This window comes from uncultured Fluviicola sp., assembly GCF_902168135.1.
Lineage (GTDB): Bacteria > Bacteroidota > Bacteroidia > Flavobacteriales_D > Crocinitomicaceae > Fluviicola.
Map to the genome: position 1 here is coordinate 1 of NZ_CABHOL010000018.1, position 57,671 is coordinate 57,671.

Consider the following 57,671-nt stretch of genomic DNA (forward strand, 5'->3'; position numbering starts at 1 on the left):
TTCCATTGTTGAATAGCTAATAGAGTAAGAGAATCTAAAGCTTTAAAAGACTTGTTGTGCATTAATTTATATCGGTTGTAACCAATAAGTGAGATCAAGGAATATGGATTCTTTGAATCTGCAAGTGGTACTCCTTTTTGATTGATCGAAAAAGTTTTTATGGTTTGGGCACTCATTTCAAATGAAATGAAGATGATTAAGAAAAGAATTAATGATTTCATACTGTTGTGTGTCAACATTCTTGAAATGTAAACAAATTGTCTTACTTCACATGTAAGATTCACAAATTTGCTTGACGTAATATTGCGTTTTTATATCAAAGGTCATTTGGTGAGTAAATTCTGAGCCACCCCGATAATAATCTGCGCTCCTCTGCGCCATCAGCGGGAAAGATTAAAGCTATGCCGAAGGTGGGGATTGTTTCATGCTATCATCTTAGTGCCCTTGGCGTCCTTTGCGGTTCAATTTAAAGAGCTCTGCCGCAGGCGGAGATCGCGGATCCTAATGCATAGAGTCTTCTGTGATAAAAAACTGTGGATAAAAACTCGTAATTCGGCATTCGTCATTCGGAATTGCATCCTAAATGGTTTTAACTTTGCCGTTCAAATAAAAGAATATGAAATTTTTCATCGATACAGCAAATCTGAACGACATTCGCGAAGCCAACGACCTGGGGATTTTGGATGGGGTAACTACCAATCCGTCTTTAATGGCAAAAGAAGGAATCACGGGGCAAAACAATATTTTAAAGCATTATGTGGATATCTGCAATATTGTAGACGGTCCGGTTAGTGCTGAAGTAATTGCTACTGATTTCGAAGGAATGGTCCGTGAAGGCGAAGCTTTGGCTGAACTGCATAAGAATATTGTGGTAAAAATCCCGATGATTCCGGAGGGAATTAAAGCGATCAAGTATTTCTCTTCCAAAGGAATCCGAACGAATTGTACACTGATCTTTAGCGCCGGACAAGCGTTATTGGCAGCAAAAGCAGGCGCAAGCTATGTTTCTCCGTTTGTTGGCCGATTAGATGATGTTTCTACAAACGGTTTGGACCTGATCCAGCAAATCCGGGTTATTTACGACAATTACGGATTTGAAACTGAAATCCTTGCGGCTTCTATCCGCCACCCGATGCATATCATTCAGTGTGCTGAGATCGGATCAGATGTCATGACAGGACCATTGAGTGCTATCCTGGCATTGGCAAAACACCCGCTTACAGATAACGGATTGGCGCAGTTCCTGGCAGATCACGCAAAGGGGAACAAGTAAAAATGTTCAATCGTTCAAAAAGTTCAAATCTGACAACCTTGAACTTTTTGAACCTTTTGATCTTTTGAACAATCCAGGATATTCAACTCTAAAGTTCCGAACCCCTATTTATCAGGAGAATCCCCACCTTCAACTACATTATTCTTCCTTTAGTCCAAAATTGGTTGTGTTCTATGACCATTCTGTTATTTTTGCAATAATATTCTATTTATGAAGAAACTTCTTGCAGTCTTTGCATTTCTTTCTGTTTTATTCTCGGTGAATGCACATGAGTATTACTTCGCTTTCGGTGAGGTGGAATACAATTTGTCGACTAAAAAACTGGAAGTTACGCTTGAAATAAGTGCACACGACCTGGAGTTCGATATGAAAAAAGCGGGTATTACGCTGGAAAAACACATCGAGAATCAAAGCGGGAACGCAGACTTCAAAAAACAACTGGAATCACATCTGGCAAAAGGATTCAGTATTTCTGTCAATGACTCCCCTATCCCGCTTTCAATAATCGGGTTTGATGTATTGCCAACAGGGTTGCTTTATGTTTACCTGGAAAGCGGAGTGGTTGAATTGCCGGAATCGTTCTTCTTCAGGTTTGATCTGCTCATGGAATCCTTCCCGAATCAACAAAACAAAGTCACTTTTATTCGAAATACCGAAAAACAAACAGCTGTTTTTTTACCAACTAAACCTACAGAAGTTATAACCCTGTAATTATGAAAAAAATCCTCTCTCTCTCAACGGTTTTATTCGCTTTGAATCTTTCAGCGCAAACCAAATTTGCTCAATTGGATATCGAACTTCCTACGCCGAATGAATACCGCACGGCTGCCGGAGCTCCCGGACACGGTTATTATCAGCAAAAAGCTGATTATAAAATGAACCTGACTCTGGATGATGCCAAGCAGACTATTCGCGGAGAAGAGATTATTACATACACCAATAATTCTCCGGATGTATTGGAATATCTATGGCTGCAGTTAGATCAGAATATCTTTAAACCCGATTCAGACAGCAAACTGATTGCGGTGGAGAAAATGGAAGATTTTCAGTCTATCAAAGACGTAGAGCGCAAATTAATGACTTTTGACGGAGGATTCAACATCGAAATGGTTGCTGCAGCAAACGGTGAAAAAATGCATTATGCCATCAACAAAACCATGATGCGTATTGATCCGGCAAAACCTCTGGGACCAAAGCAAAGTATTTCATTCAAGATCAAGTGGTGGTACAACATCAACGACCGGATGAAATTCGGAGGAAGATCCGGTTATGAATATTTCGAGAAAGACAATAATTACCTGTACACGATCGCCCAGTTTTTCCCTAGAATGTGTGTGTATAACGACGTGGAAGGCTGGCAGAACAAACAGTTCCTGGGTAAAGGGGAATTCACGCTTCCGTTCGGGGATTACGAGGTTTCCATTACCGTTCCTTCCGATCACATTGTGGCAGGAACAGGAGAATTACAAAACGGGGCTTCTGTTATGACTGCCGAACAAAGACAGCGCATGGAAAAGGCGAAATCATCTGATACTCCGGTTTTGATCGTTACCCAGGCAGAAGCGGAAAACGCAGAGAAAAACAAAGCAACAGGAACAAAAACCTGGACATTTAAAGCGAAAAACGTACGTGATTTTGCATTCGCGACTTCTCGTAAATTCATGTGGGACGCACAGAATACGGTTGTAAAAGGAAAGAATATCCTGTGTATGTCTTTTTACCCGAAAGAAGGAAATCCGCTTTGGGAGCGCTACTCCACCAAATTGGTTGCACATACCATCCAGACTTATTCGAAATACACGATTGATTATCCATACCCGGTTGCCATTTCCGTTCATTCCAACCAGATTGGAATGGAATACCCGATGATCTGCTTCAACGGTGGAAGACCGAACGAAGACGGAACTTACTCTGAGCAGACAAAATACGGGATGTGGGGAGTCATTATACACGAAGTAGGACACAATTTCTTCCCTATGATCATTAATTCCGACGAACGCCAGTGGTCGTGGATGGATGAAGGGTTGAATACCTTTGTTCAGTATTTGACAGAACAGGAATGGGAACGCGGATATCCTTCCAGAAGAGGTCCGGCATACATGATTACGGATTATATGCGCGGCGATCAAAAATACATTTCTCCGATCATGACCAATTCCGAATCTATCTGGCAGTTCGGGAATAACGCTTACGGAAAACCGGCTACAGCATTGAACATTCTGCGTGAAACCGTGATGGGCAGAGAATTGTTCGATTTTGCCTTCAAAACGTATTGTGAGCGCTGGAAATTCAAGCATCCTACTCCGGCAGATTTGTTCCGTACCATGGAAGACGCATCCGGAGTGGATTTGGACTGGTTCTGGAGAGGCTGGTTCTATTCCACGGAGTACGTAGACGTTTCTTTGGATTATGTGAAGCACTTCGAATTAAATTCGAACAATCCGGAAATAGAAAAAGAAGCAAACAAAAAATCCGACGAATCGAAGCCTCAGTTTATCGGAGATATCCGCAACAAAGAATCCATCAAGCAGACAGTGAATGAAAAAGACCCGGCCATTGACGATTTCTATGCAAAGCGCGATATCTACCAGACGGATCGTTTGGACAAGAAAGAATACGAAGAGTTCCAGGCGAAATTAACCCCGGAGCAAAAGAAATTACTTGAATCCAAAAAGCAGTTCTACGAATTGTCTTTCACCAATAAAGGTGGTTTAGTAACGCCATTGATCATCCAGGCAACCTTTGAAGACGGTTCCAAACAAGAAGTACGCATTCCGGCTGAAATCTGGAAGATGGACGACATCACGGTTACCAAAGTACTGATCTTCGACAAACCGGCCGTTTCATTCCAACTGGACCCGTTCCTGGAAACAGCAGATTGTGATGTAAACAACAACTCCTTCCCTCCTGCTTCCAAACCAACGCGTTTTCAGTTGTTCCAGCAAAAACAGAGCAATGAGAACCCCATGCAGCGCCAGAAGCGTTTGGAGAGTGGACAATAGGTTGGTATCTTTACCCTGAATCATCTGAATTATGAAAAAACACATTCTGTTCCTTTTATTTCTTCCTTTATTTGGAACTTCTTTATTAGCTCAAAATAGCGAGGACACATTAATAAGAGCTGTTTTCGATAAGTACCGTTCGGATTTACTTAATGATCGTGGTACTGAAGCTGTAAAAGAAGTTGATAGCAAAACCATTCAATATTACTCGGATATATTAGAATTAACTATCAGTGCAGATTCATCAAAGGTCGAAACGCTTTCAATAATGGACAAAATGTCGGTTTTGATCATGCGGCTTAAAATTTCGAAAGAGGAATTGTTGACCTTTTCAGGAAAAGATTTGTTTATTTATTCTGTTGATCATGGAATGGTCGGGAAAAGTGGTATTGCCAAAAATTCGATAGGTCAAATAATCGTTAATGATAATTTTGCTTCTGCTCCATTGGGAGTGAAGGGCGCTCCGACTGAAGTGCGTTTCGAGTTTTATAAAGAGAGTGGCAGCTGGAAAATAAATTTGACTTCTATATTTCCGCTGGCTGAATTGGTATTTGAAAAGTTGATCAAAGACAGTGGTAAAAGCGAAAATGAATTACTGATCCCTATTATTGAAGCTGCTACAAATAAACGTGTCTCCAGAGAAGTTTGGCAGCCATTAAAGTAACCTGCTCGTTTACTAACATGCTGTAGTAAAGTATTTCCCTGAGCCTTAAAGAACTTATTTCTCTGTAAACAACAATATGAATCTTTAACCTGTTAAGCAAATTGTAAAACACGTATTACGCAAGTGTTTGCTTTCTAAAAAAGGTTGAAAATCTGTATTTTGAGGTCTGTTTTAACGAAAAAAATAACAGCTTCTAAAAAGACTAACCATTCTTTTTATACATCTTATATAAATCAAAAATCAATCCAGAAATTTCTATTTCGGTGTGTTTTAAAACTGGTAAAACATACTACCTGCATTTTCTTTAGGTCTAAATCGATTTTTTCCGTTTTGTTAAATCATTGAAACTTAATATTGGTTTTAAGTGCTCTGAAAATTTAAAGCAGTGTTATTATTTGCTTTAAACCTTTAAAATCAGTCCGTTGTAACTTAGCTGTGGTTTCGAAACCATCTATTCACGTTAATAAATTTTCAATTATGAAGAAGAGAAACACAGTAGTAAAATCACTATTTACAATGAGTGTACTGGCACTCACAGGATTTGTCGCTAACGGACAATTATTGGAAACTATGGGAACTGTCGGAAGCGGTACTCAGACTATCAGCGCTAGAGAAGCAGCGGGAAATTTTGATTTGACAGCACTTACTTATGTAGGTACTGCAGATATGAGAACCACTACTCCTTCTACCGGTTATGCAGGAGCTTCAGGAAGTTACAACACCCTGATCCAGGCTCAGGAAACATTTGAAATGCAAGGGGTAAATGCAGCGGGATGCCGTACAAACGATTCCATCTTTTTCGGGGTTCACAAAAGTACCAATGCTTCAACAGGAGTTGACTTCCTGGTATTGGAATACAGCAATGATAACGGAGCTACCTGGACAGGAATTACATTCCCGGCTTTACCAACAGGAACAGGAACTGCAAAATGGCACAAAGTAGGAACAGCACTGCCGGCAGGTGCTCATGTAGCAAACCTGCGCGTTCGTTTCAGAAGCACATTGGTTGGTACTTCTTCTTCCAATCCTCAATTCAGAATCGATGACATCGCTTTCTCTTGTGGTTCAACTACTTCTTGCGGTGATCCGACAGCGTCAATCAATGTATCCGGAGCTACTGTTATTTGTGCAGGTGCAACAATGCCTCAATTGACATCTACAACTGGAATCGTTGATCCTTTTTACCAGTGGTATAACCAGGATGGAGCTGTTTCAGGAGCAAACCTGGATGTTTACACTCCTTCCACTTCAGGTACTTACCATGTTGTAGTGAGCAGCGAAGACGGATGTGAAGCAGTTTCTGAAGAAGTTTACGTTTTAGTTTACCCGCAGGTAGAATACTGTCCGATCACGCTGGAAGGATGTGAAGGAAAAGAAGTATCGGCTTGCGTGAATGTAAAAGCTTCCGATTTAATTTTCTCTCAATACGTTGAAGGAAGCGGATTCAATAAATACGTAGAGATTTACAACGGAACATGCGCTGATATCAATTTAGCCGGTTATGAACTACAGGCATTCCACAACGGAGCATCATTTGCAGGGGTGCCGACTTTCACTATTGCACTTTCAGGAACTATTACTGCCGGAGGAACAATCGTAATTGCTCATCCTTCTGCAACAGCCTGGACCGGTACACCGAACATTTTCTCTGCAAACCTGCAGTTCAACGGTGACGATGCTTTGGTATTGTACAACGGAAATACTTCTTCTGTAGCAGACATCTTTGGTTCTGTAGGAAACGATCCGGGATCAAACTGGAGAGACAGCGATTCAACAAGCGCTACTTTCGGATGGTCTACTGAAAACAAAACATTGGTACGTAAAGCATGTGTTTACTCAGGTATTACTGTAAATCCGGCTTTACCCGGATTCGAAGGTTTCCCTACATTAATCACTGAATGGGATACACTTTCCCAGGATGATGTTACAGGTTTGGGAACGCATGCTTTCGGAGCTTCTTCTTACAACTTTGCAGTGGTTTCAGGAACTGGAATCATTAATAACGTAGTTGATAACTGTGTAACAGTTGAAGTTGGAGATGTAAACTCTGTGATTGAAGTTACAGGAACATTCTGCACGTTCAACAACTGTAATGCAACTCCGGGACAGATCAACGTAAACGTAAATTGTGCGGAAGGTCGTGCAATGAAAACAAGTTCCAATACGCCTGCAGCTGACTTGTACCCGAACCCAACTACAGGTTCTGTAATGATCAATTTCAACACAACTTCTGAGGAAGAAGTTTCTATCACAGTGTTGGATCTTTCAGGAAAAGAGCAACTAACTATCCAAAACGGATTGTTGGAAAAAGGAACTCACAGAATGCAGGCTGACTTGTCAGCACTTGCTCCCGGAACATACCTTATCCGAATTGCTTCTGCTTCTGAAAACCAAACACTTCGTGTAGTTAGAACAGAAAAATAAGAATTTCAATTCTTACAGGAAGAGTCCTTCTGTTTCGGCAGAGGGACTCTTTTAAACATTTATATCATAAACATGAAAAAAAAATCAGTACTTATTTTAGCAGCCGCTTTTTGCCTGGGATTAAATACGGCAAAAGCACAAACACCTTTCAATCCAACAACTTATTCCGGATGGCTGACCACTCCGGATAATTATTTTGCAAACCTTCCGGCAGGATCGGGGGTTACTTTTAACCAGCCTCTCAGAGGTTCCGGAAACCAGTTTTCTACTTCTTCCGACGGGATCAATTCCGGTCAATGGCAGAATACTTCTTCTGCTGATGCCATTGCGGCCAATCGTTATTTTACATTTGCGGCCACTGCTAATTCAGCTACTTCTTTCCAGGTCGACAGTCTTTTACTGATACTTGGAAGAACAGGCGCAGGACCGGATTCGTGCATCCTTCAATACAAATCTCCAGCTACCGGCTACTCATTTGTATCCGTTACTCCAAATACTTATACGATTTTAAATCCAACAACCGCCCCTACTACTTCTATTACAATTATTCCTGCTTCACCGCTAATGGTTTCGGCTTCCGACAGTATTGTTTTCCGCTTGGTAGCATGGCATGCCAGCAGCTCATTGGGGAAAATGAGAATCATCAATGGCACGGAAATTTACGGAAGTTCGCTAAGCGCACCAATGAATGCGATCGAGGCTCCTGTTGTTCAGACAACAAATGCACTGTGTGTTTCTGCGGTTAAAGGCGACAGTGTACAGGTAACATTTAATTCCTCCGGAACATTTAATGCCGGCAATACTTACTCACTTGAGTTGTCAGATGCTGCAGGGTCATTCGCTGCGCCGGTAACAATTGGCTTATTGAATAGTCAGTTGAACAGTGGTACTATTCACGGATTCATTCCCACCGGAACTTCAGACGCTTCCTATCGCTTGCGCGTAAGATCAAGTAATCCTCCTGTAAACGGGATGGACACAACGAGTCTGCTTGTGAATCCGGGAATCATTTTAAGCGCTTCGATCCTTCAGCCTGATTGTCCGGACAGCCTTGGAGCAATCGATCTGACTATTTCCGGTGGAACGGGAATGCTTCAGTACAATTGGTCAGGCGGACAAACGACAGAAGATATTACAGACCTTTCAGCTGGAAATATGGCTGTTTTGATTACTGATGCAGTTGGCTGTTCTGCAGATTCTTCCTTCCAGGTGGTTTCAATTCCGGCATTTAATGTTGTTGAGTCCATTACAAATGCACTTTGTCATTCCGGAAATGAAGGAGAAATTACGGTCGCTGTTACCGGTGCAACTGCTCCTTATACCACTTCCTGGACCGGAAACGGAATCAATCAAACCGGTCTGACAGCTTCGAATCTTTCGGCAGGAAACTATAATCTTTCTATTTCTGATGCGAATAACTGTCTTTACAGCAGCACTTACACAGTTGCGGAGCCTTCCGCAATAACGGTTGCTGCGGTTATTACAAATGCTACGTGCGCTTCCTGCAACGGAACAATCAGTTTAACTGTCAGCGGTGGAAGTGCTCCATATACCTACGAATGGGCAAATAATACAACTTTGAGCCAAATAACGGCAGTTCCGGGGAACTATTGTGTGGATATTTCAGATGCAAACAGTTGTATGGTAGACAGTTGTTTTATGATCTCTTCTACAGCAGGAATCGAAACTTCCGATCAACCGGTATTGAATGTTTTTCCGAATCCGGCTTCAGAATTCGTTCAAATTCAGTTTTCAGCCGGTCTAACCGGTGTTTCGAAGAATGTTTCAATCGCAGATTTAAGCGGAAAAATCATTTACAGTGCTGATATTCCGGGGGAAATGAATCTTTTGGAAATCCCTGTAAATCATTGGTCAAACGGAACATATACTTATCGGATCAACGCAGAAAACAGCCTTCCTGTATCAGGAAAAATGGTTGTTTTTCATTGATTATAAATCTGTTAGGTGCGACTTGGGCGTTCTACTTGTGTGGAACGCCCTTTTTATTTTATTAAAATGCGTTAATTTCGTTCTCAACAGAATGCGGTTTCGTTGAAATAGATATATTCGTTCCATGAAACCTTATTGCCTGGTCATAACCTGTTTACTTATGAGCGTGTTTTCTTTTGGGAGAGACATTATTTACATGCAGTCCGGATCACAGCCTAAAAGTGAGCGTGAAGCAATTGTTATTTTAGCCGGATTGGGTTCCAAAGTACACAATGAACGTAAAATAGCCCTATACTTCAAAAATAAGGGTTACGACGTTTACCAGCCATCTTACATTTACCGGAAAGGAATTGATATGGGAGTCGATAAATTAGAACGGTTTTCTAAAAAGCACGAACTGAATTCCTATAAAAAAGTCCATTTTTTCTGTTACATTATCGGCAGCTGGACATTCAACCGTTGGTTTCAAAAAGCAATTTTAACAAACATAGAAACAATTGTTTATGACAGAAGTCCTTTGCAGGAACGTGCTCCCTATGTCTTGATGAAGGACAGTAAATTCATTGCTCAATTGGTTATTGGCGATGTAAATCACGAACTGGCAACAACCCCTTATCCACCTGTAACAACTTTTAAAGGAAAAATCGGATTGTTGATAGAAACTGTTCCGACAAAATTAATCCTGAGGCATCAAAAAACGGCAAGCTCCCTTGGGCCAATCAAGTGGTCTGTTGATTCACTCAACCAGGAGTATACGGATTACTTTTATGCTCCGGTGAATCACGACGAAATGTATACACACATCGAAAAAGTTGGTCCGGAGATCCTGAATTTTATCAAAACCGGGAACTTTGGAACGAAGGTAAACCGCATTGCTCCGAGCCATGATCCTTTAACGAAGAATTAGTACATGATCTCTATCTACAACATAAAGCCTAAATTCCAGCAGCTTTTGCGGCCTGTACTCGCCAAATTGTATAAAATGGGAGTTACTGCAAATGGAATCACCTGGTCTGCCATTGTTCTTTCTTTTGCTGTCGGAGGGTTGTTCTATTGGAAACCATCCGGGTTTATGTTGATTGTTTTACCGGTTTCATTATTAGTCAGAATGGCTTTGAATGCTTTGGACGGAATGATGGCACGTGAATACAAGATGCAGAGCAAAAAAGGAGAATTACTGAATGAATTGGGAGATATTCTGGCCGATATTGCCATGTTTCTGCCTTTGGTACTGCTTCCAGGGCTGCATCCCCTTGTTTTATTTGGGTTTGTAATCCTGGGAGTTGTTAATGAATTTACCGGAGTTTTGGCTAAAGCAATCAACGGCGAACGTCGTTATGACGGTCCGATGGGGAAAAGTGACCGCGCGCTATTGGTTGGTCTCACACTGCTCCTGCTCTATTTCTTCCCGGAAATAAAAGCCGCATTGAATTACATTTTCGGTGCCGGCAGTTTGTTGTTGGTAATCAGTACAGCCGTTCGAATTAAAAAGACACTTTCATGATATTAAAATTTGATTTAATTGCCTTTGTGGAGAATAAAGAGACGCTGATCGTAATCGGTTTGATCTTTGGCATCCTGGTTTTCGCCACGCTCCTGTTCTGGATTATGGTCTGGTAAAACCCAATGCGAATATTGCCGAGTTAAAAATGCGTACGAAATCCTGGTGGATGATGGCAACGATCTTTGTGGTTGCTACCGTTTTGGATCCGGCAATCTCTTTTGTGGCAATCGGGGCACTTTCGTTCATGGCTCTTCGGGAAATAGCCTCGATTAGTAAAAATGTACGGGAGGAAGACCGGAAAATTCTCATTTGGTGCTACCTGGCAATCCCTGTCCAATATTTATTCGCTTATTACAAACAATACAGTCTGTTCCTGACTTTCATTCCGATCTTCATGCATTTATGGATTCCTTTTATGCTTGTACTTCGCGGTGTAACGGAGAATATTGGACGCTCTATGTCGGTATTGCCAACCCAGCTCATGCTGACCGTTTTTGGAGTAAGTCATTTGGCTTTCCTACTGAGCTTACCGGAATTGGAGGGATTCAAAGCAGGTGGCCGTGGCTTATTGTTGTTTGTGGTCTTTATTACAGAAATGAATGACGTTTTCCAGTTTACCTGGGGAAAGATGTTCGGTCGTTACAAGATCATTCCAAAGATCAGTCCGAACAAAACCTGGGAAGGATTTATCGGTGGGATTATCACCACTACTGTAGTTGGTTATTTTCTACGTTTTTTAACTCCTTTCTCAGGGACAGAGGCTGTTTTGATCTGCTTGTCCGTAGCCGTTACCGGTTTTATTGGTGATGTTGTAGTTTCTGCCATTAAGCGTGACATCGGGATGAAAGATACGGGAAACACCATCCCGGGGCACGGCGGCATCCTGGACAGGATCGATTCCCTGGCTTTAACGGCTCCGGTGTTTTTCCACATTGTCTATAACTTGTATTACCTCCAGTGAAAAAGTTAACGCTGTTTATAGTTTATTCCGTCATTATGCGGACGGCACTCCGACTTTTTTCGGGGACGAAGCTAATTCATAAAGAGCATTTGGTTTACAACGGTCCTTGTATTATAGTTGGGAACCATAATTCCCATTTGGATACCATTTCGATTATGTCGCACCTGCCTTTGCTGCAATTAGCCAAAACTCACCCGATCGCTGCAGGGGATTATTTTGGAAAATCACCTTTCAAAGCAGCACTGACAAGGTTTTTTGTCAATGCGATCCTTATTCCGCGTTCCCGTCCGAAAGAAGGTGAAACCGGGCCGGATCCTATCCAAATGATGGTTGAAGTATTGCAAAAAGGAGATTCTCTGTTGTTGTTTCCCGAAGGTTCAAGAGGTGAACCCGAAAAGTTCCAGAAGTTCAAACGCGGAGTTGGATTGGTAATGGAGCAATGTCCGGATATTCCCTTTATTCCTGTTTACATGAAAGGATTGGGAAAAATTCTGCCCAAAGGAGATCCGGTTCCGGTACCCTTCGATAGTTACATGTATATCGGATCGCCTGTATTCCCGAAAGGAAAAACAGCAGATGAGATTGTGAGTGAAGTAGAAGCCCAGATCCACGCGCTGAAGAAAGAATTCGATTAAAGAAGTAGGGGTGAAAAATTTTTCACCCCTACTTCGGTTCAATTGTAGATCGTTGTAATTTAATCAAAGTAATCTCCGGGTAAATCCCTACTCTTCCCGGGAATCCCAAATACCCGAATCCGCGGTTGACATATAGGAATTGTTTCCCGATATTGTAAAGCCCAGCCCATTTTTTGTAGCGGAAAGAAACCGGGCTCCATTTAATCCCGAAACGCTCAATCCCGAACTGCATCCCGTGTGTGTGTCCCGACAAGGTCAGGTCAATATCTGTTTTCTCCGCCACTTGTTCGTCAAAATGACTGGGATCGTGAGAGAGTAAGAGTTTGAAAGCATCCGCGGGAACATTTTCCAGGGTTTCTTCTAACTTTCCGCTTTGTCTGAATGGTGCTGTTCCCCAGTTCTCCACTCCGAGCAGCCAAAACCCGGGTTTCAATTCTACGGCTTCATTCAGTAATGGTGTAAAACCGATCTCCTGGTGTATCGTGATGAGTTTTGCCAGATTAGCATTCTTTGTTTCTTCCTTGTCCCAGGGAACATAATCTCCGTAATCATGATTTCCCAGAATACTGTATTTTCCTCTTTTAGCCTCAATTTTGGAAAAGATCGGCTCCCACCCAAGCATTTCTTCAGCGAGATTGTTCACTAAATCTCCCGTAAAGAACACAAAGTCGGCTTCCAGTTGATTGATCTGCTGAATGGCTTTTTCTACTTTATCGTATTTATTAAAGAAACTTCCTACATGGACATCGCTGATCTGGACAATCTTCAATCCGTCTGAATCTGCGGGAAGGTTCTCAAAGGGAAGTTCAACAATGTGGGTTTTCCAGTTCCATCTTCCCCAAATAATTCCGGATAAAATAGCAAACAGCATCGCTATTGTAACTCCAAAACCAATATATTCAATAAGAGCAACTCCGGTAATCAGGTAAATAATCCCAAAAGGAAAGAAACCAAGTGCCGGAACTCCCGCTGCGATCATTACACCAAATGCATTGAATCCTTTGCGGTAATCGGTTGTTCTGCGGTTCCTGATTGCACGCATCATAACAATCATACTTCCGAAGAACAGCACCAGTTGGACCGTTCCAAGTATGATAACGAAAGGATTTTGGAATTCGAACAGTGAATATGAAAGTGTAGCCTGGGCTAAAAGAATGAGTAAAAGAATAAATCCGAACATGATGTATTTTTAAGAATAAGCAAATTTAGATGGGGCAGTACGACCCTTAAGCCAATCTTCGTTAAAATCGGTGAAATAATCGGCGAAATATTTGTTCAACATTGAGTTGTTAAAAATTAATACACTTACTGAATCGTTTTTTTGGCTACTTTGGTGTAAAAATAATCGCTATGAGTCGAAATTTGTACATTGTCCCACATGATTTGACCGAGGTTGGGAACACTGCTTTGGACTACGCTTTATTCCTTGGTACGCACGTTAGAACGGACATTATGTTGCTGCATTTAGTTGATAACAAAGCTAAAATTGCTGCTACTGAAGCAAAACTTTGGGATATTGTAAAATCAAAAACAGTTCCGACAAATGTGGAGATGTTTGTGCTGGTTACGGTCGGCGACATTTTTACCGATATCAATAAAATTGCCAACCGCGAACATGCACAGTTGATTTTAATGGGGACTCATGGAGCAAAAGGATTCCAGAAATTAACCGGAAGTTTTGCCATGAAGGTGATTACCAGCTGTGATGTTCCGTTTATCATTGTACAAAAAGAAACCAAGCACGTAGATATCAAAAACATTGTGGTTCCGATCGATCTAACGAAGGAAAGTCTTCAGATCGTAAGTCCGGCAGGAGATTTAGCCCGTATTTTTGATGCAACAGTTCACGTAATCGGGGAAAAACATGCGGATGAAGGATTGTCGCAGCAAACCAAAAACCGCGTTTTATTGATCCGTAACAAATACGATGAGAAAGGTGCTAAATGTGAAGTAAACCTGCTTCCTTCCAGCGGCAGCTATTCCAAAAAAGTAATGGCATACGTGAAAGAAAAGAACATTGAATTAATTGCACTTGCCTATCATTCTGAAAGTTTACTGCCACAATTCGATAATTTTGCGCAGTCGTTGATAACCAATGATTTGAAATTGCCTTGTATGATCATTGCAGCGAAGCAATCGGGGAATTTGTATTTCTAGAAAACAGGCTATTTAATTTTCTTCGGATTATTTCGGTTGTCCCAAAAAAGTAATAGACGGATTTTATTTTTGCTTTCAATGCGGTAGAACAAGGTACTATGCGGATGTATTACCGCTTTTTTGGCTCGTTTTGGTGTTTTTACCTCAGGATAAGCCATGGGGAATTCATCTATTGCTGTTAGGGTTTATAACACCTGAATTAAGAAAACATCTTCTTCTTTTCGAGAAAAATTTTCTCCAATATAATCAGTGATTTTATCTAATGAAGTCTCTGCTCGCTTATTCCAGATAATCATAGATTACAGGTTTAAATGCGGGTATTTTCTTCTGGCTTCTTCCAGCATCTCTTCATGCGGAATACCCGGATCTGTTCCGTTATCTGCTTCCTCGATCGATAAACGCAATTCTTCTGCAACATATTCCGGAAGTTCTTCTTCCCAATGAGTTGTTTTTTCTTTTTTTAATGAACGCGCATATTCAAGTACTTTCGAGATAAAAGCTTTATCCTCAGATTCTACTATCATTTGAACCAAACTCAATTTGTTTTCTGCAGTGCTCATATTTCAAAAGTATGAAAAAGATAATTGCCTTCAAAAATTACTTTACCCTTACCATCGCAAAGCGTTCTTTCTCAATTTTTCCTTTCTGCATTCCTGAAATTTCAGCAATAACCGAATCTCCCTTTTGTTGATAGGTAATCTTATTCGGAAAATCGTGCTTTGGGTTTTCAAAAACGAGGTTTTGCTCGCTTTGTTTGGTCATAACGAATGTAACCGGTTTTTCATCGTTTTCTCCTTCTATAGAGATCACACACTGAAGATTACTTCCTGTTTCTTCCAGCCTGGATAATTCTCTAAAAACAGTGTCTTTGCCAATTACAAAGTATGTTTTTGCAGAATAGGAATCCGCATTGTCCTTTGTCCAGGTTTCGGTCATCGTTCCCTGATCGGAACTGTTTTTCCAGCTTCCCAGGAGCCATGCAGCTTTTTCCAGTCTGCTCTTCTCTTGCCTTTTTTCAGGAGAATCTTCTTTACCGCCGCAAGCGGTGATTAATAATGCTGCTAAAGATAAACTCGTAAGTATATGCCGTTTCATAAAGTCAGAATTGATTCTTAAAGATACAATTTACTAATGCAAAGCATTCAAAATCTCATATAAAAGATAAATCCTTTTTACCTTCTCCATTTTTCAATTCTCAATTTGATTAACTTTAACCCGTGGAATTAGGAGTTTATAATGAATTGCGTCTCGACCGTTTTACGAGTCCTGGAGCGTACCTGGAAGATGAAGAAGGGAACGATGTATTGTTACCAACAAAATATGTGGACCCGTCTTTTCAGATTGATGATATGGTTAAAGTGTTTTTGTACAAAGATTCCGAAGGCAGGATCATTGCAACCACACTGACTCCGAAAGTACTTGTAAATCAATTCGCCTTTTTGAAAATTGTGGAAGTAAACCAATACGGTGCTTTTGCAGAATGGGGAGTTGAAAAACATTTGCTCATTCCCTACCGGGAACAGCCGAAACCTTTGGAAGAAGGAAAGCATTATTTCATTTATATGTATATTGATGAAGCAACTGAGCGATTGGTCGGTACTTCACGGATTGGGATGTATATCGAGCCGGTTAAGGACGACGAACTCCAGGAAAATGACCTGGTAGACCTGATGGTTTGGGAATTCACAGATTTAGGCTTGAAAGTGCTCGTAAACAACAAGTTCCAGGGATTGATCTTCAAAAACGAATTGCACCGAAGAGTCCGCATGGGTGAAAACCTGAAAGGTTACGTAAAGAAAGTACGTCCCGACGGAAAGCTGGATATCGTCCTGGAAAAACCGGGATATGAAAAGATTGATACGCATTCCAGAAAACTGCTCGCCATGCTTCATGATAATGAAGGCTTCCTGGATTTAACAGACAAATCCTCTCCGGAAGAAATTCAATACCGAACAGGCTGGTCAAAAAAGGTCTTCAAACAAGTTGTGGGAAATCTTTACAAACAGCGCTTGATCAGTATTCACGAGAATGGAATCACTCTTATAGAGAATTAAAAATTCAAAATGCAAAATTCAAAAGCCGGACAGTTAAATTGATCCAGCTTTGAGATTGACATGTTTTGCATTTTCCATTAAATAGAAAAGAGTTCCTTAAACTTAATTGCCTGGCGTCTCGAAATTTCGATCTTCTCCCCTTCACGGATTTCTTCACCGGTTGCCGTTTTGATAACTACAGGTTTCAATTCTACCTGCAACCCTCCGTTGAACCAGTTTTCTACCCGGTTGATCCAATTCAGGTTGATGATGTATTTCCGGTTCGCGCGGAAGAAATGTTGTGGTTCCAAACGTTCTTCCAGGCTGTTTAATGATCTGAGAATTAAAGGTCTGCTCTTTTCAAAGTAAACTTTCACGTAGTTTCCGTCGCTTTCGAACATGCGTACTTTTTCAAGGGATATGTAGAAACATTTTTCTCCGTCTTTGATGAAAATAGAATCGGAAATGGTCAATGGACGCGATGAACGATCGATTTTCGGTGCCTTTGCTGTTGACTGGAAATCTGCCTCCGAATTATTGAGTAATTTTTTGACTGTTTCATCCAAACGCGCCGGATCTACAGGCTTTAGCACATAATCCAAAGCATTGACTTCGAAAGCTTTCAGGGCAAAATCATCAAATGCCGTAACAAAAACCACTTGGGGAATTTCATCCAGCTTTTTAAGCATATCGAAGCCTGTCATACCGGGCATTTGAATATCCAGGAAAATCAAATCTGGCTTTAAAGCTTTGATCTTCTCAATTCCTTCTTCCGGGTTCTTTGCTTCGTCAATGATCTCAATTTCGTGATAATCCTTCAAGAGTTTCTTTAACTCTTCACGTGCAAGTCTCTCGTCATCAATGATTATAGTTTTCATACTTCTTTAATTTCTATGATTGCAATAACAGTTTGCGGGGTGTTTTGTTTTAGTTGGAAATGGGCTTTTCCTTTGTATTGTAGTTCCAGTCTTCTAAGCGTGTTTGAGATACCGATTCCGGTTGAATCTTTGCGCGTTGAACGCAGATTGCCGCTGTTCTCAACTTCCAGGACAATAGATTCGCTTCTTTTTTTTGTCCGTATCCAAACGGTACCACCTTCAATCAATTGCGAAACCCCGTGTTTCAGCGAGTTCTCAACCAAAGTCTGAAGCATGAAGGGTGGAATTAAAAAATGCGTGACATGCGGATCTAATTCCTGGACAATTTCCAAACGTTCTTCAAAACGCACTTTTTCCAGGTCCAGATAATCCTGAACGATAGCCAATTCTTCTTCCAGTGGTACAAGCTGTTCACTTCCGATAATCAGTGACTTACGAAGCAGATTGGAAAGTTTCGTAATGTTTTCCTGAGCGCGATAGGGTTCAATATCGATGAGTGCACGAATAGAATTCAGTGAATTGAACAAAAAGTGTGGATTCAACTGTGAACGCAGGTTTTTGAGTTCGATCTCATTGTGACTTGCTGTCAATTGCAGGTTATTGACTTCCTGCTCACGCGACCGCTGGAAAAAGTGAAAGGTGAAGTAAACACTGTTCCATAGGATAAAGAAAATCAACGTAGCAGAAACATCCAGCGAGAACTCTACAATGGAGAATTTAAAAGGGATTTTCGAAACAAAATGTGAAACCAGCATGTTTAAAAGCGACATAATGGCTGCAACAACAATTGAAGTGATCAAAACCCGCGGAATCAGGTTGGTAAGACGCATGTTCAGCCAGCCCATTGCTATAAAGAAATAGCGCATCATATGGGTTAGCATGATTCCCCATACAAAGAAGCAACCGGTAGAAATAACAATTGTTTTAAGGTCAATGCTTTGGTTTGAAAAAGTAGAAGCCGAAAAAATAAGCAGTGAAAGCAGTGCCCACCCTCCTATTTGAGCTAACCAATATGTCCTTCTTGCTTTAAACATAAATCAAAGTTAAACGAATTCCGGAGCGAAATACGCAGGTTTCAATTAAACGGCATTTTTACAGGTTAATTGGATGTATTTCGTGAAGACAAGTTATTTCGGTCTGAAAATTGTAAATTCGTTTTTCATGAATCGCTTCTTGTTCCTGTTCTTCTTTTGTCCATCGGTATTGGCATTTTGCCAAAATCGCTGGAAACCCGATGCAGGAATAAAAGCTACACTCCTGGTGGCATTCGGTTCTCATCAAAATTCACTCGGACTGAAATTGGATTCATATGTCGGCAATGATTTCGTGCAATTAAATGCAGGAGTTACCACACGCTACTTTTTGACGAACCTGGGAAACAGGAATAATTTCGGAGAACTGCGTTTAAGTGCAGGTGGGGTTTTAATGTTTGGAAAAGGACGAGGTCCGATAAATATGGATTGGGACGGACCGCTCCACCAATCAAAATCCGAATATTCCATCGGGTATGCACATTACTGGTACTTAGACCGGGTGGGAACTTCGCAGCGATCAGGTGCCTGGAACCTGGGAATTCAGCGAATTGATATTTTAATGGAAAACGATGTGTTCGGCGGTCAGGCGAAAGACCGTTTTCGTACGGGAGGTCTGATTGTATCATACCGCGACAGTTTATATAAAGCAAGTATCGGCTTGACGATCTGGACCGGCGAAACTGCTGAAACCGTTTGGGATAGAAATCCACGACCGGGTGCACCGAACGGATACCGCGATTTGACATCCGGACCTTTTGGGAAACTAAATCATGGAATCCTTTATGGTGAATTGAAACACCGGTTCGTGGGGGTACAGACTGCCGGGGCACGGCTTGGTTGGGACAGCGAACAAATCCGGCATGTCTTCCAAAATAAGCTCAGCCACGATTTGGTATTATTTCCAAAGAAAATGGTACGGAATACGCCTCATTACCCACGTTTGGATGAAGCCGGCAATAACGTTTTCACCCGAAAAGAAGCACGAAAACCGCGGTTTTATTTTCAGACGTTCTTGAATGATGGATTACCTTATTAATTACTAATTACCAATTATGAATTACCAAATTAATTAGTAATTAGAGATTTGTAATTAGTAATTGTAGAATTATGCGGTACAATTGACCGATTTTAAAAACGGATAGAAAAGCATAATTCTACAGTTCGCCTTTATTTCTGAAAAACCCACTCAAACATGCTCGTATATTCATTTATTTGATGTAATTTTGCGCCCCGTAGTTACAATTTTTATATATGTCCAATTCAACAAAATACGTATTTGTAACCGGGGGGGTAACATCATCCTTGGGTAAAGGAATTATCTCAGCTTCTTTGGCAAAATTGCTTCAGGCACGCGGTTACTCTACGACAATCCAAAAATTAGATCCTTACATCAATATTGATCCGGGAACATTGAATCCTTATGAGCATGGGGAGTGTTTCGTAACGGACGATGGTGCAGAAACAGATCTGGATTTGGGACATTACGAACGTTTTCTGAATGTTCCTACATCTCAGGCAAACAACGTAACTACCGGAAGAATTTACCAAAGCGTTATTGATAAAGAGCGCAAAGGAGAATATTTGGGAAAAACCGTTCAGATCATTCCTCATGTCACAGATGAAATTAAAGAGCGCATTCAAATCCTTGGTAAGACCGGGAAATTTGACATCGTTATTACGGAAATCGGTGGAACAGTCGGTGATATTGAATCACTTCCCTTTGTGGAAGCTGTGCGTCAGATGATGTGGGAATTTGAAAACGACTGTTTGGTTGTGCACCTGACATTGATTCCGTACTTATCTGCTGCGGGTGAACTGAAAACAAAACCAACGCAACACTCCGTAAAGCAATTGCTTGAATTGGGTGTTCAGCCGGATATTTTATGCTGCAGAACAGAGCACGAACTGGATTTAACGATCCGCAAGAAGATTGCTAAATTCTGTAACGTAAGTATGAATGCCGTAATTGAATCGCGGGATGCAGAATCAATCTACGACGTTCCTTTATTGATGCAGGCAGAAGAATTGGATAAGGTAGTGCTTGAAAAATTGGGACTTCCATCCAAGAATTCTCCCGAATTAGGAAAGTGGAAAGAATTCCTGACGCGTTTGAAAAATCCAATCCAGGAAGTAAACATCGGTTTGGTAGGTAAATACGTAGAATTGAAAGATTCCTACAAATCTATCTCAGAAGCATTTATTCACGGAGGAGTTGCGAATGAAGCTCGTGTAAATTTGAAATGGATCCATTCGGAATCATTGACCAAGCAAAATATCGAGGCTGAACTGGAAGGACTGGACGGGATTTTGGTTGCTCCGGGGTTCGGTTCGCGAGGTATCAGCGGAAAGATCGAAGCGGTGCGTTATGCCCGTGAGAATAAAGTTCCTTTCTTCGGAATTTGTCTGGGAATGCAGTGTGCGGTGATTGAATTTGCCCGCCATGTCCTTGGTTACGAAGATGCACACACTACTGAAATCGCTGAAGACTCCAAATACCCGGTAATTTCAATGATGGCAGAGCAAAAGAGTATTTCAAACATGGGTGGTACCATGCGTTTGGGAGCTTACAAATGTCAGTTGAAACCGAATACAAAGGTAGCTTCTGCATACAATACAGAATCTATTGAAGAAAGACACCGTCATCGTTATGAGTTCAATAATGAGTATTTGGAAGCTTTCGAAAAAGCGGGGATGATCGCTACCGGGAAAAATCCGGAAACAGGATTGGTTGAAGTAGTTGAGATCCCGGAACACCCTTGGTTCGTAGGTGCACAATACCACCCGGAATACAAGAGTACCGTAGATAATCCGCACCCATTATTTGTTGCTTTCGTAAAAGCAGCCATAGAATATAAAAAATAAGAGAAAACATCGCTTTCGAAAAAGATATTCGCGGTAGCGAATAATGAGTGATTAGAAATAAAAAACAAACTTAAGTGCAGTAATGAGCACTTTGGTAAATTAAGAAAACTGAAAAACAGTGTTTTGAATTGCTCACATTTGAAGAATTCAAAGCAAACAACTAAATAAACACGAATGGATAGGAATACAGTTATTGGTCTTACGCTTATCGGTGCCTTGTTGGTAGTGTTCACATACATGAGCCAGCCAAGTGAAAAAGAGGTAAAAGCTAAGCAAAAAGAGCAACGTGAATTGGCAGAACAAGCAAAGAAAGATGCTGATTCTACAAAAAAAGCTGAAAAGAACAAACCGGTTCTTGTAGCTAAAAAAGACAAGGATGGAAATCAAATCAAGGACGAAAAAGGCGGTTTGGTTTATTACAACGAAAAAACAAAGAGAGATACAACGATCGCTGCAAAAGTGAAAGTTCCTTCTAATGTTTTGGCAAAAGGAGAAATCGTACGCCTGGAATCTGAAAAACTGATCGTTGATCTTTCAACGAAAGGCGGGATTGTTTCTGCTGTTCAGTTGAAAGAATATGAGTCTTATGTAGATTTCGCCAAAAAAGACAATAAAATTACTCCGCTTTATTTGTTCAAAGACGGTGATCATAAAAACCAATTGATCTTTAACATTGCCGGGAATAAGTATGTTACCGGGAACAAAGAATTTGAGATCGTTTCAAAATCAAAGCACAAAGTAGTTTTCAAACACGATGTTGCGGATGGATCTATCATTTACACCTATAACCTGAAAGGTGGATATGATTTGGGTTATACCATCGAAATGAAAGATTTGAACGGAAAAGTACTGCCGAATTCGGTAATGCTTGACTGGCAGATGGAAATGCTTCGTTCTGAGCGTTTGCTTTCCGAGCAGCGTAAAGTTTCAACGATTTGCTACGAAGGAACAGACGGAAAACTGGATTGGAACAGTGAAGTGGCCGAGAGTTACAAAGTAGCTGAAAAAGATATGAAATGGGTTGCCTACAAGCAAAGCTACTTCTCCTCTATTCTGGATGCAGATAACGGTTTCAAGGTAAAAGGAACGAAATTTACGTCAACCAATTACAAAGAAGGATCTGATCAGTTCTTTACGCATATTCGCAAATACCGTTCACGATTGAACCTGGGAATGCAGTCTGTAAAAGACGGGAAAGCAAGTTTCTCCTGGTATTTCGGACCGAATGATTACCACACCTTGGCAGCTTACGATAAAGACTATGACGATATTTTAAATCTTGGATGGGGAATTTTCCGCTGGATCAACTTATATGCGGTTCAGCCTGTATTTACGTTTTTCCTGAATTTGGGAGTAAATGCCGGTCTTGCTATTTTATTATTGACCATCATCCTGAAATTGGTTTTGATGCCGGTTCAATGGAAAATGTTCGTTTCTTCTGCGAAAATGCGCATTTTGAAGCCTCAGATTGATGAAATCAATGCGAAATACCCGAATAAGGAAGATGCAATGAAAAAGCAAATGGATATGATGGCACTTTACCGCGCATCCGGTGCTTCTCCTCTTGCCGGTTGTGTTCCGATGTTGTTCCAGATGCCGATCTTATTGGCTGTGTTCCGATTCTTCCCGGCGACGTTTGATTTGAGACAGCGTGGATTCTTATGGGCTGAAGATTTGTCTTCATTCGATTCAATCTGGGATTTTGGAACTTATATTCCGTTATATGGTAACCACATTTCCCTGTTTACTTTATTGATGGCTGTAACAACTTTGGCTTATACGCATTTGAACTCGTCAAACATGACGCAGCAACAACAGCCGGGAATGCCGAACATGAAAATTATTATGTACATGTTCCCGATTATGATGATTTTCTTCTTCAATAATTACTCTTCAGGTTTGAGTTACTATTACTTTATCTCAACGTTGATGACAATTATCCTTATGTTCATTATTAAGCGTTTCTTCGTGGATGAAGAAAAACTGAAAGCAAAAATGGCAGAAGCACAAGTGAATTCAGCGAAAAAAGGAACAGCAGCTCCTAAGAAGAAATCCAGCTTTATGCAGCGTCTGGAAGATGCACAAAAGGCTCAGTTAGAGCAGGCAAAAAACAGGAAAAAGAAATAGAGTATATCTTTATAAAAAACGTAGGGGTGTCTCGGTTTAACCGAGACGCCCCTACGTTTTTTTATTCTTTATCGTCCCCTTCCGCCACCGTTTCCAGGTCGGACAACCGGTCTGTTCACAGGTGCCTGACGAGCTGGTTGTGTTTGCCATTGTGGCTGCGGATTCACTCTTTGCGGACTTCTTTCCACGGGTCTTGGCTGGCGCTCAATTCTTTGAGGTCTTTCTACCGGCCGTGGCTGTGGAGTTGTTGTCGGAGTTCTTCTTGCAGGTTCAACAGTTCGTGTATTTCCATTGTTGTTCTCACGAATTGTTCCCCGATTGTTTTCTCCTTCACGGATCGGTCTTGGCACTTCCCTTTTCGTAGTTTGACGTTGTGGATTTGCCGTCGCAGGACGCACAGGTTCTTTTTTTATTTCAGTTCCCGCTCTTCCCGTAGCAGGTTGTGTTTTTCCGGATTCAACACGTCCTTTGGAACCGTTTGCAGATTCATTGTTATACGAAGACCTTCCCCTATATGCCGCACGCTGCGATTCATAACGTTTGCGCACTGTATTACTATTCGAGTGATTGGACGCATAAATTGCACGTGCATGAGGAACATGATAATAAGGAGTGTACTGACACCAGCCATGGTAATAGTACATGCGCTGATAGTAAACATGATAATAAACCGGAGGCCACGGATTCCACCAAGACGGATAGTAGCCCCAGTAATACGGTGAATACCACGGGTCATAGAATGGGTCGTAAATGTACTGCACACAAGGCCAGTACCAAACATTGACGAATACTATTACCGGTGCTGAAAGTGTTGCAGGCCCGCTTGATTTTTTAATTTCTTTTTCATCAATCGGTTCCATGATTGTTTCTTCACCGTAGATAGATTCGTTCCCGATAATTTGAAGTTGAGCCTCTTTATCGGATTTTTTCTCAATTGCAATAGCAGCAATATCCTGGCTCTCCTTTTTATTTACCGGAATTTGAAGTAAAATGGCATGGCTGTTTCCTTCTTTTTTATCAATCACACGGATGTAATCAATCTTGTTATCTCCGTTTAGATCCAGGTTGTTCACATGATTTGATTCCGAATTCAGTTTTTTCTCGAAATCTTCCAGGTTTTTGGATTCTTTGAACAGGTTTAAAGCTCCCTGTAAATCAAAATTATCTCCTGGCATGCCGGTACTGTCACTTTCCTGAGCGAATGTGTTGAATGTTGGCCCGGCCAACATGATCAACCCCAAATAAACTAATCGTTTCATGACTTTGGTTTTCTTTAAGATACCAAAAACCGTACGAGGATTAGTTTTATCTGAGCTAAAAAAAGTTAACGTAATTTCCTAGTCCTGATTATTTTACAAGGTCACGTAGCTGAATGAACTCTTTGATCTTATCATTTTCAATGAGTACAGCAAGGTTGTACTGCGTTAATTTCCACTCCTTTCCTACTTTGACCAACACACCGCTTCCACGGCAGTCTTTCATCCAGGTGCTGATCTTCTCATCGAACCAGGCAACTTTACCGTCTTTGGAAATTTCAATATGGCGTTCAATCTTGCGGAAATCCCATGCTTTCCCTTTATCAAAATACGGTTTGCAGAATCCGCTGAACTGTTCTTTGTTCCAGCGTTCGGTTGGGTCTGTACCCAAGAAAATGAAATTCTCAGCCATAAAACCAAAATAATTGCTGTAGTCCGCTTCGGCTGCGGCTTTGTGCCAATTGTCAATCAGCTGATCGATCTTTTCTGTTTCTGCCGGTTTTGGCTGTGTGAATCCTGCAAGCAGGTATACCCCCATTAAAAGGACCGGAATAAATCTAATTGTTTTCATAAGCGATAAAAAAAGCCGTCCAAACAAAATGTTTAGACGGCATTAATACAAATTGGTAATCGAATGATTATTTAACTTTTGCCTGGCACATTTTCACAGCAGCAGAGATATCGATAACTCCGCCTGTTGAAGAAAGTGTTCCGAAATCTACAGAAGAACCTGTTCCCGGTGCAGGGATCATTGTTCCTTTGTATTGCTTAGCAGAAGCAAGCATGATGTCTTTAATTTCTTTCATGCTCAATGAAGGGAAATAAGATTTCAATAAAGCGGCAACACCTGAAACCATAGGAGCTGCCATCGAAGTTCCCTGAAGGATTTTGTAATCACTTTGCGGAACAGTGTTGTAAATTTCAAATCCCGGAGCAAAAATATTCACCTGACGTGAGCTGTAGTTTGAGAAATCAGCAGCCAGGTGCTTTTTGTCTCTTGTAGAGGCACCGACACAGATATACATATCCAATGGTTTTGACTGGAATGAATACTCGTTTGTAGGGAAATTCGGGTTCTCATCCAGGTTTACACCGTCGTTTCCTGCAGCATGGATCAATAAAACACCTTTGGAATCGGCATAAGCCAAAGCATCGTAAACTTCTTTCTGGTGTTTTGAATATGCTTTACCAAAAGACATGTTGATCACAGAAGCTCCATTGTCAACCGCGTAGCGAATTGCCAAAGCAACATCTTTATCCTGCTCGTCTCCATTCGGTACTGCACGCAATGACATCAAACGAACATTTTCAGCAACCCCGTCGCCACCTAATTCGTTGTGTCTCGTTGCACCGATAATACCACCTACGTGAGTACCGTGTGACGCTTCCGGTCCTTCAACATCGTTGTTTCCATAATGAACATCACTGAAATCATCCGGGTTGTCTCCAACAAATTGACGATCGTTGTATTCCATGTTCAATTGGTAATTTGCACTCCCATCAAAGTGATCAAGAGCATCTTTCAATGCTTCTTCATTCAATTGTCCGCTGGCAATGTATTTTCCAAGCTGCTTCAACTGCAGATCCTGCGGAGATTCCGGTTTCCATGCGTCTACATCTTTCTCTGTGTAGTTAGCTCCTAATTTCTCCACCAATTTCGCTTTCAGCATCGGGAACATTTCATTCAATTGGGTGTATTGTTCCAAAGCTCCCAGGTTCTCCTGGCGTTCTGCTTCAATTTCTTTTAGCAGCTTTTGGTATTTTGCATAATCTGCTTTATCCGCTTCAGCGATGCTTGATTCGGACTTGTCTTTGAACTTTAAATGCAGGTCGGCGCAAATACGTGTTTTTTCCAAACGCGCATAATTCTGGTTCTCTCCGTTCGGATTTCCCAGGAAGTTCCACCCGTGAACATCATCAATGTATCCGTTCTTATCATCGTCAATCCCGTTATTCGGAATTTCGTCTTCATTTGTCCAGATTTTTCCCTGTAAGTCTTTATGTTCAATATCTATTCCTGAATCGATGACTGCGACTATAACTGTAGTTGACTGTTTCTTTTTCAGGCTGGAATAAGCTTTTTCAGTATTCATTCCGGGTGTAGCTCCGTTATACCAGTTCTTGATTTCTTCTACTTTCTGGCCGTAAATAAAGTTCATTACACCAACAGAAAATAAGGCGATTGACAATGTGAGAATTCTTTTCTTCATGACTGTTAATTCTTTTTTTGACAGGAATACAATTCCTTTTGAACAAATATCTTAATTTGCAGAAAGATATTTCGAGTATTCTATATTAAAGGTTTAAAAATATGTTCATAGGAAAACTACTACGACAAGCGGTGAAAATAAATAAAATATTATTCATAGTTGGATTAATTCTCATTAATTCGGCACAAGGTTTTGCACAAACAGATAATTTCCGGTTTAAGAAATTAGTAGCGGAACAAGGCACAGTCCCGATGGCTTTTGCGGTTTCGAATACAGGAAACCTGGATGCCCTGCTGGCTGTAAAAGAAATTTCTGTGAAACAGGTAACAAAAGAATGGATTTATATCCAGGCAAATCCCAATTGGATTAAAGAAGCGATGGAATCCAAACTAATTAAATCATTCTACCTGGAATTTTCTGCCCCGAAACCTTTAAATGATACCAGCCTGGTAACCCATTATGTGAAACCGGTTCACCAGGGACTGGGAGGCTTGCAAACTCCTTTTAAGGGAAAAGATGTAATTGTTGCCTTTGTAGATCAGGGATTGGATTATAACCATCCTGACTTTATAGATGCAAACGGTAATACGCGCGTGCTTTATTATTGGGACCATACGCTTCCTGTTGCAGCAAATACACCACAACCTTATGGTTACGGTCAATTGTGGACAGCTGCTGAGATCCAGGCCGGAACCTGCGGAAGTATTGAAGAATCTTCTGCTCATGGAACATCTGTTGCAGGTGCCGGGGTTTCCGACGGATCGGCTACCGGAAGAGAAACAGGAATGGCACCTGAAGCAAAGATTATCGTTATCGAAACGAATTTTAATTTACCAAACTGGACATTGACTGTGGCAGACGCCTGCGATTTTGTATTCAAAAAAGCAGAAGAACTTGGACTTCCCGCTGTAGTTAATTTATCGGTAGGAAGTTATCTGGGAAGTCATGACGGAACGGATCCTGCGGCAGTGTTAATGGATAATTTACTGGATGAAAAAGAAGGTCGTATTATTGTCTGTGCAGCCGGAAACTCAGGCGCATGGGGGAAATATCACGTACATGGAGATGTAGACGCTGATACTTCCTTTGTTTGGGTAAAACCGAACCCGGGAAGCCAGCTGGGGCCGAATACGGTTTATTTGGACTTATGGACCGATCTTTCGGATGCCGGATGGAATTACGCGTGGGCAGCAAATCAGGGAAGCGGAAGTTTCCAGGAGCGTGCCCAGACAATCTATCGTGCGGCAAACACCGGAATTGGAACTGTAATCCGTGATACCTTATGGAACGGACCAAACCGGATCGCAACCATGGAAATATACCCGGAGATCGTGGGACCAAACCTGCATTTGGAATTTTACCTCAATAACGTAGACTCGACCAGCTATTTGTATGCGCTTAAAACAACCGGAACGGGAAATTACGATGCATGGAGCGGTTCCGTTTCGATTGCTTTAAATGATATGCTTACAACCGGACTGCCTTCTGCGGCCGTTTATCCGAATATTGTGAACTACAATATGGCGGACACGCTTCAGACCATTGTTTCATCCTGGAACTGTTCCCCGAAAGTAGTAACCGTTGGCAATATCCGTAACCGGTTCGGGCATTTGGATAAGAACGGGAATTACTACACCCCTGCCCCATCTTACACATCAGAAGTGGGAGAATTATCCATGAATTCATCGAAAGGACCAACCAGATCAGGTCATATCAAACCGGATATTTCTGCTTGCGGAGATGTTAGTTTGAGCGCCGGTCCGTTCTGGTTATTGAATGATCCGGGATGGAACGCTTCCATGTCGGATGACGGCATGCATGTGCGCAATGGCGGAACTTCCATGGCGTCACCTGTTGTAGCAGGAATCGCAGCACTTTACCTGGAAAAATGTTCCAAAGGAAATTACCAAAGCTTCCTGGATGTACTCCACTCTACGGCATTTACGGATGCTTTTACGGGAACTGTTCCGAATAACGCATACGGATACGGAAAAGTTCATGCTTTAAACTTACTGCTTCAATCAAACTTCACAACGACAATCACAGCAGATGCTTTATTCTGCCCGGGAGATTCGGCAGTTTCAACAGCTTCTGTTCCCGGATATTCCATTGAATGGATGAATGGAGATTCTACCTTGAATTCGGCTCTGACAGCAACCGGAGATGTTTATTTCATGGCCTATGATCAAAACGGCTGTGTTTCGTATTCGGATACACTTCCGGTAGTAGCCCTTTCAGCACCGCCTGCTCCGCTCATTTATGTGAACGGAACTTTGCTTTCGACGGATCCTTACCCGGATTTACAGTGGTATGAGAACGGAGCTGCTATTTCCGGTGCTAACGGAACAACTTACACCATCACACTTCCGACCTCTTCTAACTTTACAGTTTCACGCACAAGCACTGATGGATGTGAAGTTTTTTCACAACCTTACAATCCTTCGTTAGGAATTGAAGAATTGACAAACCAAATCCAGGTTTACCCAAATCCGACCTCTGGTAGTCTTACCATCGACTCATCGATACCTGTATCAGATATTCAAGTAGTTGATGTTCAGGGAAGAGTGGTGAAATCAATTGCGAATGGACCGCATGAAGTTTCCATTTCAGAATTGGAAAACGGAACATATTATTTAATTATTCACACGGATGTTCAATACTTTCAGGTGAAAATTGTGAAGAATTAAAAAGAAGCAGTATTTTTGGTCCAAATAATTAATCGAATGAATTTAACAGGTATCATTGCTATTTCAGGAAAACCAGGGCTTTATAAAGTATTAGCACAAGGTAAGAACAACATCATTGTAGAATCGTTGGAAGACAAAAAACGCGTTCCTGCGTATGCTTCAGACAGAATTTCCGCTTTGGATGACATTTCTATCTATACCTATGATGACGATAAACCGTTAAAAGAGATATTCATTTCGATTTTTGAAAAAGAAAAAGGAAAAGAAACGATTTCTCATAAAGAAGATCAAAACAAGTTGAAGGCTTATTTGATTGAGGTGTTGCCTAATTTTGACCAGGAACGTGTATATGCTTCTGATATCAAGAAAATTTTCCAGTGGTATAATTTGCTGTTGAAAGCCGGTGCATTGGTTCCTGAAGAGAAAGAGGAAAAAGAGGCTGCTCCTGCAAAAGAGAAAAAAGCACCGAAAACAGCAGCTAAGAAAGAAGATGCTGAAGCAACGGAAGAAAAAGCACCTGCTAAAAAAGCTCCTGCGAAGAAAGCTGCAGCTCCAAAGGCGGCAACAGCTAAGACTCCTGCAGCAAAGGCTCCGGCAAAAGCATCTGCTAAGGCTACAAGCGCTAAAAAAGTGGCTGCACCTAAGACTGGTTCTTCCAGAGGAAAATAGGAATCCAAAATATTTCATAAAAAGTAGGGGTGGAAAATTTTCCACCCCTACTTTTTTTATTTTTGTGCTATGAGAAATTTTGTTTCAGCCGACTTCAATTGTGAAAGTTGGAAATCCGTGGAAAGCTATCTTTTAGACCTTCAAAACAGGGATATTTCTTCCAAAGAATCATTTAAGCAGTGGCTTGCCGATAAAAGTGAGCTGGAAGCCGTATTGGAGGAAAATATGGCCTGGCGCTATATTAAAATGACCATCAATACGCTGGATGAAAAACTGACTGAGTCGTACCGGTTTTTTGTAACGGAGATCCAGCCGAACCTCGCTCCTTTCGAAGATTCTTTGAACCGAAAAATGATGGCTTCTCCTTTTACGGAAGAATTAGCGTCGGATAAAGCATATGCGATCTATTTCAGAGGTGTTCGGTCCGCATTGGAATTATTTCGCGAAGAGAATATTGCTATCGAAACCGAATTGAATACTCTGAGCCAGCAATTCGGCGCAATTTCCGGCAAACAGATGATTACCTATAAAGGGAAGGAATTGACTATGCCCCAAGCGGCCAATTTTCTGAAAGACCCGGACGAGGCTGTGCGCAAAGAAGTATATGAACTTATTACCGAACGCCGACTTCAGGATCGCGACGCGCTGGACGATTTGTTCAATTTGCTGATCAAGCTCAGAAACCAGGTAGCTAAGAATGCAGATTGTGCTGATTACCGCGAGTACAAATTCAAATCGCTGGGACGTTTTGATTATACCGTAGAAGATTGTTTGGCTTTTCACGACGCTATCGAGAAGATGATTGTTCCGATAGTGAAACAATTGAACCTAAGAAAATTAGAGAAACTAGGAAAAGCCAAATTAAAACCATGGGACACGGAAGTTGACCCGGATGGACTAGCTCCGCTGAAACCTTTTCAGAACGGCGAAGAATTATTGGATAAATCCATTGCGGTTTTCCAAAAGCTGGACACTTATTTCGGAGACTGCCTGAAAACCATGAAAAGTGGTGGATTCCTCGACTTAGACTCAAAAGCAGGGAAAGCACCCGGCGGATACAATTACCCGCTTTATGAATCCGGTATCCCATTTATTTTTATGAATGCTGCCGGAGCACAACGCGATTTAACGACCATGGTTCATGAAGGTGGTCATGCGGTTCATTCATTTTTGAGCCGTGACCTGGAATTGACCGGATTTAAATCCCTTCCTTCGGAAGTAGCAGAATTGGCTTCCATGTCAATGGAATTATTGACCATGGAATTGTGGGATGAATTCTACACGAATGAAAACGATTTAAAACGTGCCAAGCTTGAACAGCTGGAATCTGTTGTGAAGGTATTACCGTGGATCGCACAAATTGATGCTTTCCAACATTGGATTTATACACATCCGAATCACACAACTCCTGAAAGAACAGAAGAATGGCTGCGTTTGAGTAAACGTTTCGGAACCGGGCTGGTTGATTTTGACGGATACGAAGCTGTTTTGGAAAGTTCCTGGCAGAAGCAGCTGCATTTGTTTGAAGTTCCTTTTTATTATATCGAATATGGAATTGCGCAATTAGGTGCTTTGGGTGTTTGGAACAACTTCAAAAAGAATCCGGCAAAAGCTTTGGCTGATTATAAAAACGCACTTTCGTTGGGGTATACAAAATCGATCCCGGAAATCTATGAAACTGCCGGATTGAAATTTGATTTTTCACAGGCGGCTCTGGAAGACATCAGTAAAAACCTGATGGATTCAATTAACGCATTGAATTAAATCAAACGTAGGCAAGTGATTAATCGCTTGCCTACGTTTTTACAAATCTGTTTGCAAAACGGTTCAATACCTGTTTAAACCAACTTCCAAGAGGCTTTTCTATCCCGTATGTTATTGCTGCTGCAATTAGAATGCACATAGGCAGCGCAATCAAAAATGCCGCGATATAATAATTGATTCCCCATTTCATCAGGTTGGGAATGAGAAAGTAGATCGAAAAATACTGGTGGATCAGGTACAAAGCGAAGGATACTTTTCCAAGAAACAGTGTTCCCTTGGTTACAATAAAGTGCAATTTTCCAAACACAAAAAGAAAGAACAATACATAATAAACGGCTAATACAGCCTTGTATTCCCCTTGTGAAATGTAGTAGTTTGCCCTCCCCGTTTTGGTGAATAATAATACCTGCAGGAGGTAACACCCGATAATCAAAAGAATATTCAGCAGTTTGTTTTCTTGTTTTGTAAATATCCGGTAGAACAAAATTCCGGAAACAAACAAAGGCAGCGATTGTGCTAAGGGAAAGTTCTTGAAATAAGCCATCGAAAACGGTTGGAACCAATGGAATTCAGTAAGTATCGTTCCTAGTAAAACCAAAGGAATTAAAATAGCTGCAGCACTTTTCAGGGATTTGGTCAGGAACAAATAGAGCATCACCAGGTAAAAAAGCATTTCAATGATCATGGTCCAATAAGGTCCGTCCAGGTCGTTGACACCGAAATAGTACTGGAACATCGTTAAGTTGTAAAGGAAGTCGTGAATTGGCAATGGAGTTTGCGGATCCGCTCCGAAACAGTATTTATTGAGACAGATAATGCCGAAAGTGAAAATAACAGCTGTCCAGTAAGTCGGATAAAGTCTGCTGAAGCGGTTAATAACGAATTGGTAGCCGAATTGGATACGGTCAAGGCTCATGGTAATTACAAATCCGCTGATAATAAAAAACAGATCTACACCGGTTACGCCGAACTTGGTAAACTTTAGCAGGTCCGGACTGAGCAGGGAAAAATGGAACACAAGCACAACAAGAGCTGCGATTCCTCTCAGTGCGTCAAGTTCCTGTATACGGCTGATCGAATGATCTTCTTTTCCGGAAGAACCTGTACCCATAAAAAGCAAAATTTAGATTACGCCCCGATTACCCTTCTTAAATCACTGATCTGTGATTCCCAAAGCCGTACAATTTCATCTTTTTCGGTGCGTTCGGCAAAATCAGAAACGGTTAAAATCACCACTTTGGTCATGGGATCAATGGTGTATTTCATTTCGAAGAATGTTTCCAATTCATCCTCTTCATCGTTCAGCCACTGCCATTTAATGTATTCTCCCGCTTTTTTGGAGATTAATCGCGCTTGTTCTTCACTTCCATCCCAATGAAAGGTATACATATCGTCTTTTACAATAACATCATCGGCAAACCATTCACTTAATCCGTCAGGTGTTGACAGTAATTTATCCAACACCCGTGGTGAGGTTTTTAATACATATTCCAATTCGAATTGTTCCTTTTTTGTCATAGTAGTTTAATAATGTTAACTTCGCGCCGAAAAATCATTTTCGAAATATACACATTTCTTTCATGGCGTTAGTACATTCATTTGAAAAAAACGGAAACAAACTCTTCAAATACAGAGGACAAATTCCTGTTATTTTATTCGTTTTAGCGATTCCCGTTATTTATTTTACAGACGTTCAATGCATTATGGACGATTCTCGCTGGTATTACATTTGTACAGGAGCAGCAATTGCTATGTCGGTCTTAGGACAGGTAATCCGCGCTATTGCTATCGGAACGAGTAATAAGAATACTTCCGGAAGAAATACCCAGGAACAAGTTGCGGAAGCTTTGAATACGAAAGGAATTTACTCCACCGTTCGCCACCCGCTTTATTTGGGGAATTATTTCATGTGGATCGGTATTGTTTGTTTTACTTTCAATATTTACTTCATTATCATCGTAAGCTTGTTATTCTGGATCTATTACGAGCGTATTATGTTTGCGGAAGAGCGTTTCCTGGAGCGTAAATTCGGTGAAAGCTATGTAAACTGGTCGAATTCTGTTCCTGCATTCTGGCCAAGTATGAAGAATTACATCAAAGGAGATATTCCTTTCTCCATGAAAACAATTTTGCGCCGTGAATATTCAGGGATCTCTGCAACTGTTTTAGGCTTCGTTTTTGTAGCCGGAATCCGCGAATATTTTACCATCTGGACCATTAAATGTCCATTGTGTTATGTTTATTGGATTGCAGGTGCATTGCTGTTTAGCTTGATTTTCAAGTTACTAAAGCACAAGACAAAAGTTTTATTCGAAGAAGACCGCTCATAGGCTTGCACAGAAGAAAAAAGTAACTATATTTGCACCGCCTTTCAGGGAAAAAGAAAGGATTATGGCGAGATAGCTCAGTTGGTTAGAGCGCAGGATTCATAACCCTGAGGTCCCGAGTTCAACTCTCGGTCTCGCTACAAAGAGGAAGTTTTCACTTCCTCTTTTTTTATTTCGAAAAGTTTGGTTAAAACACAGGATTCATATCCGTCGGCTGACGGACCCGAGTTCATCCCGATAGTTGTCGGGACCCGGTCTCGCTAGCAAAAAGCTCAGTGAAAACTGGGCTTTTTTTTTGTTTTATAAAAGATTTTTGAAAAATGTGGGCATGAACAGATCAATCCCTCACCACCAAATTATACTTCGCAAGTAATCCGATCAATCCACTGGAAGAAAATACCGCTTTCTTCAACCTGTTTCGCTCCGGATTGATATCGAAATTGATTGCTGAGCTGAAATCAGCTTTGTCCAGGATACTCCGGTCGAAAATACTTCTTGTTAAATCACAGTTGACAAATTTTGCCTGGCTCAGATCAACTTCCGAGAAATCTACTTCTTTGATGATGCTGTTTGTAAAGACGGTGCTTTTCATTTTCTTGGAATGAAAGGTTGCGTAGTCCAACGTACAGTCCGTAAACTTAACGGAGAACAAGAAGTCATTGCAGGCACTGAAGTCCACTCCTACTACCTTACAGTCTTTGAAATGAACATCCTTCAATCCGGCGTATTTCAAAACGGTTAACGAAAAATTACAGCTTTCAAATTCACAGTCTACAAAATCGATGCTGCTAAAATTACTTTTGGTGAAATCGCAATCTACAAATACACAGTTGCTGAATTCATTATTTACAAGTTGTTTGTTTGCGTAGTTGACTTTGTTGAATGTTTTTCCTTCGTGAAGTTTCATTTTATAGGATATTAGGACTGAAAGACACCGGGATTTCTTTCACGCTTCAAATTTAAGCAAGTAAATGATGTTGATACTAACAAAACGGCATAATTAATGATCCGGAATTCGTCATTGGTAATTAAGGATGTTTCTTCGTGGAAACCAGTTTCATAAGGTATATCGATATCTTTTTGAAACTATTCCATTGTACATTTGCTTTAAAATACAGAAACGATGAATTTAATAGACACACTAAACTGGCGTTACGCCGTAAAGCGAATGACTTCTGAGAAAGTATCGGATGAAAAAGTAACTGAAATTTTAGAAGCAATCAACTTAACAGCAACTTCCGCAGGAATGCAGCCTTTCAGAGTATTGGTTGTTTCCAATCCGGAGATCAAAGAGAAATTACAGGCAGCTTCATTCAATCCACAAGTAAAAGAATCTTCCCATTTATTGGTCTTTGCTTCTTATACGCATGTTTCCCAGACTCATGTAGATGAATATATCGAACTGGTTGCAAAAACACGCAATATCCCGGTAGAAAGCTTGAATGATTTTAAAGCGAAGTTGTCAACATTTGCCAGTATGCCGGAGGAGTTTGTGAAGACATGGGCTTCAAAACAAGCATACATTGCATTGGGTACTGCAATTGTTGCCGCTGCAAACCTGAAAGTGGACAGTACACCGATGGAAGGATTCGACAATGCTGCTTTCGATGAGATATTAGGCTTAAAAGAAAAAGGGCTTCAATCTGCGGTTATCCTTGCTTTGGGATACAGAGATGAAGAAGCGGATTACCTTGCAAAAGCAAAGAAAGTACGTATTTCTCTAGAAGAATTGACTATTACTTTGAACTAACCAATAACCAACTCGATGAGAAAGAGTTCGTTGCGGCACGGCGAACTCTTTTTTGCTTTTCTTCAAATGTAATTCCGCATCCCAATGGCTATCAGGGTTACGCCGGACTACTGGTGCTGCTTAATGATTTGTGCCAACTGCCCGGCCTGCACTACTCCCGACTGCCTCCAGACAGGTTTTCCGTTTTTAAACAAGATCAGTGTCGGAACGCTTCTCACCTGGTATTTTTCGGCTGCGTGGGGATTTTTATCTACATCCACTTTCAGAACAGAAGCGGAATTGCCCACTTTGGATTTCAAATCGTCTAAAATAGGCGCCATGGTTTTGCAGGGTCCGCACCAGGTTGCAAAAAAGTCAACCAAAACGGGCTTGTCGGAGTTTATAATTTCGGAAAATGATGCCATAATTCTAATTTTTATTGTGAGGAAGAAAGAATCTGAAAACTCGATCTCTCAGCGTTTTATTTGATTTAAAGGTACAAATGATTCAAAAGACTTTTGTTTGGAAGATGATAAATGATGTTAATCGTTTGAACGGGCTCCAGTATAGGGAAAACCGACCTGTCGAAATTGTTGCCTGCAAGATTCGCTTTAAAATCCCCCTCTCTGACAAATTTTAGCTTATTTGAGCAACTTTTGCTGAAGACTGTGCCATCCCCCGCCATTATGTACGTTCTTAAACCCGCAGGATAGCAATATCCGTTTTGCTGATTCACTTCGCACACCTGACGCACAGCATACTATAATAGGACTGTCTTTTTTGATCTTCGCCAAATTCTGAGTAATAAGTGAAAGTGGAATATTGACAGCATCGTGTATATGTCCGGTACTGAATTCTGTGGAGGTCCTTACATCAATAATCTGTGCATTCTTCCGTACCAACTCTGAAAAATTTGTTTGGGGAGAAATGCCGAAAAGTTGTTTAAGAAGACGTATCATGCATTATTTCTTTAATGATTTGCATTCACTTGAAGGCAGGGAATTAAGCTGGCAGACTTTATCGCTTTTCTTTTTTCTTCGTTGATAAGCCTACCAATGCATAAAGCGGGCAAAACCCAATTAAACCTGTAATAGTGAAAATAACCGCTACAACAAGAGTTATAATTGCAAGTGTTCCTGTAAAATAGCCCGAAACATACAGAAGGGCAATTGCTATGGAAATTACTATTCTTGCAATTCGGTCAATTAAGTGCATATTCGCCTTCATAGTCCTTTTTTTTTTCACAAAATTGAGACTATAAAAGCTCTTGTACAGTAACTTAGGTTACATAAGGGTTAAATAAATCGATTTGACTGTGGCGTAAATAACTTTTCTTTTCTGCTGAGCCGTTTTTGCTTTCTCATTTCACAGGTTGATCTGATGTAATTCTAAATGGCTCCATTCGAAAAGCAATACCACTTGAATGTGCCAGTATCAGCAAGCGTTTTCCGATGATAAAATTCATCTGTGCTTGTTTGACAAGGATTTCCAGAAGGGTTTCTTCACATTACTTTCCAATTCACCTGCGTTCTGATAAAAGCGGATAAAGCCATTTCTTACGACCTGGTAATTGATCTGTTTGTAGAGTTCAGGTGATTCTTTGAATGCACTCATACCTGATTGAATGGTTGGAACACAATTTACAAAAAAGTCCTCAAAAATCCTGAGATGAATGAACTTGTCTGCTGTGTGCAAAAATCACCCGATTAGTCCTGGGATCAAGACATTCCCATGTTTCCGTTCCCTTTCCATTGCGCATACCCTCAATGATCAAAACATTCTTTAATTTCTTTTTTGAGTCGGAAGGAAGGATCAACATGTGACCGTCTGCCGCACATTCCATTAACTGACCCCAAAGAACGTCTTGTTGTTCTGATTTGAAATCGGAAAATGGATTTTCCAGGCTGATCGAATCTTCCTTTTGAGCATACTCGTCAAAAAGACCAACTAAAAGCTCATTCTGGATGCTAAGAAAATCCGGTTTACTGACATAAACAGAATAATTCGGGCTGTAAAAATGCACAAAGCTCTGTTCATGCCATTCGAGCTTAACAGTGGTTTCTTTTGGTGACTGACTGAATAGTGAAAATGATGCAAACATCATGAAGACTAAAAAAAGGATAGCGTACTTTTTCATAATTTTCAGGAATTAAATTGTCTTAAATGATGATCGGTGTGTTTGTAGGCCAATAATCCAACTTCCTCCTTGCTCATTTTACCGAAAAAATCGTGTATGAATGTCGGATTGGAATAGCTTTCATAAGCTTTTATGTGCTGGATCCACTCATTTTTCTTTTGAGTGATATCTCCACTTGTTTCTTTTATTTTGAATTGTTCGGATGTCGGGACACCTTTGTCAATCGGTTTATCATCACGAATCATGCGTTTCAATCCCATTTTGCCGAAGATCTTTCCAAGAAAGGCTTGCTTGTATACCGGATTTCCTTTGCCCTGCATCCATTCTTCCCAGGTGGTACAATGCACCAGCATTTGATAAAGGTTCATTTTACCCCATTGTGCCTTAGCACTTTCATCCAGATTGTGAATACGGTTGATCAACTCATCACGAGTTGACTCATCAAATATAGTCTTCATAAGCAATTATGAATTTACCGATTAAATTGAAGGAAAACAAACAAACACCTGAATATTAATGCCTGCTTAATAATTTTCATGCAACAATTTATGGCTTAATTTTTGTTAATATTCAAACCAATTGTTATATAACTTTATTTATCAACACTCAAATTAATCACCATGAAAAAACATTTTACACTTCTATCGCTTCTCTTTGCTTTTTCACAGGTAAATGCACAATGCAATTATCGAATGAATATGGATTACAACAGTACTTCGGCGCTCATCAATGTAAACGGATTTTTCTTCCGGGACATGGCCAATGGTTTAGGGACCTACACTCCTATTAAACAATCCGGTTTAACTACTATTTTTCAGTCCTCTTTTTCTATTTCGGGAAAGGATATCAATGATCAGGATCACATGTCAATTATTACCTACGATGGTTCTGATTTTACGTGCGGCCCCATAGCTGCAAATTATTCCGATCAAAACTACACAACCAATCTGAGCAACCGGATTTGGTCTGTTTATAGGGTTGAGATTGATCAACATATTCAAAATTGGAATACACCTTCTTATATTGTCCCACCATCTATTCAGCAATGGCCGGGAAACGGAGATGTTTCAAACGGAATGTCTTCAAAATTGGCTCCATATACAGACGCTAACGGAAACGGAATGTACGACCCGGAAAACGGCGATTTTCCGGATATCCTTGGAGATCAGGCAATGTACCTGGTTATGAATGATCAGAACAACAATGAGTTTCCCTCAACTTCACCTATGAATGTTGAACTTCATTATATGTTCTATCAATTTGCCACGGCCGATCCTCTAAATAGAGTCACTTTTGCGAATGTAAAAGTTTACAACAAAAGCCAGGAAACATACAACGATGTAAAGTTCAATGCGTTTAATGACTTTGATTTGGGGAATTATAACGATGATTATTGTGGTGTGGATGTGCCAAGAAACCTGGTGTATGTTTACAACGGCGATAATAATGATGAAGCAAATGCAGGACGTCCGGGGTTTGGAGCCAATCCACCTGCAATGGGAATGATTTCCTTGAATCACCCGCTGATCTCTTCTGTTTTCCCGGGAAATGTAATTATGCCCAATCCGAATGCTGAGTTCCTGAATGTAATTAACGGAAAGAATCCAAACGGAACTGCAGTGATGAATGGCGGAAATCCAACTGTTTTTCAGTATTCTGACACATCGAATACCGGTTACAACGAAGCTTCTTTGGGGAATCCTCCAGGTGACAGAAGAATTTTTTCCAGTGTTTCTTTAGGTACATTAAGCCCAAATTCAGTGAAATGTATGGATTTTGCATGGGTATTTGCTCGTAAGACAACCGGAACATCTTTATTTAAAAGTGTCGACAGCTTAATGAAAGTCACAGATTTCGTGCAGAATTTTTACAATAACACAAATTATTGCACGGATGGAACGCTTCAAACGGAAACTCTCCAGGCCGGTAAGTTTGAGATTTATCCCAATCCTTCAAACGGAGAAATAACGTGTACAGCTGATCAAAATTTAGAAGGAATTGAAGTTTGGAATATGGAGGGGAAATTGATCCGGACGGTTCAGGTTGATGGGAAGCAAACGAACCTGGACTTAAGTCAACTGACGGCAGGAGTTTATTTGATCAAACTTTCAACAGCGGATGAGACCAAAATAATGCCTTTTTACAAGCAATAACATTTTTTAACCCGACTTTAGCTTTTAGCTGAAGTCGGGGACTGTTTTTTTTGTTTCTTTGGACAAAATAAACTGCATGCTTAAATCATCTTTAATCCTTTTTCTCGTTGCAATAATCCATTTTCAAGGAACTACACAACAGGCTGTTCCGGGAATTGATTTTACACAATTCAGTCTAAAGTCAAAACATGACACAATAGATTTTGTCGTAGCAGGCACGGACCTGACAGTAAAAAAGCCGGTATTTCTATTTGTGCAGGGCTCCCTTCCGATTCCTTTGTTCGTGGATTTCGGCGAACAAGGCGTTTACCCGATGGCTTTAGGGAATTTCGACCTGAAAACAATGCACAGTCATTACCACATTGTCACCATCTCCATGCCTAAAATTCCGGTTTTGGTTTCCAGCAACCAGGTAAATGAACGATACATGTATATGGCCGATACAACGAATCCTAACAGCGTTCCTGATGCCTATTTAAAAGCGGATTACCTGGAGAACTATGTAAATCGTGCCAATAAGGTTCTCGCCTTTTTAAGGAAGCAGAAATGGGTTGATAACAGCAGATTGGTTGCTGCTGGTCATTCACAAGGCTCAAGAATTGTAGCAGAATTGGCTGCAACAAATCCTCAAATCACACATGCCGGGCTGTTTGGTTTTAGTCCGCTTGGTCGAGTTCAGGAACAGGTTTGGGTAAACTACAAGGAGTTTATTCTGGGACACTTAACCTGGGAAGAATATGAGGCGAAGCAAAATCAACAGACAGAATTTCAAAAACAGATCACGGCAGATAAAGGGGAAGACATTGGTTTTATTCCCTGGAAGTCCTTTACCGGAATCGGTTTTGAACGTCTGGCTAAAATCAAAACCCCCATTTATATTGCTTTAGCAACCGAAGACAAGTGTGCTTTTTTGAGCGAGTTGATCCCTATTTATTTTATCCAGTTTGGAAAGACAAATTATCAACTAAAACGCTACAATGGTCTGGAGCACAATTATTTCCCCGTATTGGCAGACGGAAAGGTCGATTACGAAAACGGAAAATGGGCAGAAGTGATGAATGCGTTTGTAGAGTGGAGTTTGAAATGATATCAATTCTCTATCGCGTGTCCCTTTAAAACCGATTCATACAATTCTTCATACAATGGAAGGATTTCGGAAAGTTTGAACTTCTTCGCCTGCTCCAGCGCCTGTTTGCGGAAAGTTTGATGCGTTTCTTTATTCTCCAGGATACGGATCGCATTTTTTGCCATGGATTCTACATCACCGACATTGGAAGTAAACCCGGAATAGCCATCAATATTCACTTCCGGAATTCCCCCGGTATTGGAAGAAACAACCGGAACACCCTCCGCCATGGCTTCCAAAGCAGCCAAACCAAAACTCTCCGTTTCGGAAGGCAGTAAGAATAAATCACTCAACTCCAGGATAGGGCCTGTTTCACGTACCTTTCCAATGAAAATGATTTTATTGCAGATTCCCAAATCGCGGGCTAAACGTTCTACAATTGCACGATCCGGACCATCACCAGCCAGCAATAATTTCGCTGGGAGTTTCTCCTGTACTTTTTCGAAAATGCGGACAACATCTGTAATGCGTTTTACCGGTCGGAAATTTGAAATGTGGCACAAGATCAACTCATCGTCCTTGGCATAATGGCGGCGTTTATCCATGTTGATCACCGGTAATTCTGCTTTGGGCTGAATAAAGTTTGGAATGACATGAATCTCACGCTTGGTTTCAAAATGCGTGTAGGTGTCCTTTTTCAGACTTTCCGAAACTGCCGTAACAGCATCGGAGGCATTGATACAAAATGAGATCACCGGTTCAAAAGAAGGATCCTTTCCTACCAATGTAATGTCTGTTCCATGAAGTGTCGTAATAAACGGAATATTGATTCCCTGTGCCTTCAGGATCTGCTGTGCCATAAATGCGGCTGATGCATGTGGAATTGCGTAATGTACATGTAGCAGATCTAATCCTTCGTATTTCACGACATCTACTACTTTACTTGCTAATTCGGTTTCGTATGGCTGATATTCAAAAAGCGGGTAATCTGAAAGCTGTACCTCGTGGTAAAAAATATTCTCCCGGAAACTGCCTAAACGAACAGGCTGGGAATAAGTAATAAAGTGGACCAGGTGTCCTTTTTGTGCAAGGGCTTTCCCGAGCTCTGTGGCTACCACACCGCTCCCTCCGAATGTAGGGTATAATACAATTCCGATTTTCATGTTTATTTGTCTGTCTTTTTCAGGCGTGCTTCAAAAAGTGCTTCGTAGATTACTCGCTGAATCTCTGTGCGCACGCTCATTTTTGTAATTTTCCAATTGTCTGCATCCGGATAAACCCGGTTCGATAAAAACACGAAGTTTACCTTGTTTTCCGGATCTGCCCATGTGATGGTTCCTGTAAACCCGGAATGCCCGAATGTTGACGGTGAAACCAGGTCACATGTCGGACCGTTCTTAATGCTCACAGTCGGTTTATCGAAACCAATTCCCCTTCTGTTTCCGGGACAAAATTGGCACGCTGTGAACTGATCTACAATTTCTTTTTTAATGATCGATTGGTCTCCTATTTGTCCCTTATTCAATAAAAACTGCATCAAAGCCGCCAAATCCGTTGCATTGGAGAATAATCCCGCATGACCGGCAACCCCTCCCATCATGGCTGCTCCCGGGTCATGCACATAGCCATGGATCAACTGCTTACGGAATTCTTTGTCATACTCGGTTGGGGCAATGCGCTTCTTGTCGAATTTTTTCAACGGTAAATAGGTCATAGTTTGTAATCCCAAAGGCCTGTAAATCTCTTTTTCAACAAACTCATCCTGCCCCATTCCACTGGTCATCTCAATGTATTTATTGAAAAAGTAATAGCTCAAATCAGAATATTCATACGATTTTTTGCCTGTCAGCGGTGTTTCAACAATGATTTTCAGCATCGTCTTCCAATAATCCTGCTTAATGAAAACATGGTCTGCTACCTCTGTGCTGTAAAATCCTTTGTTGGAAGTGCTGTAGATATCCGGATTCAATAAACCGTTTTCCATGGTTCGCTTGTAAAAAGCAATCCACGGAGTGAGACCCGCCTGGTGGGTCAGCAGATCAACTGCCTTCAAATTCGCATACGGTGTTCCCTTTACATATTCAGGCACCAGTTCGTTCAGGTCAGAGCGTTCGTCAAATTTGCCCAGAGTTTTCAAACGCATTAAAGCTGCAGTTGAAGAAGCTATTTTGGTAATAGATGCAATGTCGTAAATGTGCTCATTCGTAACACTGTCGCCGTTTTCATAAATAGTTGTCCCGTATGATTTCTGCATGATAATTTTTCCGTCAATTGCAACAACTATCTGACAGCCGGGAAATGCTTTTGCTTCAATAGCTTTTGCTACAATTTCATCTACTTCCTTGAGTTTATCCGGGTTCAATCCCAATTCTTCGGGCTGGGAGTATTTTAACCTTCCGTTATTCTTAACCTGCGTCCCAAATCCGGACTTCCATTGATTGTTCAGGTCTGTCGCCAGTTTTCCTTCAATATCAAATGCACCCATGATTGCCTGAGCGGTTCTTTCCTGCGCTGCGGCTGTGTTTTCATAACCACAAAGAATTGATTTCACGGGTTTAGGGAATTCCGTTTCGTTTTGAAGCGTCAATGGGTTGCCGAATAATACAACAGTTGCTCTTGCTGTTTCCGGGATCATTTCCACTACTTTTTTCCAGTCGCCAAAACCGTAATTGTTGCGGGCACGCTGAGCATCCGAGTGGAAATCCAGGATGTAATCTGCATCCGGATCCAGTTTGACTGTCTTCAACCTTCTAACTGCTTCTTCTGTTGTAAAGTATTTATAATGAGTGATTTTTGCATAGTTATTTAAACGATCTCTAAAAGCAGAAGTGTGGGTACCTATTGCAATTCGAATAATGGTTTTATCCACTTTATCGATCGGAAGATTGTCATCCTCGTTTTTGATACACAACAATGCTTTTTCATAAGCCTGGTTAATGATTAGCTTTCGTTCCGGAGCCGGATCTCTGCGCTTTATCATCGGCTTGTGAACAATTGCCTGGTACTTCGCTTTTAAAATCCTTCTACAGTGTTCGTTCACTGTTTCCTTGCTCAATTCACCGCTTTCTACTTTGCTGTAGATCAGGTTAATGGCGTCCGAAACGTTTTCAGGGAACAATAAGATATCGCAGCCGGCTAAATAAGCTTTTGCTACCACTTCCGATTTACCGTATTTCTCCGAAACGGCTTTCATGTTCAGGGCATCGGAAATTACAAGACCTTTGAAGCCCAATTTCTTGCGCAGATAGGTTTCAATCACCACTTTTGATAAACTGCTTGGAGTTCCGCTCGGATCAAGTGAAGGAACATTCAAATGAGCAACCATAACAGAACGCGTTCCTGCCTCAATTCCGCTCTTAAACGGAAGGAAGTCTTTTGTTTCGAACTCATTAACAGTGTGTGAAACAGTAGGAAGCTCTTTGTGCGAATCTTTATCCGTGTCGCCATGTCCCGGGAAATGCTTTACACAGGAAATAACGCCTGCGTTTTCAATCCCTCTCACCATGGCTGCCGTTTGTTTGGCAACTTGCTGAGGGTTCGAGCCGAATGCCCTGAAACCGATTACCGGGTTTTGTGGATTAAGATTGACATCCGCAACCGGTGAAAAGTTCATATGGATTCCCAGCATGTCACATTCAATTCCCATGTGGTAACCGATCTTTTCTGTCAGTTCCAGGTCATTTGCAGCGCCAATTGTCTGCTGATAAGGAAAACGCGGTTCTCCGGAAAGGCGCATGGCCGTTCCCCACTCTGCATCCATCCCGATCAGTAACGGAAGCTCCGCTTGCGACTGCATTTGTTGAATAGCTTCCTGAAGATTCTCTCTTTCTCCCTGGAAAAAGATCAACCCGCCAATCTTTTGTTCACGAACAAGCGTTTCCGTCTCAGCAAGGTGTTCTTTTCCTTTGTTCGACCAGCATGCCACCATAAACGATTGCGCAATCCGTTCTTTCATAGAAAGTTTTGCCAATTCAGCAGCGACCCATTGATCCTCATCTTTCTCGGTCGAAAGGTTTGTCGGGTGTTTTTTTGCCGATTTATTGGCCGGAGTTTTTAAAAGTGCCGACGTAATTAATCCCGATCCGATAACCAGGAGCGCTATGAAAGGAGCTTTACGGAATGTCTTTCTGTTCATAGAACAAAATTACGCAAATATTTCACCGCAGAGATACCGATGAAGCTAAGTTTGAAACTCAAATAATAGTACTGTTTTCATGTTTGGCAAGAGTGGTATTCCAATAAGCTTTGTTTATTCTTTTTCAAAAAAACTTACACAAATTCATGATTAATATAACTTTCTCAAATGGAGTTTTTTATATTTGGACATAACCGTTAAATAAAAATGATTATGAAAACAATTTTTACATTATTCATTGTATTTACTATTCACTGTTTTTCTTTTGCGCAATCGACCATGAAAAACGATGTGATTGTAAAATTATCCGGAGAAGAAATGGTCGGAAAGATCCAGGAAATCGGAGATTCTGAACTTAAGTTTGTGTACGCCGGGGAAACATTGGTTTATACCATTAAGAAGAGTGACATCGCTAAAATCAATTTCGCAAGCGGCCGTGTTGAAATAGTTACTGCTCCTAAAGCTTCTTCGGCAAAGGCTGATTCAATGTCAAAGTCAGGTCTGGAATCTCACCATAATATTATTGCAATATTGCCATTCAGTTATTTAATCGATAAAAAAGATGCCGGTCAGGAAATGACTTATAAGGTACAAAACGAAGTTTTTAATATTATGAATACTCATTCGGGCTACATGACTATTCAGCCAACATCTACCACAAACGCCCTGTTGTTGAAAGCAGGAATTACCGGAGAGAACGTGCGTAGTTTTACGATGGGAGAAATTTGCAATTTATTGGGAGTGGAATATGTTATACAAGGAACAATTACCCAGGACCTGACTTCCGTGAGCAATACCGGGGGAAGTTCTACAACCGTAAGCGGTGGTGTGTCTTCAACTAACAGAAACATTGGCTCGGTTAACACCAGTGGTACAGGGTATAGCGGAACATCTTACAGTTCCAGCAGTTCGGTGAGCACCCAAAACTATAGTACAAATGTGACCATGTCTATTTATACCGATAAGGGTGAGACTATTTTTTCACAGGATCATAAGTCTTTCTGGGGAACAAATGATGCGTATAAAACCACTTTGAACTACCTGTTAAAACGCACGCCGATTTATCAGAAATAATCCGCTTAAAGCTCTATTATGAAGAAATTAGCCGTTATTCACACAGTATTGATTGCATGTGCTTTTCCGGTTTGCTTATTTGCCCAGGAAGGTACCATGAAGTTTAAGAACCCTTTTGATGATGCAAGGAAAACAACTTCCTTTGGAGCGATGTATTGTCTTCCGGTAGGGGACTTTGGTTCTACCAATCTCGAGAAAGGAGGTTTCGCCAATCCGGGGTGGGGTTTGTATTTTGATTCCAAGAGTACTTTTAAAGGAGGACTTACATTTATTTCCCATTCTACTTATGCATGGATACCACTCAACCAGGAGTCAATCGCAAAAGCATTCACAGAGAACCTTGGACGTAAAACAGAAGTAACAGGAGGGAAACACAAACCGTTCCTGTCAACCGTTGGCGTTGGTTATGATTTCAAAGCAGCTTCATTTCTTACCATCGGGATTTCAGCTCAGGCCGGAGTACTTTATAACTCATTCAAAGGTTTTGACATGACTGTTTACGATTCTACCGGCACAAGTGTACTTTTTACAGACAACTTTAAATACGATTCAGAGTTTTCACTGGCCTATGTTTTTGGTGCAAAATTCAACTTCAGCTTAATTAAAGATCTCATATCCTTCCAGGTAAGCGTCGATTATTCCGGTGCTAAGTTTGATTCTTACCTCAGATCATATCAGCTTCAGCCGATCAAAACCACGCAGCATATTCAAATCGTCAATATAGGAGCTGGTTTTGCATTTCATACGAAATAGTTTTTGAGTGGTGTTTGTTTTCGCAGAAATCCATCCGAAAGATTAGGTGCAAAACGACTAGGTTTTAAAGTTAAAAGTATAGTTTTGACAGTGGTGTTGTTGAATGAGAACAATACCACTTTTTGTTTAAATGAGAATAATTCGGTCTTCATAATCCGGAATGAACCTGACAGCCTGTCAGCTTGAAAAAAATGGAATAAGAATTGTTAAAAAAGACTGCACTAATACCGAAAGTTCGGGGCCGAGATCAAAAGCTGTTTGCTTTTTCTTCTTAAATTTGTTGGTGTTGCACAAAATTGAAATTCGTTCATGTCAGATATCATTCGTTTACTTCCGGATCACGTGGCTAACCAGATTGCAGCGGGAGAAGTTGTTCAAAGACCGGCTTCCGTTGTAAAAGAATTAGTGGAGAACAGTATTGATGCGGGAGCAACGAAGATTGAATTGTATATCAAAGATGCCGGGCGTACATTAATCCAGATCGTGGATAACGGAAAAGGCATGTCGCCTTTGGATGCACGCATGTGTTTCGAGCGTCATGCTACCAGTAAGATTGCGCATGCAGATGACCTGTTTGCTTTAAAAACAAAAGGCTTCCGGGGTGAAGCTTTGGCTTCTATTGCCGCAATTGCTCATGTAACGCTTCAAACGAAACGCGTGAATGATGAGTTGGGAACAAGGATACTGATCGAAGGAACAGAGGTAATCAACCAGGAACCTGCTCAATGCCCGGTTGGCTGTAATTTTGAGATCAAGAATTTGTTTTTCAATGTTCCGGCACGACGTAATTTCCTGAAGTCGGACAATGTAGAGTTCAAACACATTATTGACGAATTTGAGCGTGTTGTACTTCCACACCACGATATTGCTTTCCGGTTGGTTCATAACGACCAGGAAATTTATCATTTGGTCCCCGCTCCTTTAAGAAAGCGCATTGTAGATGTTTTCGGAAAGAAATTCGGCGACAACCTGGTTCCGGTGACCGAACACACAGACATTGTGGCGCTCGATGGCTTTGTTGGAAAACCGGAAGTTGCTAAGAAAACGCGTGGTGAACAATTCTTGTTCGTGAATAATCGCTTCTTCAAGGATACTTATTTCAATCATGCCATTGCAACGGCATTTGAGCATTTACTGCCTCCCAAATTGTTTCCGGGTTATTTTTTATTCCTGGAAGTAGATCCGAAGCAAATTGATGTGAACGTGCATCCGACTAAAACTGAAATCAAATTCGAAGAAGACAAAGCCATTTACAGCATACTCAGAAGTGCTGTGCGCTTAGGTTTGGGAAAGTTCAACATCACTCCTACCTTGGATTTTGACCGGGAATCAGAGTTTGATCTTCCGGTATCGATGCTGAGTCAAACTCCTGTTGCGCCTGAAATCCGGGTGGATAAGTCCTACAATCCTTTTCATGTGCAAAATACCCGTGAAGGACAATTCTCAAACGGAAACTCTTCTTCAGGTGCTTCTTCAACAAAAGACAAAGCCTTTTCAAACGCCATGAATAAAGCCGGGTTCGGATCGCAATTCCAATCTGCAAGCCTGGATGAGTTGTGGAATTCTGAAATTGTCTCTGAAGAAGTAAAGAGTCCGCAATTCGAAGAAAAACAGCAGCAAATCGACTTGGATGTTGAGGCGGTTAAATCAATCGGACCATTCATACTGAAAGGATCTTTTGTGGTCGGTTCCGTTCCGGAAGGATTGCTGGTGATACATTACCGCCGGGCTTATGAACGTATGCTCTATGACGATTTGATGCGTGGTTTTTTCGTTAATCCGCTCGCGTCGCAGCAATTGATCTTCCCAATGGAGAAAATCATGTCCAAACAGGAACAATTGGCCTGGAATGAACATGAAAAAACACTTTCACGCATCGGATTTAACTGGTCGTGGGCTGATCAGGAATTACATATAGATGGTATTCCACAAATCCTGGATGAGTCGACTGTGCTCTCTTGTGTAGATAAAATCCTGGAACAATTGCAGATGGGGACCCTGGATAAGGGAGAAATCGCTCATACCGTTTTATCCCAGATTGCTTTCGGTGGAAGCATGTCTTTTAAGCTACCTACCAATCAGGAAGCAATTTCCGACTTCATTGCCCGTTTGTTTGAAGCGGACGAGCATACATTTTCTCCTTCGGGAAAACGCATTATTGCACAAATTACAAATGAACAATTAATACAACTGTTTTAACATGTTTGGAAATATACAGCCGGTAACCAAGAATTTACTATTGCTCAATGTAGCAATGTTCTTATTGACGCTATTTTTTGAGTACCAGGGACAAGGTATCAATTTGGGAAGTCTGCTTGGAGCTCACTATTTCGGGACTCCCCTTTTTGAGCCCTATCAATTGATAAGCCACTTCTTCATGCATGGAAACTTTTTTCATATTTTAATGAACATGTACATTTTGGTCATGTTCGGAAGCTTCCTGGAACGTTTGTGGGGTCCGAAACGCTATTTTATTTTGTATATTGCTTCTGCTTTGGGAGCTGTTTTACTTTACAACAGTGTCGGTTTTTTCCAGATTCTGGAATTGAAAGAAACAATCCATAATTCGAATGCCATTGCGGCTTTGAACGGTCTTTTGAGAGAAACGGGCGGACATATCACAGATGGAAACCTGATGGAAATTGCTCAGCGTTATGGGATTACAACCCAGGTTCAGTATAATGCTTTAGGTGACTATGCGATTAAATCAATTGTTCCGATGGTCGGTGCTTCCGGTGCTATTTTCGGATTACTGGCAGCTTTTGCTATTCTTTTCCCGAATACGGAATTGATGTTGTTATTCCCTCCTATTCCTATTAAAGCGAAATGGCTGATTGGCGGGTATTTCGTATTCGAAGTGTATAACAGTTTTCAAAACAATGCGGGCGACAATGTAGCACACCTGGCGCATGTGGGTGGTGCTATAGTCGGAGCAATATTGGTCCTTATTTGGCGTAGAACAGGTAAAAACTTTTATTAACATGCAAAACGACAGAACACTATCAGAGGAATTAAAATTCCAGTTCAAATTCGGAGGAATGCATATCAGGTTGATTTTCATCAACTCCCTGGTATTTCTTGCAATGCTTTTCCTGGGAATGGCCTGGAATGTTTCACAGAGCGAATGGATAGATTGGGTGCGCGTAAAGCTTTTCACCCTTCAGACTGATCCGAAGGAACTGATGTATGCACCACTGGGATTGATCACCAGTATTTTTACGCATTTTGACTTCCTTCACTTTGTATTTAACATGCTCTTCCTCTATTTCGCAGGGAGTCTGTTCAAGCAGTTCTTTTCAGACCGCAGAATGCTGCATGTTTATATTGTTGGAGGAATTGTGGGTGGACTTTTTGAATTAGTTGCGAACCAGTTTTTGGGCAGGGGTGCAATCGTATTAGGCGCTTCAGGCTCAATCATGGCTTTGTTTATTGCAATTTCGGTTTACAGACCAAATATAACCATCAATCTTTTCGGAATTTTCCCGATTAAAATATACGTATTGGCACTGATCTATGTAGTAAGTGATCTGGCTCAAACAATCAGTCAGGACGGAACGGCACATTTTGCACATTTAGGTGGTGCTTTGATCGGTTTTCTTTCCGTGCAAAACCTGCATGCTTCTTCCAACATCATTAACTGGACAGAAACCATGCATCAACGGATATTGAACTTTTTCTCCGCAAGAAGGAGTGCAAGACCCAAAATGAAAGCTCAAAAAGGCGGAAGAACGGTGAAATCAGATGAGCAATACAATATGGATGCGAAAGCTAAACAAGAGCGCATCGACAAAATTTTGGACAAAATTTCCAAGTCAGGTTATGAGTCATTGACCAAAGCCGAAAAAGACTTTTTATTTTCGCAGAGCAACAAGTGATTTGAGTTGGTTTAAAAAAATAGCGCGATTTTCCACGTTGATTAAGATTCTCTCAATCATCTCGATCTGCTGTCTGCTACTGGCCTATTTGGCACCGTATGTTCGTCCATCCACCATACGTATTCTCCCGTTTTTCGGATTGATGTATCCAATTTTTATAAGCCTGGCGCTAATCCTGATGATTTATTGGGCTTTTGCCAGATCACGGTGGTTTTTCTATATTTTAATCGCCCTCCTATTTGGCGGAAACCTGCATTTCAGGACAATTTCCATTCATTTTTCAGATCCCAAACCCGAAAAAGAAGTTGCTTCGTGGAATGTCATGAGCTACAATGTGCGCTTGTTTGATGTTTACAACGGATCTTTGGAAGAACGGAACAAGTCGCGTGACAGCATTGTTAGCTATATTCAACGTGTAAGTCCTGATGTGGTTTGTTTCCAGGAATTTTTTCACCAGGATAAACCCTCCGCTTTTTCAACGCGCGACACTTTGATCAGCCTGATGGATTATAAGTATTATCACGAACGTTACTCTCACCGCATACGTAACCGCCAGAACTTTGGAATTTGTATGCTTTCGAAATACCCGATTATTGCTAAGGGTGACGTGATGTTTAACAACTTTAAGACAACGGATAATTATTGCATTTTCGCTGATATTGTAAAGGGATCGGACACGATTCGTTTTTACGATATCCACCTGCAGTCCATTAAGTTGCAGCAGGAAGATTACGAGTTATTCGGAGAAAAGAACAAACAGGCTGGCGGAAAGAAATCAACCGTTCGTTTGCTCATTGATAAATTACGAATTGCTTACCCGGCAAGAGCGAAACAGGCTGAACGGGTTGTAGAGCATATGAAGACTTCTCCTTACCCGGTGGTTGTTTGCGGCGATTTCAATGACACTCCGATGTCGTACGTTTACAATCAGTTCAATACAGACCTGGTGGATTCTTACCGTGAAACTACAACTGGTATCGGTGTCACCTATGTAGGCCGTGTGCCGGCAGGAAGAATCGATTACATTTTCCATTCGGGGGATTTAGGTGCTTTCGACTTCGGAATTCAATCTGTTCCTTTTTCCGACCATAGAGCGATTCATTGTAAAATTTATAAAAAGATGCTTTAAAGTTTTAGTTTAATTCTGAATGTTTCAATTATTCGATTATATTTAAGTCATGAAGCAATCGACAATTAATCTATTATTATTTTTCACATTACTGCTTTTTGTATCCTGTTCAACAAACACCGAAAAGGTTGAAACCAAGACGGAACAAAAGAAAATGTCCATCATTGGAAGATGGGTGTTGATCAAATCAGAAGATTCCGGATTCCGCAAGACAGATCATCAAAATCAACCTTCTGACGTGGTTTTGAACATTCAAAAAAATGGTTTTTTTATCGTTTATGATACCCTTGTAGATCCGAAATGGCGAAAAAAAGGCCTTCCACTGATACAGGAAAGAACTTCCGGACAATGGAAGCTTGAAGACTCGCTTTTAACAATGATCCACGATGACAAAGACACTTCATTCACGGAAGACTTCAAAATTGTACGTTGTGATGGAGATGAATTGGTAACAGAGCGTTCGAATAAGAAAACTACCGTCTACAGAACCTACGGTAAGAAATAGAAAAAAGGGCTGGAAAATTTTCCAGCCCTTTTTGAATTCTATATTTTGATTTTTGCATTAAAAAACCCATACAGCGTCCGTCAAAACGACGGAAAATTCTGAACGCCTCAGAAAGCACGATTTGGTTCGCTGTTTTTCTTTGTAATCTGCCGATCGCGTCATGCGAAACCCAAAGGTTGCAGCCCGCCATTAAAAAACTAAGACTCCCCGTTCGTAGTAAAAAATGTTAGACGTCAACAATCTCACTGCATGGGTTTATCTCCCGCACGTGCGGGAGAATGTTATTTACACCCCGTCAGCTGACGGGCGAATAACGATTTAAAGATACAAATTTTGCTCCCACAATCAAAGGATACTATATGAAATCTATGAATTTTAACAGTCAGAAGTAAAAAGCCATTGATTCAAAAATAAATAGCGGTTGACCAGGATTAAAGTCTTCTTGTTAAATTAATCCTATTTTTACATCAAAATTGTTAAAATGGAAAAGATTGGAATTATTGGATGCGGGAATTTGGGATTGGCTTTATTGAAAGGGTTTCGCAAACAATATCCCAACGCTCAGTTATTCGGTACACGCAGAACCATTGCGGACCTGGTTGATTTTGGAGATGATAAAACACATTTTACTTCCGACAACAAAGAGGTGATCAAACAGTGTGATTACCTGATTATTGCGTTAAAACCTTATACCATTTTATCCTTTTTGAAAGAGCACAAGGATTTTTTTGATGTCAAAAGACATACAATCATTAGTGTTGCAACCGGAATCACCCTGGACGAAATCAAAACAGCTCTTGAGTTTACAGAAGTTTCCCTTTATCGCGGAATGCCTAATACCGCAGCCGATGTTCAGGAAAGTATGACGGCTTTAACCGGATTGACAGATCCTTTGGACAGGAAACAGCAAGTGAGCGAATTATTCCATGCTATCGGTGATATTGTATGGATCGATGAGCAATTGATGGAATCTGCAACTATTCTGGGCGCTTGCGGAATTGCTTACGTTTTGCGCTTTATCCGTGCCATGATCCAGGGCGGAATCGAAGTTGGTTTCGATGCAAAAACTGCAAATAAGATCGTTAGTCAAACTGTAAAAGGCGCTGCACAGCTTTTGATCCAAAACGGATTGCATCCGGAGGAAGAGATCGACAAGGTAACAACTCCTAAGGGCTGCACGATTGTGGGATTAAACGAAATGGAGCACAGCGGGTTTAGTTCAGCTTTGATTAAGGGAATTGTGACCAGTTATCAGAAGATTGAGCGTTAAAAACGCCTCTGAAACCCAATTAATATGTGGCTTCATCTATATATGTAGATATTCCGATTTTGCGACATTTGAATAGTGTAATATCGCCATGTTGAAAAGTCGAAATATCGAAAAGTATCGGGATTCCAAGGACAAACCCGTACCTTTGGGCCATGAATAATTCAATTCCCCCATTCTCTCTTGAAAAACTCGGCATTTCTTCTCTCAATGAAATGCAGCAGCAAATGCTTGAGTCTTCCAAAACGACCCCCGAAATTATTTTACATGCACCTACAGGCTCAGGTAAAACGGTCGCTTTCTTGCTGACCGCCCTTGGGAAATTGAACAAAGAACAAAAAAGCGTTCAGTTATTGATTATCTCGCCAACGCGCGAGCTTTCTATTCAAATTGAAGATGTATTCAAAAAGTTAAGTACCGGTTTCAAGGTCAATACCTGCTACGGTGGCCATTCCATGCGCGTGGAAGAAAATAATCTTTCTGTTCCTCCTGCTGTGTTAATCGGAACTCCGGGAAGACTTGCTGATCATGTCAGAAGGAATAACATCGATTTATCCGAAGTTCATACACTGGTTTTGGATGAGTTCGACAAATCGCTTCAAATGGGATTTGAATCCGATATGACGGAGATTATCCGGGAATTACATTCACTTCACAATAAATACCTGGTTTCGGCAACGAAATTACAGGCCATACCCACGTTTACAGGTATTCAAAATCCTAAAACAATTGATTTCCTGGTTGAGAAAAGCCACCGGATCAATTATTTTGGGGTCAATATGGTTGATTCTGACAAATTGGGCTTACTGCTGGAATTGTTGTGTAATCTCCCGGAAGGAAAAACAATTATCTTCTGCAATCACCGGGAACCTGTTGTGGAAATTGTCGACTATTTGAAAGAAAACGGAGTGATTGCAGCTGCATACCATGGCGGAATGGAACAGGATGACCGTGAACGGGCGTTGATCCGTTTCAGGAATGGGAGCGCGGATTTTTTGGTGTCAACGGACCTTGCAGCTCGTGGCCTGGATATTCCGGCTGTTGAGCATGTGATTCATTATCAATTACCGCTGAAAGAAGCAGAATTCATTCACAGGAGCGGCAGAACCGGTCGACAAGACGCTGACGGAGTAGTGTTCATGTTCCTGGATTCAAAGAAAAACATTCCGGCTTTTATCCCGAAGCATCATGAATATGAGATAATTCCCAATGAACCTCTTCCTGAACGTCCGAAATGGAAAACCATTTACATCAGTGCAGGGAAGAAAGACAAAGTCAATAAGGTTGATATTGTAGGATTCCTGCATAAAACCGGCGGATTAAGACCTGATGAGATCGGACTGATTACCGTGATGGATTACAGTTCTTTTGTAGCCATCAGCAGTGAAATCGCAGAAGAAGTCGTTCCGGAATTGAGGGATAAAAAGATTAAAGGCAAGAAACAGAAGATTGGTTTCGCAAGATGATTAACCGCAAAGGCATAGAGAAAAAACTTTAAATTCTTTGCTAACTCTCAAGCGTTGTTCTTGAGTATGAAATTTTGTTTTGGTAAATCCCCTTTGCGTCTTCGCGGAAAAAACTATTGAAATTCAATCGTAGGAAATCGTTTCATTGTCTCAATAACAACCTCCGGTGTTGGATTGGCCAACTTGCGTTTCTGCGTATCGATCCAGGCACCGTCGATTGTAATAGTCGCACACAACTCCCCTTTTTGGTTAGTTAGCAAATGCTGCATGGTCCAGCGTGATCCATCCTCAGCAATCGATTTGATTGCAAGGCTGATTGTTACTTCATCATGCATGTGGATTTCTTTCCTGAAAACACATTCCTCACGGAATAAGATCGGTCCGAAATGATTTTCCTGCATTAACTTTAATGAAAGGCCCAAATTATTCAACACCTCCACACGTTGCTGAGCTCCCCAATCGTAATAAGCGCTGTGTCTGACATGATAATTGGGATCCAGGTCCGACCAGCGTATAGATATTACTTTGTTAAACAATTCCATCCTTATTTTTTGATGTAAAGTTACAAAATATTTATGCGTGCAGAATATTATCCGGTTTCAACAGTTAATTCTTAATGAATAATATCAGCCTGCTCTTGCTTCCTATGATTAATGAATTAATTTTGTTCCTCATCAAAATGAACTGGCGTTTTTAGCGTTAGTGAAACAGAATAAATTGCGCGAATGAAAAAAGTCTTAGGGATTTCTGCCTTCTATCATGATTCGGCTGCTGCCCTGGTTATTGGAGGTAGAATTATTGCCGCAGCTCAGGAAGAACGATTCACGCGCGATAAGCACACTCCGGATTTCCCGGTGCAGGCTGTAAAATATTGCCTGGAAGAAGCCGGACTTGAGATTGATGACCTGGATGCGATTGTATTTTACGATAAGCCGCTCCTGAAATTTGAACGCCTGCTTCAAACTTATTATTCCTTTTCCCCGAAAGGGCTTGTTTCTTTCTTAAAAGCAATTCCTGTTTGGATCAACGAGAAGATGTTCCTGAAGAAAATGATTCATGACGGTTTAAAGGACGTAGGAGCTTACGATAAAAAGAAAGTAAAAATGCTTTTCCCGGAACATCATTTGTCCCATGCTGCAAGTGCTTTCTACCCTTCTTCATTCCCGGAATCAGCAATTCTAACGATCGATGGGGTTGGTGAATGGTGTACCGCTTCAATTGGTTTGGGGAAAGGCGAAAAAATCGAATTATTACGTGAAATGGAATTCCCGCATTCTGTGGGATTGCTTTATAGCGCGTTTACATATTACTTAGGATTCACGGTTAACTCCGGGGAATACAAATTGATGGGGCTGGCTCCTTATGGAAATGAACATGCCGATCAAACCCAGGAATTCATCAAAAAGATAAAATCAGAACTGGTTGATATTAAAGAAGATGGATCAATCTGGTTAAACCAAAAATACTTCAACTACGCAACCGGACTCCGCATGGTTCACGACCAAAAATGGAAAGAACTGTTTGGTGTTGCACGAAGAGAAGGCGAATCCGAACTGGAACAGGTCCATTGCAACCTGGCAATTGCTATTCAAAAGGTAACGGAAGAAATCGTCATCCTGATGGCTAAAGAAGCGAAACGTCAGACCAATTCCGACTATTTATGCATGGCTGGCGGAGTTGCACTGAATTGTGTGGCAAACGGAAAACTGCTGGAAGAGAATATTTTCAAAGAAATCTATATTCAGGCTGCTTCCGGTGATGCCGGCGGAGCTTTGGGGGCTGCTTTGGCGGTTTCTCACATGTATTTCGAAGAAGAGCGTGTGATTGATTACAAGTACGATCAGATGAACGGAACTTATTTGGGCCCGGATTATTCGGAGAAAGAAATTCAATCGATGAATAAGCGTACGAATGCACGCTACAAGAAATACGATGATTTCGGTGATCTGACCAAATTTACAGCTT

Annotated in this window: 53 protein-coding genes and 1 tRNA gene (1 of these 54 running past the window's edge); 33 read left to right on the top strand and 21 right to left on the bottom strand. The window is 41.1% G+C overall.

The window, feature by feature from the left end; all coding sequences use genetic code 11:
• The coding region (locus QZT69_RS06615) for a hypothetical protein (RefSeq protein WP_294672035.1) at window positions 1–221 on the bottom strand (221 nt) is incomplete at its 3' end.
• Between the two features lie 395 nt (window positions 222–616).
• Between QZT69_RS06615 and fsa the strand changes: the two genes are divergently transcribed.
• The 10 genes from fsa to QZT69_RS06665 all read left to right on the top strand — a co-directional run bounded on the left by fsa (window position 617) and on the right by QZT69_RS06665 (window position 12,413).
• The gene (gene fsa / locus QZT69_RS06620) at window positions 617–1,273 is read left to right on the top strand and encodes a fructose-6-phosphate aldolase (protein WP_294672038.1); all 657 of its coding nucleotides are present in this window, start codon (window positions 617–619) and stop codon (window positions 1,271–1,273) included.
• Window positions 1,274–1,483: 210 nt separating this feature from the next.
• Window positions 1,484–1,984, top strand: coding sequence for a DUF6702 family protein (locus tag QZT69_RS06625; RefSeq protein ID WP_294672041.1), 501 nt, complete (start codon window positions 1,484–1,486; stop codon window positions 1,982–1,984).
• 2 nt (window positions 1,985–1,986) lie between these two features.
• Window positions 1,987–4,275 (top strand): M1 family metallopeptidase, encoded by a 2,289-nt coding sequence (locus tag QZT69_RS06630; RefSeq protein ID WP_294672044.1) that lies wholly within the window; start codon window positions 1,987–1,989, stop codon window positions 4,273–4,275.
• A 31-nt stretch (window positions 4,276–4,306) separates the two neighbouring features.
• Window positions 4,307–4,939: a hypothetical protein gene (locus QZT69_RS06635; RefSeq protein ID WP_294672046.1), complete on the top strand. Its 633-nt coding sequence runs from the start codon at window positions 4,307–4,309 to the stop codon at window positions 4,937–4,939.
• 477 nt (window positions 4,940–5,416) lie between these two features.
• The gene (locus QZT69_RS06640; RefSeq protein ID WP_294672048.1) at window positions 5,417–7,363 is read left to right on the top strand and encodes a lamin tail domain-containing protein; all 1,947 of its coding nucleotides are present in this window, start codon (window positions 5,417–5,419) and stop codon (window positions 7,361–7,363) included.
• A gap of 72 nt (window positions 7,364–7,435) precedes the next feature.
• Window positions 7,436–9,313, top strand: a complete 1,878-nt coding sequence (locus QZT69_RS06645) for a T9SS type A sorting domain-containing protein (RefSeq protein ID WP_294672051.1) — start codon at window positions 7,436–7,438, stop codon at window positions 9,311–9,313.
• A gap of 160 nt (window positions 9,314–9,473) precedes the next feature.
• Entirely contained in the window at window positions 9,474–10,220 is a 747-nt protein-coding gene (locus QZT69_RS06650) for a hypothetical protein (protein WP_294672053.1), read from the top strand.
• Window positions 10,221–10,223: 3 nt separating this feature from the next.
• Complete coding sequence (locus tag QZT69_RS06655; RefSeq protein WP_294672055.1) at window positions 10,224–10,817, top strand: CDP-alcohol phosphatidyltransferase family protein; 594 nt, start codon at window positions 10,224–10,226, stop codon at window positions 10,815–10,817.
• Window positions 10,818–10,962: 145 nt separating this feature from the next.
• A complete protein-coding gene (locus QZT69_RS06660; RefSeq protein WP_294672058.1) occupies window positions 10,963–11,778 on the top strand; it encodes a phosphatidate cytidylyltransferase in 816 nt (271 codons plus the stop codon).
• A gap of 35 nt (window positions 11,779–11,813) precedes the next feature.
• The gene (locus QZT69_RS06665; RefSeq protein WP_294672061.1) at window positions 11,814–12,413 is read left to right on the top strand and encodes a lysophospholipid acyltransferase family protein; all 600 of its coding nucleotides are present in this window, start codon (window positions 11,814–11,816) and stop codon (window positions 12,411–12,413) included.
• A 28-nt stretch (window positions 12,414–12,441) separates the two neighbouring features.
• Here the strand turns inward: QZT69_RS06665 and QZT69_RS06670 are convergent, their stop codons facing one another.
• Window positions 12,442–13,593 carry a metallophosphoesterase gene (locus tag QZT69_RS06670; RefSeq protein WP_294672063.1) on the bottom strand — a complete coding sequence of 384 codons (1,152 nt, stop codon included), beginning with the start codon at window positions 13,591–13,593 and terminating at the stop codon, window positions 12,442–12,444.
• 170 nt (window positions 13,594–13,763) lie between these two features.
• Here QZT69_RS06670 and QZT69_RS06675 point away from each other — a divergent pair, with 170 nt between their 5' ends.
• Window positions 13,764–14,570, top strand: coding sequence for a universal stress protein (locus QZT69_RS06675; protein WP_294672065.1), 807 nt, complete (start codon window positions 13,764–13,766; stop codon window positions 14,568–14,570).
• Between the two features lie 299 nt (window positions 14,571–14,869).
• Here the strand turns inward: QZT69_RS06675 and QZT69_RS06680 are convergent, their stop codons facing one another.
• Both QZT69_RS06680 and QZT69_RS06685 read right to left on the bottom strand, forming a co-directional pair.
• The gene (locus tag QZT69_RS06680; RefSeq protein WP_294672067.1) at window positions 14,870–15,130 is read right to left on the bottom strand and encodes a hypothetical protein; all 261 of its coding nucleotides are present in this window, start codon (window positions 15,128–15,130) and stop codon (window positions 14,870–14,872) included.
• A gap of 37 nt (window positions 15,131–15,167) precedes the next feature.
• On the bottom strand, window positions 15,168–15,665 hold the full coding sequence (locus QZT69_RS06685) for a DUF6265 family protein (protein ID WP_294672070.1): 498 nt from the start codon (window positions 15,663–15,665) through the stop codon (window positions 15,168–15,170).
• Window positions 15,666–15,787: 122 nt separating this feature from the next.
• Here QZT69_RS06685 and QZT69_RS06690 point away from each other — a divergent pair, with 122 nt between their 5' ends.
• Window positions 15,788–16,624, top strand: coding sequence for a S1-like domain-containing RNA-binding protein (locus QZT69_RS06690; RefSeq protein WP_294672072.1), 837 nt, complete (start codon window positions 15,788–15,790; stop codon window positions 16,622–16,624).
• A 77-nt stretch (window positions 16,625–16,701) separates the two neighbouring features.
• Here the strand turns inward: QZT69_RS06690 and QZT69_RS06695 are convergent, their stop codons facing one another.
• The gene (locus tag QZT69_RS06695; protein WP_294672074.1) at window positions 16,702–17,481 is read right to left on the bottom strand and encodes a response regulator; all 780 of its coding nucleotides are present in this window, start codon (window positions 17,479–17,481) and stop codon (window positions 16,702–16,704) included.
• Window positions 17,478–18,515, bottom strand: coding sequence for a sensor histidine kinase (locus QZT69_RS06700; RefSeq protein WP_294672077.1), 1,038 nt, complete (start codon window positions 18,513–18,515; stop codon window positions 17,478–17,480). The genes QZT69_RS06695 and QZT69_RS06700 overlap by 4 nt, the downstream gene beginning before the upstream one ends.
• Before the next feature lie 127 nt (window positions 18,516–18,642).
• Here QZT69_RS06700 and QZT69_RS06705 point away from each other — a divergent pair, with 127 nt between their 5' ends.
• The 3 genes from QZT69_RS06705 to yidC all read left to right on the top strand — a co-directional run bounded on the left by QZT69_RS06705 (window position 18,643) and on the right by yidC (window position 23,504).
• Window positions 18,643–19,551 carry a polymorphic toxin type 23 domain-containing protein gene (locus tag QZT69_RS06705; RefSeq protein WP_294672080.1) on the top strand — a complete coding sequence of 303 codons (909 nt, stop codon included), beginning with the start codon at window positions 18,643–18,645 and terminating at the stop codon, window positions 19,549–19,551.
• Between the two features lie 215 nt (window positions 19,552–19,766).
• Window positions 19,767–21,377, top strand: coding sequence for a CTP synthase (locus QZT69_RS06710; protein WP_294672082.1), 1,611 nt, complete (start codon window positions 19,767–19,769; stop codon window positions 21,375–21,377).
• Window positions 21,378–21,551: 174 nt separating this feature from the next.
• Window positions 21,552–23,504: a membrane protein insertase YidC gene (gene yidC / locus QZT69_RS06715; RefSeq protein WP_294672084.1), complete on the top strand. Its 1,953-nt coding sequence runs from the start codon at window positions 21,552–21,554 to the stop codon at window positions 23,502–23,504.
• 68 nt (window positions 23,505–23,572) lie between these two features.
• On the opposite strand, the gene QZT69_RS06720 is transcribed toward yidC, so the two are convergent.
• From QZT69_RS06720 to QZT69_RS06730, 3 genes are all read right to left on the bottom strand, one after another.
• A complete protein-coding gene (locus QZT69_RS06720) occupies window positions 23,573–24,763 on the bottom strand; it encodes a hypothetical protein (protein WP_294672087.1) in 1,191 nt (396 codons plus the stop codon).
• 88 nt (window positions 24,764–24,851) lie between these two features.
• Window positions 24,852–25,331, bottom strand: coding sequence for a nuclear transport factor 2 family protein (locus tag QZT69_RS06725; RefSeq protein WP_294672090.1), 480 nt, complete (start codon window positions 25,329–25,331; stop codon window positions 24,852–24,854).
• Between the two features lie 67 nt (window positions 25,332–25,398).
• Window positions 25,399–26,970 carry a S8 family peptidase gene (locus tag QZT69_RS06730; RefSeq protein ID WP_294672093.1) on the bottom strand — a complete coding sequence of 524 codons (1,572 nt, stop codon included), beginning with the start codon at window positions 26,968–26,970 and terminating at the stop codon, window positions 25,399–25,401.
• 101 nt (window positions 26,971–27,071) lie between these two features.
• On the opposite strand from QZT69_RS06730, the gene QZT69_RS06735 reads away from it, so the two are divergent.
• The 3 genes from QZT69_RS06735 (at window position 27,072) to QZT69_RS06745 (ending at window position 32,090) form a co-directional block, all read left to right on the top strand.
• Window positions 27,072–29,657: a S8 family peptidase gene (locus QZT69_RS06735; RefSeq protein WP_294672096.1), complete on the top strand. Its 2,586-nt coding sequence runs from the start codon at window positions 27,072–27,074 to the stop codon at window positions 29,655–29,657.
• Window positions 29,658–29,693: 36 nt separating this feature from the next.
• Complete coding sequence (locus tag QZT69_RS06740) at window positions 29,694–30,326, top strand: DUF5606 domain-containing protein (protein ID WP_294672099.1); 633 nt, start codon at window positions 29,694–29,696, stop codon at window positions 30,324–30,326.
• 69 nt (window positions 30,327–30,395) lie between these two features.
• Window positions 30,396–32,090, top strand: coding sequence for a M3 family oligoendopeptidase (locus QZT69_RS06745; protein WP_294672102.1), 1,695 nt, complete (start codon window positions 30,396–30,398; stop codon window positions 32,088–32,090).
• A gap of 31 nt (window positions 32,091–32,121) precedes the next feature.
• On the opposite strand, the gene QZT69_RS06750 is transcribed toward QZT69_RS06745, so the two are convergent.
• Together QZT69_RS06750 and QZT69_RS06755 are read right to left on the bottom strand one after the other, a co-directional pair.
• Window positions 32,122–33,201 carry an acyltransferase gene (locus QZT69_RS06750; protein ID WP_294672105.1) on the bottom strand — a complete coding sequence of 360 codons (1,080 nt, stop codon included), beginning with the start codon at window positions 33,199–33,201 and terminating at the stop codon, window positions 32,122–32,124.
• Window positions 33,202–33,218: 17 nt separating this feature from the next.
• Window positions 33,219–33,608 carry an START-like domain-containing protein gene (locus QZT69_RS06755; RefSeq protein WP_294672108.1) on the bottom strand — a complete coding sequence of 130 codons (390 nt, stop codon included), beginning with the start codon at window positions 33,606–33,608 and terminating at the stop codon, window positions 33,219–33,221.
• A gap of 62 nt (window positions 33,609–33,670) precedes the next feature.
• On the opposite strand from QZT69_RS06755, the gene QZT69_RS06760 reads away from it, so the two are divergent.
• A complete protein-coding gene (locus QZT69_RS06760) occupies window positions 33,671–34,420 on the top strand; it encodes an isoprenylcysteine carboxylmethyltransferase family protein (RefSeq protein WP_294672111.1) in 750 nt (249 codons plus the stop codon).
• Window positions 34,421–34,483: 63 nt separating this feature from the next.
• Window positions 34,484–34,557, top strand: a tRNA-Met gene (locus QZT69_RS06765).
• 197 nt (window positions 34,558–34,754) lie between these two features.
• On the opposite strand, the gene QZT69_RS06770 is transcribed toward QZT69_RS06765, so the two are convergent.
• The gene (locus QZT69_RS06770; protein WP_294672113.1) at window positions 34,755–35,324 is read right to left on the bottom strand and encodes a pentapeptide repeat-containing protein; all 570 of its coding nucleotides are present in this window, start codon (window positions 35,322–35,324) and stop codon (window positions 34,755–34,757) included.
• A gap of 216 nt (window positions 35,325–35,540) precedes the next feature.
• Here QZT69_RS06770 and QZT69_RS06775 point away from each other — a divergent pair, with 216 nt between their 5' ends.
• Window positions 35,541–36,167, top strand: coding sequence for an NAD(P)H-dependent oxidoreductase (locus QZT69_RS06775; RefSeq protein ID WP_294672116.1), 627 nt, complete (start codon window positions 35,541–35,543; stop codon window positions 36,165–36,167).
• A 107-nt stretch (window positions 36,168–36,274) separates the two neighbouring features.
• Here the strand turns inward: QZT69_RS06775 and trxA are convergent, their stop codons facing one another.
• The 6 genes from trxA to QZT69_RS06805 form a co-directional block, all read right to left on the bottom strand.
• A complete protein-coding gene (gene trxA, locus QZT69_RS06780; RefSeq protein WP_294672119.1) occupies window positions 36,275–36,571 on the bottom strand; it encodes a thioredoxin in 297 nt (98 codons plus the stop codon).
• A 216-nt stretch (window positions 36,572–36,787) separates the two neighbouring features.
• Window positions 36,788–37,105, bottom strand: a complete 318-nt coding sequence (locus QZT69_RS06785) for a rhodanese-like domain-containing protein (protein ID WP_294672124.1) — start codon at window positions 37,103–37,105, stop codon at window positions 36,788–36,790.
• 58 nt (window positions 37,106–37,163) lie between these two features.
• Window positions 37,164–37,373 (bottom strand): DUF2892 domain-containing protein, encoded by a 210-nt coding sequence (locus tag QZT69_RS06790; RefSeq protein WP_294672127.1) that lies wholly within the window; start codon window positions 37,371–37,373, stop codon window positions 37,164–37,166.
• Between the two features lie 234 nt (window positions 37,374–37,607).
• A complete protein-coding gene (locus tag QZT69_RS06795; RefSeq protein WP_294672130.1) occupies window positions 37,608–37,760 on the bottom strand; it encodes a hypothetical protein in 153 nt (50 codons plus the stop codon).
• Between the two features lie 40 nt (window positions 37,761–37,800).
• Window positions 37,801–38,283 carry a hypothetical protein gene (locus QZT69_RS06800; RefSeq protein ID WP_294672132.1) on the bottom strand — a complete coding sequence of 161 codons (483 nt, stop codon included), beginning with the start codon at window positions 38,281–38,283 and terminating at the stop codon, window positions 37,801–37,803.
• A gap of 5 nt (window positions 38,284–38,288) precedes the next feature.
• A complete protein-coding gene (locus QZT69_RS06805; protein ID WP_294672134.1) occupies window positions 38,289–38,741 on the bottom strand; it encodes a DUF1569 domain-containing protein in 453 nt (150 codons plus the stop codon).
• 162 nt (window positions 38,742–38,903) lie between these two features.
• Here QZT69_RS06805 and QZT69_RS06810 point away from each other — a divergent pair, with 162 nt between their 5' ends.
• A complete protein-coding gene (locus QZT69_RS06810) occupies window positions 38,904–40,436 on the top strand; it encodes a T9SS type A sorting domain-containing protein (protein ID WP_294672137.1) in 1,533 nt (510 codons plus the stop codon).
• Window positions 40,437–40,512: 76 nt separating this feature from the next.
• Window positions 40,513–41,523, top strand: coding sequence for a hypothetical protein (locus tag QZT69_RS06815; protein ID WP_294672140.1), 1,011 nt, complete (start codon window positions 40,513–40,515; stop codon window positions 41,521–41,523).
• A gap of 2 nt (window positions 41,524–41,525) precedes the next feature.
• Here QZT69_RS06815 and bshA read toward each other — a convergent pair whose 3' ends face one another.
• A complete protein-coding gene (bshA, locus tag QZT69_RS06820; protein WP_294672143.1) occupies window positions 41,526–42,665 on the bottom strand; it encodes an N-acetyl-alpha-D-glucosaminyl L-malate synthase BshA in 1,140 nt (379 codons plus the stop codon).
• Window positions 42,666–42,667: 2 nt separating this feature from the next.
• Window positions 42,668–45,637 (bottom strand): glycoside hydrolase family 3 N-terminal domain-containing protein, encoded by a 2,970-nt coding sequence (locus QZT69_RS06825; RefSeq protein ID WP_294672146.1) that lies wholly within the window; start codon window positions 45,635–45,637, stop codon window positions 42,668–42,670.
• 213 nt (window positions 45,638–45,850) lie between these two features.
• Here QZT69_RS06825 and QZT69_RS06830 point away from each other — a divergent pair, with 213 nt between their 5' ends.
• The 9 genes from QZT69_RS06830 (at window position 45,851) to QZT69_RS06870 (ending at window position 55,706) form a co-directional block, all read left to right on the top strand.
• Window positions 45,851–46,711: a hypothetical protein gene (locus QZT69_RS06830; RefSeq protein WP_294672149.1), complete on the top strand. Its 861-nt coding sequence runs from the start codon at window positions 45,851–45,853 to the stop codon at window positions 46,709–46,711.
• An 18-nt stretch (window positions 46,712–46,729) separates the two neighbouring features.
• Window positions 46,730–47,464: a hypothetical protein gene (locus tag QZT69_RS06835; RefSeq protein ID WP_294672152.1), complete on the top strand. Its 735-nt coding sequence runs from the start codon at window positions 46,730–46,732 to the stop codon at window positions 47,462–47,464.
• A gap of 309 nt (window positions 47,465–47,773) precedes the next feature.
• Window positions 47,774–49,663, top strand: coding sequence for a DNA mismatch repair endonuclease MutL (gene mutL / locus QZT69_RS06840; protein WP_294672155.1), 1,890 nt, complete (start codon window positions 47,774–47,776; stop codon window positions 49,661–49,663).
• A gap of 1 nt (window position 49,664) precedes the next feature.
• Entirely contained in the window at window positions 49,665–50,444 is a 780-nt protein-coding gene (locus QZT69_RS06845; protein WP_294672157.1) for a rhomboid family intramembrane serine protease, read from the top strand.
• A gap of 1 nt (window position 50,445) precedes the next feature.
• A complete protein-coding gene (locus tag QZT69_RS06850; RefSeq protein ID WP_294672158.1) occupies window positions 50,446–51,339 on the top strand; it encodes a rhomboid family intramembrane serine protease in 894 nt (297 codons plus the stop codon).
• 37 nt (window positions 51,340–51,376) lie between these two features.
• A complete protein-coding gene (locus QZT69_RS06855) occupies window positions 51,377–52,468 on the top strand; it encodes an endonuclease/exonuclease/phosphatase family protein (RefSeq protein WP_294672161.1) in 1,092 nt (363 codons plus the stop codon).
• 49 nt (window positions 52,469–52,517) lie between these two features.
• The gene (locus QZT69_RS06860) at window positions 52,518–52,973 is read left to right on the top strand and encodes a hypothetical protein (RefSeq protein WP_294672163.1); all 456 of its coding nucleotides are present in this window, start codon (window positions 52,518–52,520) and stop codon (window positions 52,971–52,973) included.
• 481 nt (window positions 52,974–53,454) lie between these two features.
• Window positions 53,455–54,243: a pyrroline-5-carboxylate reductase gene (proC, locus tag QZT69_RS06865; protein WP_294672166.1), complete on the top strand. Its 789-nt coding sequence runs from the start codon at window positions 53,455–53,457 to the stop codon at window positions 54,241–54,243.
• 152 nt (window positions 54,244–54,395) lie between these two features.
• Window positions 54,396–55,706, top strand: a complete 1,311-nt coding sequence (locus tag QZT69_RS06870; RefSeq protein ID WP_294672169.1) for a DEAD/DEAH box helicase — start codon at window positions 54,396–54,398, stop codon at window positions 55,704–55,706.
• A 113-nt stretch (window positions 55,707–55,819) separates the two neighbouring features.
• On the opposite strand, the gene QZT69_RS06875 is transcribed toward QZT69_RS06870, so the two are convergent.
• The gene (locus tag QZT69_RS06875; RefSeq protein ID WP_294672172.1) at window positions 55,820–56,248 is read right to left on the bottom strand and encodes a thioesterase family protein; all 429 of its coding nucleotides are present in this window, start codon (window positions 56,246–56,248) and stop codon (window positions 55,820–55,822) included.
• A gap of 183 nt (window positions 56,249–56,431) precedes the next feature.
• On the opposite strand from QZT69_RS06875, the gene QZT69_RS06880 reads away from it, so the two are divergent.
• Window positions 56,432–57,671, top strand: the 5' portion of a protein-coding gene (locus tag QZT69_RS06880) for a carbamoyltransferase (protein WP_294672175.1). The gene runs 626 nt beyond the window's last position; the window shows 1,240 of its 1,866 coding nt (coding positions 1–1,240); its start codon is at window positions 56,432–56,434; its stop codon lies beyond the right edge, outside the window.

Coding starts and splice junctions, on each gene's coding strand:
- fsa (WP_294672038.1), top strand. CDS start 617: ATGAAATTTTTCATCGATACAGCAAATCTGAACGACATTCGCGAAGCC.
- QZT69_RS06625 (WP_294672041.1), top strand. CDS start 1,484: ATGAAGAAACTTCTTGCAGTCTTTGCATTTCTTTCTGTTTTATTCTCG.
- QZT69_RS06630 (WP_294672044.1), top strand. CDS start 1,987: ATGAAAAAAATCCTCTCTCTCTCAACGGTTTTATTCGCTTTGAATCTT.
- QZT69_RS06635 (WP_294672046.1), top strand. CDS start 4,307: ATGAAAAAACACATTCTGTTCCTTTTATTTCTTCCTTTATTTGGAACT.
- QZT69_RS06640 (WP_294672048.1), top strand. CDS start 5,417: ATGAAGAAGAGAAACACAGTAGTAAAATCACTATTTACAATGAGTGTA.
- QZT69_RS06645 (WP_294672051.1), top strand. CDS start 7,436: ATGAAAAAAAAATCAGTACTTATTTTAGCAGCCGCTTTTTGCCTGGGA.
- QZT69_RS06650 (WP_294672053.1), top strand. CDS start 9,474: ATGAGCGTGTTTTCTTTTGGGAGAGACATTATTTACATGCAGTCCGGA.
- QZT69_RS06655 (WP_294672055.1), top strand. CDS start 10,224: ATGATCTCTATCTACAACATAAAGCCTAAATTCCAGCAGCTTTTGCGG.
- QZT69_RS06660 (WP_294672058.1), top strand. CDS start 10,963: ATGCGTACGAAATCCTGGTGGATGATGGCAACGATCTTTGTGGTTGCT.
- QZT69_RS06665 (WP_294672061.1), top strand. CDS start 11,814: ATGCGGACGGCACTCCGACTTTTTTCGGGGACGAAGCTAATTCATAAA.
- QZT69_RS06670 (WP_294672063.1), bottom strand. CDS start 13,593: ATGTTCGGATTTATTCTTTTACTCATTCTTTTAGCCCAGGCTACACTT.
- QZT69_RS06675 (WP_294672065.1), top strand. CDS start 13,764: ATGAGTCGAAATTTGTACATTGTCCCACATGATTTGACCGAGGTTGGG.
- QZT69_RS06680 (WP_294672067.1), bottom strand. CDS start 15,130: ATGAGCACTGCAGAAAACAAATTGAGTTTGGTTCAAATGATAGTAGAA.
- QZT69_RS06685 (WP_294672070.1), bottom strand. CDS start 15,665: ATGAAACGGCATATACTTACGAGTTTATCTTTAGCAGCATTATTAATC.
- QZT69_RS06695 (WP_294672074.1), bottom strand. CDS start 17,481: ATGAAAACTATAATCATTGATGACGAGAGACTTGCACGTGAAGAGTTA.
- QZT69_RS06700 (WP_294672077.1), bottom strand. CDS start 18,515: ATGTTTAAAGCAAGAAGGACATATTGGTTAGCTCAAATAGGAGGGTGG.
- QZT69_RS06705 (WP_294672080.1), top strand. CDS start 18,643: ATGAATCGCTTCTTGTTCCTGTTCTTCTTTTGTCCATCGGTATTGGCA.
- QZT69_RS06710 (WP_294672082.1), top strand. CDS start 19,767: ATGTCCAATTCAACAAAATACGTATTTGTAACCGGGGGGGTAACATCA.
- yidC (WP_294672084.1), top strand. CDS start 21,552: ATGGATAGGAATACAGTTATTGGTCTTACGCTTATCGGTGCCTTGTTG.
- QZT69_RS06720 (WP_294672087.1), bottom strand. CDS start 24,763: ATGAAACGATTAGTTTATTTGGGGTTGATCATGTTGGCCGGGCCAACA.
- QZT69_RS06725 (WP_294672090.1), bottom strand. CDS start 25,331: ATGAAAACAATTAGATTTATTCCGGTCCTTTTAATGGGGGTATACCTG.
- QZT69_RS06730 (WP_294672093.1), bottom strand. CDS start 26,970: ATGAAGAAAAGAATTCTCACATTGTCAATCGCCTTATTTTCTGTTGGT.
- QZT69_RS06735 (WP_294672096.1), top strand. CDS start 27,072: ATGTTCATAGGAAAACTACTACGACAAGCGGTGAAAATAAATAAAATA.
- QZT69_RS06740 (WP_294672099.1), top strand. CDS start 29,694: ATGAATTTAACAGGTATCATTGCTATTTCAGGAAAACCAGGGCTTTAT.
- QZT69_RS06745 (WP_294672102.1), top strand. CDS start 30,396: ATGAGAAATTTTGTTTCAGCCGACTTCAATTGTGAAAGTTGGAAATCC.
- QZT69_RS06750 (WP_294672105.1), bottom strand. CDS start 33,201: ATGGGTACAGGTTCTTCCGGAAAAGAAGATCATTCGATCAGCCGTATA.
- QZT69_RS06755 (WP_294672108.1), bottom strand. CDS start 33,608: ATGACAAAAAAGGAACAATTCGAATTGGAATATGTATTAAAAACCTCA.
- QZT69_RS06760 (WP_294672111.1), top strand. CDS start 33,671: ATGGCGTTAGTACATTCATTTGAAAAAAACGGAAACAAACTCTTCAAA.
- QZT69_RS06770 (WP_294672113.1), bottom strand. CDS start 35,324: ATGAAACTTCACGAAGGAAAAACATTCAACAAAGTCAACTACGCAAAC.
- QZT69_RS06775 (WP_294672116.1), top strand. CDS start 35,541: ATGAATTTAATAGACACACTAAACTGGCGTTACGCCGTAAAGCGAATG.
- trxA (WP_294672119.1), bottom strand. CDS start 36,571: ATGGCATCATTTTCCGAAATTATAAACTCCGACAAGCCCGTTTTGGTT.
- QZT69_RS06785 (WP_294672124.1), bottom strand. CDS start 37,105: ATGATACGTCTTCTTAAACAACTTTTCGGCATTTCTCCCCAAACAAAT.
- QZT69_RS06790 (WP_294672127.1), bottom strand. CDS start 37,373: ATGAAGGCGAATATGCACTTAATTGACCGAATTGCAAGAATAGTAATT.
- QZT69_RS06795 (WP_294672130.1), bottom strand. CDS start 37,760: ATGAGTGCATTCAAAGAATCACCTGAACTCTACAAACAGATCAATTAC.
- QZT69_RS06800 (WP_294672132.1), bottom strand. CDS start 38,283: ATGAAAAAGTACGCTATCCTTTTTTTAGTCTTCATGATGTTTGCATCA.
- QZT69_RS06805 (WP_294672134.1), bottom strand. CDS start 38,741: ATGAAGACTATATTTGATGAGTCAACTCGTGATGAGTTGATCAACCGT.
- QZT69_RS06810 (WP_294672137.1), top strand. CDS start 38,904: ATGAAAAAACATTTTACACTTCTATCGCTTCTCTTTGCTTTTTCACAG.
- QZT69_RS06815 (WP_294672140.1), top strand. CDS start 40,513: ATGCTTAAATCATCTTTAATCCTTTTTCTCGTTGCAATAATCCATTTT.
- bshA (WP_294672143.1), bottom strand. CDS start 42,665: ATGAAAATCGGAATTGTATTATACCCTACATTCGGAGGGAGCGGTGTG.
- QZT69_RS06825 (WP_294672146.1), bottom strand. CDS start 45,637: ATGAACAGAAAGACATTCCGTAAAGCTCCTTTCATAGCGCTCCTGGTT.
- QZT69_RS06830 (WP_294672149.1), top strand. CDS start 45,851: ATGAAAACAATTTTTACATTATTCATTGTATTTACTATTCACTGTTTT.
- QZT69_RS06835 (WP_294672152.1), top strand. CDS start 46,730: ATGAAGAAATTAGCCGTTATTCACACAGTATTGATTGCATGTGCTTTT.
- mutL (WP_294672155.1), top strand. CDS start 47,774: ATGTCAGATATCATTCGTTTACTTCCGGATCACGTGGCTAACCAGATT.
- QZT69_RS06845 (WP_294672157.1), top strand. CDS start 49,665: ATGTTTGGAAATATACAGCCGGTAACCAAGAATTTACTATTGCTCAAT.
- QZT69_RS06850 (WP_294672158.1), top strand. CDS start 50,446: ATGCAAAACGACAGAACACTATCAGAGGAATTAAAATTCCAGTTCAAA.
- QZT69_RS06860 (WP_294672163.1), top strand. CDS start 52,518: ATGAAGCAATCGACAATTAATCTATTATTATTTTTCACATTACTGCTT.
- proC (WP_294672166.1), top strand. CDS start 53,455: ATGGAAAAGATTGGAATTATTGGATGCGGGAATTTGGGATTGGCTTTA.
- QZT69_RS06870 (WP_294672169.1), top strand. CDS start 54,396: ATGAATAATTCAATTCCCCCATTCTCTCTTGAAAAACTCGGCATTTCT.
- QZT69_RS06875 (WP_294672172.1), bottom strand. CDS start 56,248: ATGGAATTGTTTAACAAAGTAATATCTATACGCTGGTCGGACCTGGAT.